Genomic DNA, 57,671 nt, shown 5'->3' on the forward strand with positions numbered 1-57,671 from the left:
TCCATTAATAATTAGATACATTGCCATTGGCAATCCTAACCCCCAGATTATACCTAATTGATTAGGATTGTATCCTTCAATAAAAAATCTGCTAGATGATATTAATGGATTGCTCCCTACGGTTATGAATTGATAAATCGATTGTAAAGCTATTACTGAACACCCTAGCACAAATGCTTTTAATAACCCGTTCAATTTGTCTTGTTTACATGCAAATTCGTAAATTGCCCACGAAATGACACTTAGTTGTAAATATAAAATACTTTTATTTACCGCATCCTGTGGTAATTCTCCCCAATAATACGAGCATAGATTCAGCAAAATAAATAAAAATAGAACCACATAAAATACAGGTAGTTTTTTAAACTCACCTTTAAATAATATCGTTAGAATTATAGAACTAACTAATACAATACCAAAGACTTTATTTATGCTACCTAAACCTGGTATTATAAAATGTTTTTGAAACGGCATAGTGAAAATCGTTAACCATAATGAAAAGTAAGTTAGTTTTTGAAATAAAATTGACAAAATCCCGACCCCATTCTCAATAAATATGTTGTATAATTTTACCACATTTTTCGGGTATTAGGAATGAAGTCTAAGAAATTTGTTCTAATTTGTCAGATTTTTATAAGCTAAATACAACCAATTTAACTGTGCTTCTGTACCTAATGTAACTACTTCTGAACTGTATTGCGAACTATCTCCTTTTGGATGCATTGTATGACTTATTTCAAAGATACTACCAGGAATACCTAAACTACTTATATAAGGTGGTGTTGATCCTCCTGTTCCAACACTAGAATACCCAAAAAACACGTCATTTGATTGAGGGAATAATTCATCTTGTTTTTTCCACTTTAAAGAAAGGTGCGTATAATAATCTTGCGACATATTAATCCCATGCATTTCATCAGAAATATTCCACATAAAATAATTGGGATTAGGATTTGAACTAAAATTATGAAAGTCTGCATAAAAATCAACTTCTTCGTTTTGTAAAATATCCGCTATCATGATTGCTTCTGGCTGTGTTAACGGTTCTTCCCCGCCATAGCCAGCGTATTCTGGATCACTATAAACAACGAACCCTTCCGGAAAACTCCTGTTTATGTCTATTCCGTTAGCATTCTTCTTACCGCCCAAAGTTATTGGATCATCGGGATTATCAATTCCATAAACATTCACGATTGGAATCACTGTAAACTTAACGTTCCATCTCAACGATTCAAGCACATCACTGTTACGCCAGTTTTCGCATATTTGCTTCATAGTTTCGTACACGCACCACCAACTAGCCTTTTCGCTACCATGTACACCGGATACTATGAAGAAATGTAGTAAGTCTGTTTCCGCTTCTATTCGTCCGATTTCTGGTTGTTCCGGTTTAAATATATATTTGTAAATAGGTAATCCAGTTGTTTCGTTGGTAGCAAGTTCTTTTGTTATATAAGTTGGATTATCTGCCATCAATGAATCATAAAACCCGAACATGTCGGTACTCGTTACATCGTGTATCTTCACTGTACTGTCCGGTAAATTCACACTTTCTAGTGTAGGGACATTATACATATTTTGGCTAGTTAATGTTTTTATCTTTCTTGGGGCTTCTTGATTTTCGTTCTCTCCTGCACCTTGAATGTACAAATTAGTGTTAAGCATATAAGGGGAAGTATATACGTTAGCATCTTCCCCTTGTTCCACTTGAATTTTACTAGGTGGTTCTTGGTCTTGGGCTACCATTGCATAAAGATAATTATCACCTTCGGGGATTGTTAGTGTATATTCCCTTTCAGGAGTTGAATGTTTACCTTGCAAGTGAACCGGTTTTCCCATATCAAATATCCCTGTTTCATCGAAAGATGGTTCTGTGGGTGCAGTTGCTATCGTGAATTGATTGGAGTTCCCTTTATCGTGAATTTTAATAGTATATGTTTCTCCCGGGATAACTTGTACCATTAAAGTGTGTTCTTCGCCTTGATAATTACGCCTTAAATATGCTGTTGGGTTTTCAGAACTTGAACCATAATCATAAATATACCAGTCGTGATATTCTCCATCAAATATATTCGGAGTTTTATAAAAAAAGTTTGTTTTACTAGGAACTATCGCATTATCCGCTATTTTACCTGTTGTTACGCTTTCGTCAGCGGGGACAGAATTAATTGGGGTATTACCTGCTATCTGCTCTAAAAATTCTTCACTCATAAATGATTGATCAAGTAACCCTTTATTTTTATCGATATCGTTAACACTTAGATGACCTTTTTTAATTGCGTCATTTAATGCGAGTAATACATCGCCCATTTGTTGTTCGGTAAAATGCCCCTCAATTATCAGGTTATTTAATATCTCTCGCATTTTGAACAACGCTGCAAAGTTATTGTTTATATCTGTTCTAGTAGTTCTATCCCAAAGCGTCCCAATATTTTTTTTTGACATATTCGCCCTCCTTATGCGTAATAAAACCTAAAGTCGAATTCAATTTTTGCATTGCTAACCCCTGTCACCTCAAACTCATTCCATCCCGGCAGCAATTCGATGAATTCTTTTGTTGTTTTCCTCAAATACGCCTGCGAATTTTTTGTAACGTTGGGTCCGTGTATAATAATGATATCTTCATTTGCGAATGTATCTGTTGATTTAAAACGTGTGTTATTTGTTTTGTTCCTCAACTCAATAAATTGATCTTCGCTCGGATGTGGTTTGTAAGGAGTTGCTGTATCTCCTTGTTCCACTTGAATTTTACTAGGTGGTTCTTGATCTTGTGCGGCCATTACATATAAATAATTATCACCTTCTGGTATAGTTAGTGTATAGGTTCTCTCTTGATGGGAAAATTTACCTTGCAGATGGACTGGCCTCCCCATATCAAATATTCCCGCTCCATCGAATACTGGTTCTGTCGGCGCAGTTGCTATTGTGAATTGATTTGAATTTTCTTTATCATGTACTTTAATTGTATATGTTTGACCTGAATCGACTGGGATCATCAACGTATACTCTTCACCTTGGTAATTACGTCTTAGATAAGCTGTATCAGAATAATCGTATATAAACCAATCATTATACGTACCGTCAAACATATTTCTACTCGGCTCGATGCCAATATCAGATATCGTTATTTTTAATTCTTGCTGAAACGGATGTATTGGTCGATTGCCTGCATTGTATATACGGAATTCGTTCGTTTCGTGCGTATAAATCAACGATTCATCATCCGCAATTAAGCCCATGCCGAAACCCCATAATTCGCTATCTGCATCTATTCCATTACGTTGAATATCCTGCGTTGTTCCGATGGATTCAGCATATGGAAGTTCAGTGATATCTAAAAAGAATCTTGCTGTGGCAAGATAAAAATTCATTCTTTCTGGAATATAGGATTCTACAACATTCACTTTGTAACGTTTCCCACTTACATACTGTTCTGATATATAAAATTCGTCCTCATCAAAAAAAGAGAAAACCGCATCCCTTAACAATCGGTAATCTCTTGTATCTTGAGCTTCAAGTAATAACTTAATTTCAATAGGTCTTGTTCCGTGGGTATTTCCGTAAGTTATAATTCCCGGTCTTCCCTCAATCGTTTTATTATTTGTGTTCTTTTGAATTGAAGAAATGAATATATCAAGAGGACGAACGCCTTTTGGAAATTGTTTTCTATTCATATTCTTATCGTAGACTTTAAACAAATAGCTCCGCCCCCCTAAAAGTATTTGTTTGTATTAGAATTAACTGCATTCGTTGTATTAACAGCTGTTGCTAATGTTTCACCATCTATATTGAATGTAAAATTCAAGTATTTAGCCATTGCTTTACCTAACTCTTCATAGTTAATTCCCTTGTTTCCAGCACTATTGCCACTAACTGTAAAAGCTCCTGAATTAATACCTTGCATGTCGGTTCCTTGCATGTCTGGGACAGCCATCTTGCCTAGATTTTCACCAGCTCTTGCTACTCGATTTCCCATAGATTTTATACCTAATTCTAGACCTTCACCTGTATACTCCCCAATTTGTCGAAACACTCTAGAAGGTGATTTAATACCAAGTAAGTTTTTTGCACCTTGGATGGCATCATCTACAACACCTTTAACACTATCCACTAATGAATCAGCCATGTCTAAAACACCATCAATTAGTCCTTGAATGATATTAACACCAATATCTAACCAATCAACATCTCCAAATGCATTAAAAATCGCATCAATTATTTGAGGAATTGCTGCTACTAAATCTGGTATCGTCTCAATCAAGCCATCAATCAGTGCAAATAATATGTCTACACCAGCTGCAATAATCCTCGGTAAATGGCTAAGTAAAGCACCTGCTAATTCAATAATTAATGTAAGTGCCATTTGTATCAATTGTGGTAAAGCATTGGCCAAACCATCAACTACAGCACTCAATAACTGAATTCCTGCATCAATGATCGTAGGTAAATTTTGTAGAATAACATCAAAAATCGTATTAACTAATTTTAGTGTCATATTAATTAGTTCAGGAAGCATACCCAAAACGCCCTCAATAATAGCGTTTAATAATTGAATCCCAGCTTGTATAATTAGAGGTAAATTTTGCACAATTGTACTAATTAACGTATTTAAAACAGTAATCACCGTTGTAATTAATTGCGGTAAATGCTGAATAATTCCTGATACTACAGCATTTACAATTTGGATTCCAGATTGAATAATCATAGGTAAATTTTCTAAGATTACTCTCACTATGGTATTCAACAAATTTAATATAACCTCAAGAATTACAGGCAATGCTATTAGGATCCCTTGTATAAGTGATTGAATTAGCTGTATTCCTAGTTGAATGATTTGTGGAAGAAATAAACTTATATTTTCTGCCTGCATAAGTAAGATATTTTGCCATGCTTCCATTAGCATAGGTAATGCAGTGATGAGACCCTGAATAAGATTTTGTAAAATTTGTACCCCGGTCTGTATTATCATTGGTAGATTTTGCGTAATACCTTGGATAATCGAGTTTACAATCTGCATCCCATTATTTACTAAATTGGTTATTAATACCTGTAACCCTTCTGCAATGGTGTCAAAGCTTTTCACTAATTCAAAGTTTCCATTTATCCAATCCAGTATAACCGCCAGAAAAGCAGTAACCATCGTTACTAAGGGCATTAGGTTCTTCGCAAATTCTGCTAAGGAAGATGTTAAATCTTGCTGTGCTTCTTGTTGTGCTACAACTTCTGGATTAAGTTTTTGATAATCACTATATACATTACTTAAACCTGTTTTTGATAGTTCTTCTAAAACAAAATTAGTTGCCTCTCCATTTTTTTGAGCTGCTGCTAAACCACTGTTAAATTCCTCTAAATTTACACCGCTACGCTCCAATAATTCAGCAAATGGTCCTATAGCTTCTCCTGTGGCAAGCGTTTCTTGTAATCCATCTGCTATCCCTTCAGTTTTTAAGGTATCTGAAAAACGAATTGCAGCCCCATTAATTTCGTCAATAGCTTGTGCCATTTGGGATTCAGATAAATCAGTAGCCATTAAGTTAGATACAGTTTCGATGGCCGAATCCATTTCACCAGATACTGATGCTACTTTCTTTGCATAATCTTCCATAACAGAAGGGTCTAGACCTTGGTTGGTAGCATTCGTATTCAATCTAGCCATGATACGATTATATTCTTCCATGCCTGTAACTAAACCACCAATTGCAGCAGCACCCGCAGCACCTAATGCACCTGCCTTTTTTGATGCATCCCCCAATGAACTCCCTAATCTCCCAACAGATTTAGAGGCTTGTTTAGACTCTTTATTTACCTCTTCTAGATCTTTTTCTACTTTATCTAAGGCCTTACCATCATCAACTTCTTTTAGGCGTTTTTCGAACTTACGAACTTCTGCTTCTGTAAATTGGATTTCTCTTTTAAAAGACCTGTACTGATCCTCACCAATTTCTCCATTTTGAAATTGCTTCTCAACTTGTTTTTGTGCTTTCCTTAAATGATCTAGTTTTTCAGCACTGTTCTCTACTTGTTCGGCTAATAGCTTTTGTTTTTGAGCTGCAGCTTCTGCGTTGCCAGGATCAAATTTTAAAAGTCTCTGAACATCCTTTAATTCGGAATTAAGATTTATGCTACGTTTGTTTACGTTTTGAAGTGCCTTCTCAAGGCCTTGTGTTTCTCCATCTAGTTCAATTGTTATACCTTTTATGCGCTTAGCTATGGTTCCTCACCTCTTTTCAAAGGTATAATAAAAAAGCCATCCATTAGGATGACTTTTCTTCTTTTCTCTTTTTCTTTTCTTCTAGTTTGAATTGGTAGTCCACTTGTTTCATCATTCTTTTGTCATCTTTATAATCTGACACTACTCCCCATGCATAAATGCTCCCAGGGACCCAAAGACACAACCACAATAATAAAGCAATTATTGACTGAAATGGTTTCCTAGCCATTAGAACAGCAATAGGTGGACAAAGTATAGCCCAAAACCTCAACTTAAACTCCCCCTTGATTCTTTCAATTATTTCCAATATATCTTATTCTTTAGAAAGAATCAAAGTCAGCTTGTTTTGCCTGCCTAGCTTTCTTTTCTTTGTCTGGTTTTCGTTGCTCAATGTACTCATCTACAAAATCTAAGCAAGAACCAATTGTCATATCTTCCATATCGTTTTTATCAAGACCAACAGCCTTGCATATAAAAAGAAAAGAATCAGTAGTGAGTGGTTCACCATCTGATTCCTTCTCTAGATTCTTTATTTTTTTTTAGACGACTGTAAGTTGCTGTTTATAAGATCTTGAACTTGAGGGAAGATTTCTTTTAATGGAAAAACCTCAAATTGATCGAGCCATTCCAAAGGCTCTGGGATACTTTTATCAGCAGTTTTCGCCATTGACCATAAAATGTTATAAAATAAATCAAAATCAAGGTAACGCATTGCTTCTTGAATTTTCTCCACATCCATATTTTCTACATCTAAATTTTTAGGAAAAAGCTTTTTTAACGGTGCAAGTTTAAGTAAGTCAGCAAAAAAATCAGATTGAAACTGGGCTTTATACCGCAATGGTGTTGCTGCAGTTGTTTTAAATCGTACCTCTTTACCATCTATTACAATTGTTTTTTCCATTTAATCTCCTCCTCTATTGTGCTGGCCAAGGAATATCTTGGATTGTTCCATCTGACAAAGTAAATGTAAGGTTTGTACCATCAGAAGTAATCTCTGTTACGCTAACGCCCGGATCTCCCTTTGCTCCTTTTGCACCATCTGAACCAGGTTCACCTTTTGGACCAGGGACACCAGCAGCAGATTGTTTAATTACTTTTGCAATACTTCCTGTTGCCACTGGTTCAGCGACATAGCCAATTCCTTCACCTGCAGAGGCAACTACTACGCCACCTTCACCAGCTTCTACAAATTGACCAATGCTCAAATCTTCACCAGCTTCAATTTCCCAAACGATTTCTCCCTTGATCGTTACATATACCTCTTCATTTGCTTCAATATTTCTTGTTGAATAAAAATCGGGTTGCTCTCCTGCAGCAGTTAACCCGATAGCAACGACACTTTCACCATCACCAATAGATAATAAACGATGTGCTGGAACACTTTCGGTTACAGTAGCTTTAAATTGTGCCATTACGCCTCAACTCCTCCGCCTGTAGATTGACCTTTTTCATAAACTTTTTTGTACCAGTTATTATAAACTTCATCCGTTGTATTTTCTGTGGTTTTTGTTTTAACTGCATAGTCTGTATCACGTGGACTAGCAACAAATGTAAGCTCATCTGGTGTAGGCTCCACAGAATCTGTTTTGGTACTGCTACTTACAGTAGGTCGGTTTGCGGAGCAATTATATAAAACATGACGAGTTGCCTTTTTATCACCATTAAATTCAAACATTAACGCAAAGTTTTTGGGTTTTGCATCTGTTTTTTCTGTCAATACTCCATCTGTCTCATCTTGTTCTTCGCCTAAAACGTCAACGGCGAAAGAATCGGGTATTAACGCAATAGATAAAGTGCCATCATATCCTTGGTTATTTGGTGCAGAATAGAAAAGCATATCATCAGCATAAAATTCTACCATGTCACCTCTCGGTTCTAAGCTTAATTCCACCGAGCCTTTTAATGGTTTTGGTGCATCGTAAATAATTTCTCCCGTTGTTTCATCGGTTGTAAATGTGGCATAATGCCCATTTTTCAGCCCGAATTTAACCTTGTTCCCCATTTATATCACTCCTAATTCATAGATTCGTTGAAATAATTGTTCAGATTCTATATAAGACTCGTTTGCAACATTCCAAGCTATTTCATGTTGTTCAAATAGATCTTCTAATACTTTCTCTACTTGCAGATCTTTTTTGTTGGTGTACAATTCAATGTCAGCATTGGTAATCTTGACATACGTTCTGTTATCAGCATGAAAGTTATCTGTTCCTGGTGTTAAATAAGTAATAAAAGGTGGCTCTGGTGGTGGATTATTTTCGTCTGCGATAAAATGAGAATAAGCTACAGGAAGACCTGTAGCTTCTAAGATTGTAACTAATTCCCCTAGTTTCATCCTCGTATCACCTTCTCCACTCGCTTTTCATATTCATCAATGGCTCTATCCTCTGCTGGACCAATGTGGGGATATGCAGGAACACGACCACCGCCACGTTTAGCATGACCTTTTTCCAATAGGTGGGTTAACTGATATTTCGTAGCATTATGAACCACATAGCCACGTTTGGTTTTTTTTGCTCTCCACCCTTTAGCATAAGCACCACCACCCTTATAATCACCTTTAGGACTTGTTCTTTTTAAGTCCATTGCAGTTTCTTTAGATACATCTTTTTGTGCCTCTTGTATCCCTTCTTTTACCTCGTTTGTATATTCACGGACTGCATTGGTGATTTCTTTGGTAATGTCTATCATTGTCCAATATTCCTTTCGCATGTTAATTCGATATCTTTATAACTCGTAACATAGGACCGAATAACAGAATACGTTTGACCCTCAAATTCGACTAACGCTTCATTGTCATATTCAAAGGAATAAATAGAGAATACTTTCTCGGGTTTAAATCCTTTGTTACCTGCACTATAAAATTCATTCCTGCTTACAGAACTCTCACTGCATAAAACGGGTTTTCTGCGAGGTTCTCCATAAGGGATTTGATTCTTAAGTTCATCGAATTTATATTCTTGTTTTATTAAAACCAATTCTTTATCTTTCCTCATATCATCACCCTACCGCTAACTGTGTAACTAAGGTAAAAAAAGCCGGAGAGAATTTAACTTCTCCCGACTTTAATTCCCATAAATCCGTTACACCCATTACAATGACACCAATAGCAAGATCACCATCCAACTTTTCATCAGGAACCCCAGAACCTTTCATGAAAAGTTTAACTGTCATTAACTTTTGTAAAATAAGCCCGTCAATGGCTTCATTTGGTTCTATTGAAATGCCAAGCCCTTTCTTACATTCTTCTAGCAACTTTTCATTTTCCATATCGGATTACCCTTCAATAGCTGGGGATGTGCCTGCTCCTTTTTTAATCAATACAACCCCGTTTCGATCAGCAAGTTTTCCATCACCAATTAAGGTTGATTTGCTAATCCACTCGTCTGTTTCTTCGTTAAAGTAGCGCTTGAATAATAGCTGCATATTGCTATTAAACATGTAATCTTGCAACTTCACTAGGATAGCAACCACATCCCCTTCAGCTGCATCATCAATGGATGGAAGGTAATCCTCGGTGGCAATTACCTCTTTCCCGATAAATCGCTCTGATTGAGTTCCATCTAATCCATAATTCACACGACCAACTGGCTGTCCATTGGCATCTACCATACCAAACAAATACTTATTCCAGTCAGCATCAGCTGCAATTAGTACAGATCCATTTCGATACTTACGAGGAATCTTTCCATAAAGCTCCGTCCATTTATTGTACTTACCATAATCAGCAGGTGAAACTTCCACGATTTGTTCTGCAGGAATATCTGGATCATTGGTAATACCTAAAGGTTGTCCTGTACCAGAACCATTAATAACTGATTCTTCTAATGCGATAATTATAGCCTCATAGATATTATCTGTAACAGTCTGTTCAAATACTGGCATAGCAACCGTACCAGCAACTAATTCAACTGCTACACGACATTGTAGCTTGTGATAAGTAAAAACAATTTTCCCTTTTGTCGTTTTCTTCTGCTTATCGGACATCGATCCAGATCCGACCCATGTTGCTGTTGGTTTAGCACTGGAAAGAGGGATCTCTACCCCACCTTGCATACTTGTTTTTGTAACACGGCTCCAAATCCGACCATAATCATTCAACTTCTCTACAATCTTATTCAAGATATTGGTCGGAATGACTGCCCCAATATCGCCTGTTCCTGTGGTAGCATCTGCACGGAATTCTAACTGATCTGATTTTGTACCATTTGTGACATATTCCATGAATGCGGAACGATATTCCGGTGTATCATATTGATCAGTCGAGCGTTGTTCGTTTTGGCTTTGCCCATTTCCTAATCCATAAGCACCTAAAATATTTGGTTGACCTTGCGGTGTATTACGCTGTTCTGGGTCTTGATGACGATGTTCTCCTTCTGGATCTTCTTCATCAGGAAGAGCATCAGCCATACTACGTAATTCAGCGATTTCTACATTTAATGTCTCTAATTCATTATTAATACTACGCAATTCCTCTACAGATTCGGTTGCTTGGCTCTTTTTACCAAGATCTTTTTTACGTTCTTCCTTTTTATCAAGCAATTCTAGTAATTTCTTTTTCATATTATCTTTCCTCCATGTTTAATAATATTTGATTTCGTAATTGCAAAATTTCCCGCTCGCTTTTCGAGTTATCCAACTGAGACCGGGCATTCTCCAATGCCTTTGCTGCGTTATCCAACACAGACTTGTCACGAGCATTTATGTCAGTTCCCGTGTATGCTGGGAAATTGACGGCACTAACCTCAATAACTTTGTGTATCTTTTGAATACGTCTAGTAGGCATCTCACTGTCCAGGTCTTCCCACTTTTCTTCATCCACATAAAAAATAAAAGACATCCCATCGATGTCTTCACGTTTAACTGCACTATATAACGATTTAGCTTCACTATTTTCCTCTACATCTAAATTTGCTCGGATATATAATCCTCTATCATTCGTTTGTAGCTGCATGGTTGAATTACCATTATTCCTTCTGCTTCTTGCTAATGGGATTTTTCGTAAGTCGTGATTGACACTAAATAAAACATCGTCAAAATCACAGCTATCAAATGCACCACGTTCAATTATTTCATAGAACCAACCACCAATATCGGTACGTTGATCGTAAATGGCTGGATGCCCTTCTATATAAGTACCTGTTTGTTCATCATCGATAGCCCGTAAATCCATCAACCCAAAATTCCGCTTTACTGGTTCGGCCTTATTTGGTAAATTCGTTTTCTTTTTACTCATCCCCGTTACCTCCTCCATTCGTAGTATTTTTACGTCCCATTTGGTACGCATTCGCAAGCTCAACATCAATATAATTAAGCGACATGGTCCGCTTATCTCCATCTCGAATCGGTGGATAACCTAATAAAGCTAATTTTTGATTATCCGTTAGTAACCCTTGCTCCCCAGCTGTCTTAAGTAAATCTAATTTAGCTTTCGTGCTAAGGTACATCATATCCTTTTGATAAAAGACGATCTCATTTCCAAAATCAAGCTCTCTTTGTGAAAACATTGTTTTGGAGAATGCTTGACCTAGACTAATCACTAAAGGCTCTAATGTTTTTTCATAAAACGCCTGATATTGTTCGTCATTATAATCACCAGTCAAAATAGGAACGGAAACACCATAAAAATTAAGAATTTTATTTTGTAAAAATTCAAGTGTATCTTTATCGACAATTTTAGGATTCGGTTTGATGTCTACATAGTCACCTTTTAGATCCATTGCCATAATTCCAGTTTGACCACTTGCTATTGCAGATTCGAATTTTTTCCTTTCTGCTTTTTGTGCTTCATCATCCATCATAGTATTAATGTTAATAATACCCCTAACAGATAGACTGGTTTTTATTGCCTTATCTAACCCTTGTAAAACGGAGTCATTAATGGTCAATACTTTTAATAAAGCCTCATTATCTGGTTGGCCATCTTTCCCACCGCCCATGACATCATTAACAGAAAACTTTTTTCTTAAATGAATGACATCTGCATAAGCCAACGTAAATTTGGTGCCATTCGCAAACTGTAATTCTAAAAATATATCTTGTTTTTGGTCCTGCAAAAATGTAACAACCGTAGGATTAAGAGGATAGAATCCTGTATATTCCCGATACTTTTCTCCTCTTGCATTCGTCTTAATTTCATACATCGGGTAGATAAACGCATTAAAGTTTAAATATAGTTGCCAAATGATTTTTTCAATAAAATCCCTCGTTGTCATTAATTCATTTGGTGAGAATTTAAACAACCGATTCATGGAACTATTAACGGTTTTATGCATTCCTTCGCTGTCAATACGTAAATGCTTGGGCTTTAATTTACTGCATTCCGTTGCTATTACATCAATACACATTTGAACAACATCTGAAGAATACACATTTTGCCCAAACTGTGAAAAAATTGGGCTATACCCATCTAACATTCTTGCTTGCTGGAATTGTTGATTTGTCTTATTTCCCTTAAAAAGGTTTCCTAAAATCAACCGTGATCACCTTCTTTACTACGTGCATAAAAATAGGCAATTGCAAGAAAACAAATGCCCAAGATAATAAACCCTAAAGGTATATAAATTAAAAATACTCCATATGACACTAAAGCAATGCCGAACAGGAGCAAGATATCATCTAAATATTTGTTTATAAACTTTATCAATCCCCATCACCTCCTGATCAGCTGCATAAATTCGTTTCGATTATCGATGTATATCTTATATCCAATAATCATGGTTACAGCTCCATCGATTTTCATGTTTTCTTTGCCTTGTACTTTGACAGGACGCATTTCCATTTTTGAATTCATTTCTAGGGCTGTATTTTCCAAACAGTATTTATCAACTGGATTATTGTTATATATGATCATGTCACTTTTTAAGTCTGCCTCAACCAATCGCATTGGTTCACTCATTGCTCCATATTCTTGTGGTACTTTTTGGCAATCAAAGCCGTAGCCTTCCATTTCCTTTACCCAGTAGATGGCAGACCATTTATCATATCCTACTTTAAATGGACGAATACCATAATCTTTGTAGAGCTTAACAAACCATGCTGTAACAAGACTAAAATCATTTTCATTACCAGGAGAAACTGTAATCAAACCGTCTCGAATCCATTGTTTATAGGTTTCAATTTCATCACGGGCTAAATTGTCTAATTTCGATTCAGGTATAAAATACTGTTGGAACGTATGTTTTTTCATTGTTTCTTTATCAATCATAATTACCCTTGCACTTGCTAAGTCACCTGTTCTGGATAAATCGACAGCGCCAATTGCAAAACTGTTTCGGAATTTTTCAAGCTCAAATGTTTCTTCGTTCTTGATGTCCTCTGTTGTTAGCCAAGCTGTAGCATTGTTTTGTTTAATATTAAAGTCTTTGGACATCACAAAAACTCGCATAGACTTACTTGTTTTAGCTTCTTCAACCATTTTTCGAAGGAAACTTCTCTTTTTAATAACGCCCATACCTGGATTCGATTTGTACCAAGACTCTTCGTCTTGCCAAACTTCTTTCTCACTATCTTGTGTATACATCCAGATTAACCAACGCCGTCTCTCTAGTTCACCGTGTAAAACGGATCTAGCTTCTTTTAATCTTTCATCCAAGTATCCATCGTTAACAACCCCTTCAGTCGTTAATTCAATGAACAACGGATCATCTTGTGTAGATAATGCTTGTCTAATTGGCATAACAGAAGTATTATCTGCTAATTCATGGGCTTCATCTACTGCACCAACCTTAATATTTTTTCCTTCCTTAGCTCCCGTTTTGGCAGATATCTTTTTAATTTGCCCTTTGTTTTGGTAGCTAAATTTCCCACGTTTTTTAGGTTTTCTAGGATTGCCAAAGAAAATTCCTTTAATGTTGCTCCTAGTAACCTTTGATAAGGTCTTGCTTTCTTCTCGCATTGCGTTAATTGCTTGGAACATAAGGTCTGCTTGTTCATAATCATTACTGGAACAAAGAATTCTAGTTCCCAGCTCACCACAAAAGAATTCTGCTAAACATAAAGCTGAAATTAATGGTGTTTTTCCGTTTTTCCTTGCCACTAGGAATAATACATCTTGATAAAGTCTTACATAATGGTCAATTTCATCATCAAAAATTTTGAAAATGTATATTGCCTCTATAAATGCCTTCTGAAACAATTCCAATAAAAAAGGCTTCCCTGAAAAAGGAGCCTCAAAGTGTTTACATTTGGTTTCAATAAACTTAATTCGTTTATGGCCATCTTCAAAGTCAATCAATATTTCTGAATCATTAAAGTGCTCTGCTAGGATATCCAATTGCAACATCAATTCGTTGCCAATAATGATTTCTCCCTTTTTACATTTATCAATATACTCGAGTAAAAAGGAATGCGTACCATTGTAGACGTATGGATGCGCCCATACATTTTGACCATCGATCATTCAAACTCGCTCAATTCGTCATCATCATCAATAATGTTTTTATTCAATACACCATTAAGCGTTTTTACAATAACAGCATAACTATTAACATTTTTAAGATACTGTTTTGCAGCTTCTACAGGTTTTTGTAATTCTTTTCGGGTAGGATGAATGTTTACCATGCCTGTATCAGATAGTAATAATTTCAAATCATGATTTTCCGATTTTAAAAAGCAAGCATCTTCAATAAGCCCTTCCACTAGTTGTCGTTTGGATTCCTCAACATCACTAAATATTTCAGTTAACTTTTCTTTTTCTTTTTCATAAACCGCCCTTTTAGACATGTTTCAAAAAACCTCCAAGCGATTTCAAAATTTTAGCCGTGTGTGTAAATTGCGTCCCCCCCTCGGTCCCCAAATAGTTTTTAAGATTTAATTTATGGGGGGATACTTATAATCCTAACCTCAATAAGATTGTTTGTAATTTACTCCTTAGCTTCACTTACCAATTTTCTTCGGATAATAGTACATTGTAGGACCATTACACTTAGGACATTTCAAGCCATCACGTAACTTGTGTGATGTCTCTTCCCAACCGCATGTTTTATCTATGCAATAATGTGTAGTTCTCTTCCACTTCATTTGTTAGTCGCCTCATTTCGTGTAGGTATCGAACCATTTATTAATATACTTGGTCCACTCATCTTTTCTGTATTGTCTATCGATGTCCTGTTCCAGTCTACTTAGACATTCCTCTTTACTTACATCACAGAAGATAAGCTCTGCACTTAAATCATCGGTCAATCTATCACGCTTATATTTGTCGGCATACCCACCAACTATCCAAGCGTTATGCCATTTGCCATACCGTGTTCGTATATTATCAATTAGCTGGTTATGAATACCTATTACGTTTGTGTATAAATTATCTGGCTTATCGTAGGAAGGAAGCATAGATACTGCAGCATACAATGCATCCATATCAACAACTAAATCCCCACGCTCGATGTTCTGTTTGACTAATGTGGATTTACCACTCATTGGTGGACCATATACCAAGTACACTTCTTTAGCTCCTTGGTACCCAAAGCGCTTATGTTCTTTGTTGTGGCAATCAAAACAAATGAGTTCTATGTTATCAGGATTAAGACTGATCGTATGATCATGAACGTTTTCAGGTGTTAATTCTTTAATGTGGTGTCCGATTATGTCTTTTGACTTTGCAATGATTTCCCCACAATGAGTACATCTATTGCCTCGTTCATTAATCAAATGAAGCCTTAATTGGATCCACTCATCTGTAGCATAGAAGGATTTTAGTATTGCATGTTTTGCCATTACTCTTCTCCTTTACCATGTCTTAGATTCTACAGCTTTTATATCAGCTTTCATTTTCTCTACACGTAAACGATGTTCTTCTTTAACTTCATCTGGTGGCATTGATCTAATCATTTCTTCATATTGTTTTATTTTATTTGATAATGCTCTTCCTGCTGCAGCTTGTGACGTTAATGCTTTGGCTTGTTTATCCCAAGCAAATTGTATTTCGTATTCACGTTCTCCACTAACCTCTTGATACTCTTCAACCATTTCGCCATGTTCATTTACCGTTTCTACTTTTTCCTTGAAGTATTTTTCCTTCTTCAACTCTTTAGTCATATCGTCTTGATCTTTTACAAACATTAACTTTTGAGCACGAATGAAGTTAGTAAAGCTAATAAGAATGTCTTCATACAAAATATCAAGCATGGTCATTCCATCTCTAGCAGAATCATATATCTCTTGGGTTTCCTCATCATCAGGCAACCATTTCCGAAACAACCCATGTTTAACAGCATTATCATTCCCTTTAGGAGCACCGCCACCTTTATTACCAACTGCATTTTTATTTCGATAAGGCGCTCCCCTTTTCGGTGGAGTGTCTGGAATTTCGTCCCACTTATCAACGCTTTTCCACTTTCGAACTAATCCAGGACTAATACCTAATTCTTCTGCAATTTGTTTAGGCTTCTTTTCTCTGTTGCTTTTAAGCCATATTTTAAGGGCTTTTAGTCTATTAGGACTTATAGGTCTAGCCAATCATTAAACACCCCACCTCCAAGCTTAATTGAGTTTGTTTTCACATTTTTAAAATTCACCCTAAACGAGGATAAAGAAAAATGAAATTTAACTGGAAAAATCAATAAAATTAAACATATAAAAATAACCACAAATCTCCTAAAATATGGTTATAGAGTGAAACATAATTTATATTCTGTTGAAGTGATTAGTCACATTAAATCTGTTGATGAATTTCATGTCTTTTAACTTTTTAAAAATGAGTAAGACATAGCCCTATTTTTGGTTCACTTATTTCTTATTTTAGCCTTAAAATAGCTGCATCCATCATGTCTTGTGTTATGCCAATATAACGTAAAGTAACCGATGGATCACTATGTCCAAACATATCCATTAGTAACGCTAAGTTTCTTGGGTCTTGCATATAAAGATGATATCCCCATGTCTTTCTTAACGTATGTGTCCCTATTTCCTGTAATCCAAATTGACTAGCAGCATCGTTCAAAATTTTATATACAGTGCTTCTATCAATTGGCTGGTTCTTTAAACGGCTCTTCGTTTTAATTTGTCTACTAGCAAATAAAAATTCATGATCACTCTTTCCAGAAATATATCTATCTAGATCTTCACGAATGGAAGGATGGATAATGAATTTTTTTCTGTTTTTATTCTTAATTTCTTGAATGTTCACATGAGATCCTCTTACCATCCAAACTCGAATTACACGGAGATCACTTACACGTAAGCCACTGTAAATACCTAAACAAAATAATAAGTAATTACGTAAACTCCTTAATTTGTAATAATGTTTAATTCCTTCAATGACATCTGGATCCCTGATAGGTTGAACAAAATTCATCTCATTCGCTCACCTTCTTTCCATTCATAAAAAATAGCACCCAAGCTATAAGCCTAGGTGCTCACACATATAAACACAATATATCGTAAACAACACGTACCGAGTTCCAAAATAGGATGGATCTTAGTTTTTGTTTACACTAACATAATAACAAGATTTTAGGTGCCAAAACGGACATGAATCGGACATTTTATAAATAAATCTTTCCAATCATCCTTATTGATCTAAAATATTTCCGTAATGTTGGTGACATTTCTCTTATGTTTGATTCAACAACTGTAAGAGTACCTTCATAACCACGAGACAAATGAGAAAAGGAATCCTGTACTTTATCTTCGTCAATAGTTACATCCATTTCCTGCACACCTTTTATGACATTCATTTCTTGATAACTATCGCTTTCCTCGTCATATACCGCATAATAAATTGTGTCCATGTTCATCTCCACCCCAATACCTCTAAAGTAGCTTGTATAATTTCATTTCTCCATCTTCTAGCCTGTCTTTCACTAACATCTAATCTTAAGGATATTCCTTCCCAAGTCATTTTTTTATGCTTACTCCAATACCTTAATCTGACCAATTCCTTATAATCATCTGGTAAAGCATTATATACTTGATCAATGGCATCAGCTATTTCCGTAAGATAATTTAGCTGTTTATTTGTAGTTAATCTTGTTGCAATTCGTTCTGTTGGATTACCAGGATTTCTTACTGAGTTAGCGCCTTTTACAATCGTTGGATCGTCTGGATCCTCATCAAATGGATTCATAATATTTTCACGTAATCTAGCAATTTCTTTTAACGTATGGTGGTAGTTATACCATTCTGATTCAGCATGTTTAAATGTTATTTTCTTTGGTTTAATTGCTGTTTGCATGAATCAACCTCCTAACCTTTATTCATTGAATGCTTGTCGTAGACTATCTTTTAGGATTTCCTCAGCTCTAGGAAAAGTAAGCTTTTCATCCGTTGTAATTTGTGTACATTGTTCTTGCCAAGTTTCACCTATCTTTAACTCATAATCAATAAAGTAAGTGTTTAGTAGACTAACTGATACTACTTTACCCCCATTTATTAAAATTTTCTCATAATCCTGTTTGATTCCAGTAACAATAATCAATACCCATTCTCCTGCCTTTCATGGTTCACTTTATTTTTATTAAGATATGCTTGTTCGATCTGTTCCCAAGTGAAACCTAGCATTTCACCTAAGCCAATAAATAAGGGAACAATATACATGTAGTTGTTGTGATTAGTAATAGAGCTAAAATCTCCAATCTTATCAAACAGATAATTGAATTGAGCAGTAATACTATTCCTTTTCAATCCTTCAACCGCACATAAATTAAAATTCTTGTTATCGTTACCTCTTTCCAACCCAATACTCAAAATAAAGTGCAGGCAGTCTACGTACTCCTTTAATGCCCTTTCATAATTATTTTTCTTATGTGACCAGAACTTGAATACCTCTGGAAGTTCATTAGCTAACTCTCCTAATTCAACTTGTAGAGAGAGTATCTTATCATCAAGCAAATCTTGACCATGTAAATTTTGTTCGTCTTTTATATGATCATCTAGCCGTTTTTGAATTGGCATTAATTTATTTAAATTCATTGTTTGACCTCCTGTTTTATAATCTATTCTTCTTCTAGTAATTGCACAGAGGCTTGCGACAATCCTAACTGTTCTCTATTAGTATTAATTCGCTCTATCCCTCTGTTACAGTAGTCTTGATCTAATTCAAACCCAATCCAGTTACGCTTAGTATTATCTGCAGCAAGTGCGGTAGTACAAGAACCCATACAGTTATCCAAAACAAGATCTCCTCTATTCGTATAGGTCTTAATTAAGTATTCAAATAAGGTTAAAGGCTTTTGCGTTGGATGGAATGTCTTTTTATCTCGAGAATAATCTAGAATGGATCTTGGATAATTTGTATGAGTAGTGGTATGTTCCTTCGTTAAACCCTTTCCTAATAAATCGCCACCTTTCCTTCTACTAGATTTCCTTACCTTCACTAAAGGGATAATCCCCTGCGGATGATACGTTGGTAGCTTTTTATAAAATACGCAGATGTTTTCATGATTTTTCAATGGCATACGCTTAGCATTCTGAAAACCCGTTGTGTGTCTCCCTTTCTTCCAGATCCACTCATATCTAAACCAGCTCATATTACTCGAAATTAGCTTAGTAGTAAAAGGCTGACTAGCTGTTAATACAATAGCTCCATTATCTTTGATAATCCGTTTATATTGCTCCCACAACTGGTCAAAAGGAATAATCTCATCCCATCTGCAGTTCGTTGTTCCATATGGTAGATCACATAAAATCATATCAATAGACTTATCCTCTAATTTCTTCATTCCTTCGATGCAATCACTGTTGTAAATGGTGTTCTTTTCTAGTGTCATTTCGTTTCCCCTCTCGATGTGATAATATATCTACACAAGGGAACGTTTGTTCTTATTTGTTGGAGACTCGGTCAGGAGTCTCTTTTTACTAATTCCACTTTTTCAAAGCTGTGTATTGTTCTTCTGTAAGTTTCACGAATACCGGTTCATAGTGTTCGAACCATCTTTCTACATCGAAACTTATTAGAGCATCATCACCAAACTTGTCTATCATGAATTTTTTGTATGCTTTGGACTCTCCTAAAAGGGCTTCTACATCTTCATCAGTAGGCATTGAATGACCATCTCTAACAATTAAGAATGCATTCTCTAATGATTCATGTGCTACGTCTAAATCTTCATCTGACCAATCACCTGCATCTAGTCCATTTGACAAGTAACGATCTATTTTATTTTTGTTCTTAAATGCTATTGCTGGTATCATCACTAGACCTCCTTCATCCGATAAGCAAACGGACGTTTTATTTTGCCTTTTCGTGATTGATGGAATAGAGCCAGAAATACTTCATCTGGATGCCTTCGAATCTTAAAAGCTATCTGCTCTACGTCCTTGCCATTGTTCCATTGCTTAGTAATTTCTTTGAGTTGATGCTTAGGAAAAGCAAGTTCTAAATCTTCCAGCACAAATTCATAACCACCTGTTTCTGGAAGAATAGGTACATTTGATAAGCTTGCTGTATTCATGCCGACTCCCTCATTGATTGCTCCAATCTAGCTTTTAAGCGTTCCAAATCGCTATCATCCCGAACAAAGTCACAATGACTGTCTGGGCATGGTCTAAATTCCAAAAAGTAGCCGTTATCTATTGCTAGACCGCCTGTACCGTTGCATGTTTTACACATGAGCTTCCTCCTCTAACACGTCATATATCGTCAATTGATTCTTTTCAAATTCTTCATCAGCAATGGCATTTAAATGCTTCTCATAACAAACAGGACCGTAACCACGTTCAATGCTCTTTTTATCCTTTGGCTTTCTGCCACAAGTGGCGCATTCTGTGTGATTCATTAAAAGCGCTCCTTTCTTCTATAGCTTTCACCTTCTAATCTGACCGCAGTGGCCATGTCCATCATTCGATCAATAATTCTCGGACCATTATTGCCATATTTTTTATTTAATTCACTCTCTGAATAGTTGGTTGTACATACTGTTGCTTTCTCTAAGCGCATATCAAAGACTTTGTACAACACATCCGATGCCCATGATTCATGTCCCATTTCGTTAGCCTTTACGTATTCAGATCCAATATCATCTAAAACTAATAAGTCTAGTTCATTAATCATTTTGAAAATCTGTTCCTCAGTTATACCTGAATGGTTGCTATAAGTATTCTTGATATGATCAAAGAGATCTGTAACTTTGATATATAGAACCTTTTTCTTTTTATCTCTAATCGCTTTAGCAATCGCATAAGCAAGATGGCTTTTCCCTAGTCCTGGGGAACCGCTAAAAGCTAAGGAACTTTTTCCATCAAATTCTTTAACAAATTTTATCGCTGCCTGCTTTGCTTTTAACTGTGAATCATATCTAGAATCTGGCTTATATGAATTAACTGATACACTTCTCAAGTCACTCGTAACACGTTCAAAACTTAGAATAAAATTTAAATCTTTATTTTTTATGTAATCATCTCGTGATGGAAGATTTAAATTTTTCTTAAACTGTTCATCTGTACAAGGCTTGCAAGCTCCCATAATTCCTCTTGGAGTATCATATAGTTTGAATACCGTCCCACACCGTTCACATTCTTTTTCTCCTGCTTCTTTAAAAGGAAAGGCTTCTCCAGCAATATCTTTAAATGATTTCATGATTACACCTCCTAGAATCTATCCTTCTGAGGATTGAAGGCTTGTCCATTATTTTTTGTTTTTGGTTCTTTTCCGTAACCCCTTCTCATAAAATTACTTAAAGGATCGGCTTCATCAAGAAACTTCCTAACATCTTTGTCTCTCATAAAATCAGCCAACGGATATTTATGATTGAACCAGTGGATATTACTGTGATAAACAGAGGCATAATTATCAATGGCTTTTGCTAAATCTTCATAACTGTAATCTCTTAATCTAGCTTTTATTGATCTTTTCATTGAATCAGTTAATTTCTGATGGCGAATAATATTTTTTGAAATATAGTGATCAAAAAGATCACGAATGTATTTATTATTTATATCTTTTTCTTTATCTATATCTAATTCTAATTCTTCTTCTGTTCCGTTACCTTGCGTTACTGTAACGTTACTTTCCTCTTTTCCATCTTCCAACCTTTTGTTTTCACGGTGTTTAGCTACTCTTTTTCTTGTTTGTTCTCTTATTTTTTCTAGTCCAGCTGTATTTTGGTGTTTCTCCCAGTTGGAAATACTGATAAATGATTTTTCATCTATTTCAATCATTCCAAAATTTTTAAAAGTAGTTAACGCTAGTCGTACAGTATTTAGTGGACGATTAAAAATTGTTGCTAACATTTCATCTGTGTAAGGAATATTTTCACTTAGATAAATATATCCACTTGCATTTGTTTTACCAGCTTGTGATAATAATTTGATCCAAATGACAAGAATGGTATCAGCCTCTGGCATCTGTTCAATTAGTCTGATTTTTTCATCCTCAAACATTTTGGTACTTAACTTTATCCATTTCACTTCACTCACTATGTTCACCTGCCTTTTTTGCAATCCTTTCACATATTGCAAAGCCATTTTCTACATACAAGACATGATAGTGAGGATAACGTTGCATATACTGCAGTACACTAGAGTAAAATTCATCCTCGCTAATTGGTTGCTCATACACCCATTTTGGAAGCAATACCTTATAAGGAACTAGCATCGTTATCCTCCTACATGTTGGTTTAGTATTATATAGGTCTCCAAGAACGTACCCACTGCATCGATTCATCAAAATCTAATCGTCTTACTTCACGGTAAGTAGGAGCATGAAAGGCTCGATATAATTGACTATATATGTTTGAATACATTTGTTGTTTTGTTTCTAATGCACCTGTTATACCTTCATCCCAAAGCCTTTCAACTCGCTTTTTCACAGCATGATTTAATGATGTAGCTTGTCCATGACTAAGTTTCAGTTCATTATTAAATCGAGATTCTAAGGTAGTAACCTTTACTTTCACATCAGACAGTTCTTCAGATGTATCTAGAGATAGTTTCATAGATGCAATTAACTGTTCTTTTTCCGAAAGCACTCTCGGTTCTTTTAATTGTTTTTCCATCTTTCGAAAGGCAGAAATATATTTTTCTTTAAACTCTGCAGCTTTCTTTCCCGTATAACCCATAACAAGAAAGGAGAATCCATCTTGAGTAATATAAAACATAGGATATTCCTTTCCTCGGACTTCATAATTTGACTCCTTAAAATTTAGGAGTGAAAATTCCGTACTACATTCTAAAGTCCGAATATCTCTAATAACATTGTCATGTCGCTTTTTAAATACATGAGCTACTGTCAAACTATCTGTAACGACTTCCTTATTCTTAATAAAGACTAATTTATCCAAACGGTCATCCTCCTAAATTGATTGTTGTCATACGAAAACCGATAAGCTATAATATAGCTAGATTTATCAAATTTTTATCCTTTGTTCGACTCGCTGCGCCAACAGTGAGTTATTTTTTTGTCTACATAAGAAATAAAATCATCACTACAACGGACAAACTTCCTGCTAGATTGATAGAAAAGTCTTTTGCTGAATACAATGGTTCTCACCTCCTTCAAATCATTAATATTATTACTCCAACCCAAACTGCCAAGGTGACTATCGGGAAAAATACATCTGGATCTGTTAACTTACTCAAAAGAAATTCCTCCGAATAGCTTCCTTTTGTTTTTCAGTTAGTTCTTCTGTTGCATTATCAATATTAATCTTTTGATCACGTAACAAAGCAATATTATCCATCCAATTAGCTGCGTTTCTAAATGATTGAGCAGCTTCACCAAAGTCAGCTAATAGTACATTTTCTAAGCCCTGCATCATGTCCTTCTCATAGTTACTTAGGTTTTTAGCAGCGTTTTCCTGATCACTTTTCATGAACATTGATAGATTAATAGATTCATCCACTTCTATTTCACCCCCTCAAAGAATCTTGCATAGCTAACTTGTCGATAAAGCTTAATCACTTGAGGATTATGATAATTAAACGCTGCAGAGTAAAAATTAGGTATGTTATAGGTTTGTTCCATATCTGTCATTAAAATTGATAACCGGTTTGTTCTTACTGGCTCTTTTGATTCATTGATTTCATTGAAACGTTTACGGAAGTATTCTATTTCTTCATGTGTCATCCAGTGGTTACCCCCTATCTTGAGAATATTTGACCAAAATGTTTATCCAAAAACTCTGCCATTTTATTAGCTTGAAAACTCCAGGTTTGCCCTTTGCTTTTTGGGTAAAAGACAAACCCACCATTTTCTATATCAAGAATTTTTCTGAATTTAGAAGGATAAAGGATATTCTCTTTAATCCATTCACTTTTTCGGTTAATTCGTTTTTCTAGATCCTTCATATTCCAATAAACACCGGATAATTCCTGTTTATGCAATTCTTGAAGTTCTATTTTAGAAATAAGTACAGTGTCTTTTGGAATTGGAATCGATAAGCTAACATCTAGTTGCTGCATTTTTGTCCCCCCATTTATTTCATGTTACATGAAGTTTTCAAATAAAAAAATTTCTTCTATACTTTTGCCAAACTTTCTAGAGATAATAAACATCTCGTTTAACTTAAACTGTGATACTCCTTTCTCTTTGTTTACGTAGGTGCGTAACTCTACACCTATTAAGTCGGCCATATCTTTTTGGGTTAAGTTGTTGTATTTTCTAATGCCTGCCAACTTACATTGAATTACCAATTGATCACCTCCAACCCCTTCAACATGATTTCATATTACATGAAGCCACCCTAGGTGTCAACGATAAACTTCATATAATGTGAAAAAAATGTATAAAAACTTCATGCAATATGATATAATAGTAGTAACATTTTAGTTGAAGGAGTAGTAGTAATGAATGAAAAAGAGTTGGCAGTATTCGTCGGAGAAAGAATTAAAGAAGAACGGAAAAAGAAAGGGTTAACTCAGAAAGAATTAGGAGAGAAAATTGGTGTTAAGCACAACACCATTTCATCATATGAAAAAGGGACTAACGCCCCTGAACAAAATGCAATTTTTAAAATAGCAAGAGCTCTTAATGTGAAAGTTGATGATTTATTCCCTTCTAACTCGCAAGCAAATTCGGCAGACGATTTGCAAAGAGCATTAGAAATGGCAAAGGAAATGGACATCAAAGATATCCAACTTCTAAAAGGGCTAATTGAAAAGACCCTTTCTTTAAAAGACGAAGAAAGGGAAAAGTTTCTTGAAAGTATTAGATTTACAGTAGACTTTTACGATAATATGAATAAATAAGTTCATCTACTTTTTAATCTTTTCTTCCCTGCTATTAACAATATTCACAAAATGGACAAGTAAAACTAAAACATCATCTGTCATAACATCGCCGCCTTTAAGAAGTGTTTAAAAAAACTAAATAAGGAAGGTGTCTATTTGGCTTATAAAGTCGGAAGATGCCTGCTTCAATTTCGTTTGGATCAATCATTTATGACTCAGCAAGAATTAGCTGATAAGCTCGGCGTCACAAAACAACAAATCAGTAAGTATGTTCTCGATCGGCAGAAGATGTCTTTACAGGTTGCTAAGAACATTGCATCTATATTAAATTGTCGTATCGAAGATCTTTACGAATGGATTGAAGTAGGTTCTAACGAGTAGATTTAGTATCTACTCAACGACAAAGTAAGCCAAACAACTTACTTTATTTATACCACATTTTGGTAATAAATTCATTGGTAATTGTTACACCTTTTTAATATATTTGTAACTTTCTTGAAATCATTGTATCATAAAAAGAACAAATGTTCTAGTTTTCTATAAAAAAAATTGGAGGTATCATCATGGCAAGTTTCACAAAACGCGGTAAGACGTGGCAATACACTATTAGTCGTATGGTAAACGGTAAATCCAAACCAATAAGAAAAGCAGGATTTAAAACAAAAAAAGAGGCTCAAGTAGCAGCTTCTGAGGTTGAATCAGAATTAAGAAAAGGAATTGTACCACATTTAAATTTGGAACCTTTTGATCAATACTTTGAGGATTGGTTAAATCTTTATAAAACTAATATATCTAGCAATACTTTAGAAAGGTACAGGAACACTCTTCAAACCGTAAAAGAGTATTTCGGGGATAAACCCCTTCAACAGATAACAAAACGCTCATATCAAACTTTTTTAAACGAATATGCAGATGGCCATGCTAAAACAACAGTAAGGAAATTAAATACTCATATTCGAGCATGTGTGAAGGATGCAATTGACGAAGGTATTATAAGATCCGATTTCACAAGAAACGTGGTTTTCTCTGGGGAAGAATCAAAACGATCTGATCAAAAACATCTAAATTATGAGGATAGTACAAAATTATTAAATGAAATATATAAACGCTTAAATAAATCGTTGGGCTATTATTTATTGCTGTTAGGACTTACATCTGGAATGCGTTTTGGAGAGATTGTTGGATTGACTCGCAAGGACTTTGATTTTGATAATAATGAGATAACGATAAGCAAAACCTGGGGCTATACAAAGAAAATGGAAGAGGGTTTTGGAAAGACTAAGAATGAAAATTCTAATCGTGTTATTAAAATGGATAAGCGAACAATGGTAGCTTTTAATAATTTGTTCAATTCGATGCCAGATAATATTCATCGTCTTGTTTTCTTTAGTCCTCAATCAAAATATAAAGTAATCAGTAATAACGCTGCTAACAAGTTACTCAATACTGTATTAAATGATTTAGATATCGATTCAATTACAGTTCATGGTCTTAGACATACTCACGCAAGTGTATTAATTTACCAGAAGATATCTATATATTATGTTTCGGAAAGATTAGGCCACTCTGATATAGATACTACAATGAATCACTACGCTCATTTGCTTAAAGAATTACGTGAACAAGATGAGAAAAATACAACCAACATATTTGATAATATGGTTGTGTAAAATATGTGTAAAATGAAATCAATTTATATCGTTTTAAATCGACTTCTTACCAGCTTTAAATACAATAAAAAAATACGCCTAAATGTTAACCTATCAACATTTAAACGCATTTTTTATCTTTATTAATCTTAACCTATATTTTCTTAATGACGTCCCAGGCAGGATTCGAACCTGCGACCCACAGCTTAGAAGGCTGTTGCTCTATCCTGCTGAGCTACTGGGACAAAATTTTTATGTATGGAGCGGGTGAAGGGAATCGAACCCTCGTCATCAGCTTGGAAGGCTGAGGTTTTACCATTAAACTACACCCGCAATTTTTATGAGATAAACGCTTATAAATTAAGTAATATGTAATGACTCGTTTTTAACGGACAAGAATCATTATATAAACTTATAGGTGGTTTGTCAATACTTTCTAGTAAATCCATTAAAAAACTCATCCATTCTTATTACATTCAATGGATGAGTTTTAAAGATTATAATTTTGCCTCGTATTGTAAGTCATCAATCACCTTACCATCTGCAGTAAAGAACTCAACGGATATCGATGCTTTTGATTCCCATTCCATTATTGCGTATGTTTTTTCTTTACGCATACGTGGAAGCCTAATGCTTCCAGGATTAATCAATAATTGATCTCCTTGTTGTACAGCTCCAGCAAGATGTGTATGGCCAAAACAAATAATTTGAGCACCTAATTCTTCTGCTCGATAAGAAACATGCATCAAATTTGCTTTCACTTGGTGGAGATGGCCATGGACAATGAAAAAGGTTAGTCCATTAATTGATAACATCTGTTCTTCTGGGTACCTTGTATCAAAGTCACAGTTCCCCATAACTGTATAAAATCCAGCCATTGGTGGTTCGTCCAAATCTAACTCCGAATCTCCGCAATGAATTCGATAATCGACATCGTGACGTGCTTTAATCTTGTCTAATTCGTCAGTTAACCCATGGCTGTCACTTAAAATAAGTACTTTTGCCATTGAAATCATCCTATTCCTTAGTATAATGATCGATTTTTACGTATGGTTTCTTCTAACTGTAAGATCGCGTTCTTACGATGGCTAATTTGATTTTTCACTTTCGGAGATAACTCTGCCATCGTTTCTTGATATCCATCAGGAATAAAGATTGGATCATAACCGAACCCATTCTTTCCACTTGGAGCAATTGAAATATGACCATTACATATTCCTTGATAAAATTGGGTTTCTGTGTTTGGCCTTGCAACTGCTAATACACATATAAACCTTGCCGTTCGATCTTTTTGTGGTACGCCTTCTAATTCAGTCAATACTTTGTTTATATTTGCTTGATCATTTTTATCCTCTCCAGCATATCTCGCTGAATAGACACCTGGCCTGCCGTCTAAAGCATCAATAATCAATCCTGAATCATCTGCAAGTACTGGCTGAGATAAGATATTGGCAATGGTTTCAGCTTTTAATGCAGCATTTTGCTCAAATGTTTCACCCGTTTCTTCTACGTCAGGCAGTTCTTCTCGTTCATTCAATGATACAGCAGCCATATCATATGCATTAAAAAATTCTTTAAACTCTGTCGCCTTGCCTTTATTTTTTGTAGCAATAATAATTTGTTTCATTATTATTCTCCTTTTTCGTCAACGAGCTCACCGATGTGATTTGCATACTCACCTAGTGCTTCACGTTGCTTTTCAAATATACGTTGCATTCCTTCATCTGCTAACTGCAACATAGCCTGAAGTTGCTTATTGCTAAACGTGGCTTCTTCTCCCGTTCCTTGAATTTCTACAAATTCACCGGAACCAGTCATTACGATGTTCATATCTACAAGTGCTTGGGAATCTTCTTGATAATTTAAATCAAGGATTTCGCTATTATCAGGTAAAACGCCTACAGAAGTTGCTGCAAGAAAGTCCGTTACTGGCATTTTCTTAAGCGTTTTATTCTCTATTAAAGTCGAAAAAGCTAATACTACAGCTACAAATGCTCCCGTAATCGAAGCCGTTCTTGTACCACCATCAGCTTGAATGACGTCACAATCAACCCATACGGTTCGCTCACCAATACTATCTAAATCAACAACTGACCGTAAAGCTCTTCCAATTAATCGTTGTATTTCCATCGTCCTGCCACTAACCTTACCTTTTGACGATTCTCGTATATTCCGTTGTTCGGTAGCCCTAGGCAGCATTGCATACTCTGCTGTAATCCAGCCCTTCCCTTGGCCACGCATGAATGGAGGAACTCTATCTTCAATGCTAGCATTGCAAATTACTTTTGTATCACCTACTTGAATCAGTACAGAACCTTCCGGATGCTGCAGGAAATTCGTTATGATTGTAATTGGTCGTAAACTGTTACGGTTTCGTTGATCATTTCTCATCTTAACTCCTCCTTCGTTCAATCATTAGCTTAACATATTTTTTATCGAAACCACTATAGAAATACATGCTATACTAATTTATCCATGCATATAGCATAAGATAATTCTTCAAACATGGGATTTGCGCTTATCCCTACGTATCCTCTTTATAATCATCTTATCTATAAGGATATTATTGCCATTTACCTTGAATAAAAGCATAAAAAAAAGAGGCTTGCTGAAAGCCTCGACCTAATTATATTTCTTCCGTAGGAGTAAATTGCTGTTTAGTTACTGGTTCCGTGTAAGCTTCCCCATTTTCATTAACTAGCTGTTCCACATTTTCAACACTTACTTGGACGGCATCGACCCCTTTAACTTCTGTCATCGTACGTACGATTGTTTCCATGACCTCATCAGAAATCACTGCCTTTTCCCCATCTTTTAAAATATCATTATTGAATTGAAGTTGTAAGATACCATCTTTCAAGGATGGCTTACTTGTTAACGTCGTCGTAGGATTAAATACTTGGGTGACATTGCTTTGTACACCTGGCCCATCAACAAGATTCTCTACTATGGCACTTAGTTCATCAGCATCTTGTTTTTGTTCAACATATTGAGTTACCGGTACATAGTAACGATTTTCATCATGTTCCGCAGGGTAAAACATCGTAACCGTTTTACTTTGCATTAAGTCAGAAGTACCTGTATCCGTAACATTGATTCCATTAGCTCTTGAGTATCCTTGGCTGATCGGTGTGCCATTAACTGGCATCTCGCTTAAGGCTTTTCCTTCCATCTGTAATTGAACGTCTTTGACATTTTCAAATTGAGTTAAGGAATAAGTAACTGCCTCAAGTATTTTCTTTTCGTCGTTCGCTTCATAGTTCGAAAATTCTTCAGATAAATTAACAATCATGGTTCCGTCTTCTTGCAGGTCAATTCCCAACACCTCTGTGCCAGCTGGTAACACTGCCTGAAATCCATTTGGCAAGATCTGCGCTACTGGACCATCTTTAACGAGATACTCCAACACTTGGGAAGCTACTTCCTTTGATTCTGGATTTGGCAGTTCTAATGTTTGGGATGCGACCATTCCATTTGCGTCCATAAGATAAAGTTCTCTTGCAACCGTTTCACTCTTTGGCTGCTCGCCTTCTTTAGCATTTTCCTTCTGTTCTCCTGATTGTGAATCTTCCAAGTTATCAACTGGTTCCGCATTTTGTGGCGGATCCATTTCTTCCTTTAATGATTGTTCCCCCTGAAAGCATCCTGCTAATATAACGGACATCGTTAATGTCCCTGCTATTAGTAATCCGCGCTTGTGCATATTTTTCCCTCCTACGATGGTTTGTACTATTATATATACGAGCCTAGAGTGAAAATAGACCAAGCAATGAAAAAAAATACAGGATTCTTTGATCAAGAATCCTGTAATTGATGTAAATTTGCTTGTTCAATTGTAACCATCTGTAAATGGGGTTCTTTAAATATACTTCTTGAAATTTCAATAAAGATTTCTAAATCGCCTGTTGTATAAAACTGATGAACAGGGTAATAATCGTCTTTATTCAACAGGTGATGCACATCTAAAATCGTACTTGTTTCTCTGGCTGTTTCTTCACTTGAAGATATAATTGTTATTTCTTCACCAACAACGGATTGAATCGTATTTTTTAATAAAGGATAATGTGTGCATCCTAATATTAAGGTATCCATTTTACTATATTGCAGTAGTGGAGATAACGTATCTTCTACTACCTCCCTGGCTTGTTGTCCTTCAAGAATACCTTGTTCTACCATTGGTACAAACATCGGACATGCCAGAGCTGATACTTCCAATTCATCTTTTATATTCTTAAGCGCATTGGTATATGCATTGCTCCTAACCGTACCTTCTGTACCAATAATACCTACATGATTGGTCTTCGTAAATTTAATAGCAGCTCTTGATCCTGGCTGAATTACTCCAATTACAGGTATATTCAAGTTTTCTTTTAACGATTGCAATGCAAATGCGGTAGCAGTATTACAGGCCACAACTAGCATTTTAATATCTTTTTCAAGTAAGAAATTAACCATTTCCCAAGTAAATTGCTGGACTTCTTCTTTTGATCTTGGTCCATAAGGGCATCTAGACGTATCACCTAAGTAAATTAATTTTTCTTTTGGTAACTGTCGCATTAGTTCATGTGCTACCGTTAATCCCCCAACACCAGAATCAATGACCCCAATTGCTTGCTTCACCAGTATCGCCTCTTCTTTGAAGTTTTGTTCTCATTACATTCAACCCCATTCCACTCTAACTTCATATAAAGTGAAATTATTGCTGAATGTATCCATTTTACATTGCACTACGGGAAATTGAAATAGCTTCTCTCTTAAAAACTTCTTATTATTTTTTGTCTACTTCTTTCATTTGTTCATGTAGATAGGAAAGCAATTCATGTAAACCTTCAATTTGTTCCTCTGAAAAGTCTTCCAATACTTCTCCTAGATATGCTTGTCGTTTCTCAATAACCTCTTGAATAATTGTCTCCCCTTTTTCCAGTACATGAATTCGAACGACACGTCTATCCTTCGAATCTCGCACTCTTTCAACTAGCTTATTTTTCTCCATACGATCAACTAAATCTGTTGTCGTGCTAAACGCAAGGCTAATACGGTTTGACAATTCACCAATCGTCATATCTCCTTCTTCTAATAGCCATTGCAGTGCAACAAACTGTGGAGAAGTTATCGGGTAATTATTTAAAATCTGTCTCCCTTTTTGTTTAATAATTCCAGATATATATCGCATTCGTTTTTCAATTCGATTAATGGCGTCTGATGTTTCGTACGATCTCACAAAGTGACCTCCTACAATAATTACATGTATATAGTTATTTTACATAATGAAACAGACTCCCGTAAAGCAATATTCATTTACAATGAAACATTAGCAGTTCATTCATTTTATTCGAAGATGTATTTTTTGCTAATACAACCAAAATTACCTGCATTATTCTTCGTTTATCGGGTAAATATGGAAGGTAAAAATTCTTTTCAAAGAATTCGTTTGTACCCTGGCAAATGTACGCACCGAATCAATGATTTCACATAAGCTATATTGACTAAATAATTTCCCTTCATTCTGCAGCTCTATTGACAGCAAGGAGGGGTTAACATTTGAAGGACAACGAGTATAAACCGAAGCAATTATTAACTAAACGAGAAAAAGAAGTTTTCGAGCTGTTGGTACAAGATAAAACAACAAAAGAAATTGCCCAGGAATTATTTATTTCAGAGAAAACTGTCCGCAACCACATTTCAAATGCTATGCAAAAGCTAGGAGTTAAGGGGCGTTCACAGGCTGTAGTAGAGCTCCTTCGCATGGGGGAATTGAAGCTCTAATCAAATCGGCTTTCCATTTAGGAAAGCCGATTTAGGTTTGTGTTTTACTTCAGATTAAGGACGTTTTCATCTCATCAGGTAAAGGAACAGTTTTCCCTGTCTTCGGATCAATATAGACGAGTCTACCTCTTCCTGTTAATGAAATCTCCTCTTTATCATTTAATACCATATAATGCAGATCAATGGAGGATTTTCCTACATGATTTGCCTTAACATATACACGAAAAGATTGGTCAAAGTACATTTGTTGAATGTAGTCACATTGTAAATCGGATACAACTGGAATCGCTCCAACTTCTCCCTCTTCCACAAACAAACCTTTGGATTTCAGGAATTCAATTCGAGCCTGTTCAAAATATATAAATGGCGATGTATTATTCACATGACCGAATAAGTCTGTCTCTGAAAAGCGGACTTTTATCGGTATGAAAAATAAAAAAGAGGCTCGCCATGTTTCTAGATTATCTATGTATGAAATGCGCAATCGACATCCCTTCCTTGTTTAAAAATATGCTCTTAAAAACACTACTGATCCATTTGGGAAATAAATGGTTGTGATTATCAAATACCAAGTAGAGCGCTATTCTCCTGTATGTAATCTATTTGGATTGTATCTTTCTTCCCTTTTAAAAAGGCCCAACCATCTGGGTAGGGCCTCTTTTAACTATCTTTTTAATGTGCGTGGTCACTTCCAAAGAAGTTTTTGAATGCTTGAATATTTGTTGCACGGTTCATGGCAGCAATAGATGTAGTAAGTGGAATTCCTTTTGGACAAACTTCTACACAATTTTGTGCATTTCCACATCCGTCGATTCCGCCATCTTCCATCAAACCATTTAAGCGCTCACTGGCATTTAGCTCGCCTGTTGGATGTGCATTAAACAAACGTGCTTGCGATAAAGCAGCAGGTCCAATGAAGTTGGATTTATCGTTTACGTTTGGACAAGCTTCCAAGCAAACACCACAAGTCATACATTTTGATAACTCATAAGCCCATTGACGCTTTTTCTCTGGCATACGTGGCCCAGGACCTAAGTCATGCGTACCGTCTAGCGGGATCCAAGCTTTCACCTGTTTAAGCGCATCGAACATACGATCTCTATCCACGATTAGATCTCGTACTACTGGAAACGTCGACATTGGCTCTAGTCGTATTGGTTGTTCCAATTGATCGATAAGTGCGGCACAAGATTGGCGAGCTGTTCCGTTAATCACCATGGAGCAAGCCCCGCATACTTCTTCTAAACAGTTCATATCCCATTGTACCGGTGTCGTTTTCTCTCCATTGGCATTGACTGGATTTTGGCGAATTTCCATTAATCCAGATATAACGTTCATATTTTTTTTGTACGGAATGTTAAACGTTTCCTTATAAGGAGCAGAATCAGGGCCGTCTTGTCTAGTTATTATAAAAGTAACTGTCTGCTTATCAGCCATTCTTACTTACTCCCTTCACTTTTTTTCGTATAATCACGTTTTCGTGGTTTAATTAGTGATACATCAACATCCTCATAGGAGAATTCCGGTGAATTAGATGTTTGATCAAATTGCGCAATTGTCGTTTTTAACCATTCTTCATCATTTCGATCAGGAAATTCCGGTTTATAATGAGCCCCACGGCTTTCATTACGGTTATAAGCACCGAGGGTAATTACACGCGCAAGATGAAGCATATTTTTTAATTGACGTGTGAACATTACTCCCTGATTACTCCAGCGAGAGGTATCATTAATATTAATATTATCCCAGCGTTCCTGGAGTTCTTTAAGTTTTTCATCCGTTTTTAGTAGTTTGTTATTTTCACGAACTACTGTAACGTTATCCGTCATCCATTCACCTAGTTCTTTATGAAGCTGATACGCATTTTCGGTTCCATCCATTTTCATCATTTTCTCAAAACTATCTTGTTCTTCTTGTTCTTTCTCTTCATATAAGCTTGAAGGCAGATCATCAATATGTTTGTCCAAACCTTCAATATATTTAATTGCACTTGGTCCTGCAACAGATCCACCATAAATTGCAGAAAGTAAAGAGTTTGCTCCTAAACGATTGCCGCCATGCTGTGAATAATCACATTCGCCAGCTGCAAAGATTCCAGGGATACTTGTCATTTGGTCGATATCTACCCATAGTCCACCCATTGAATAATGTACTGCTGGGAAGATTTTCATTGGAACTTTTCTCGGGTCTTCTCCAACAAATTTCTCATAGATTTCAATAATACCACCAAGCTTAACATCAAGCTCCTTTGGATCTTTATGAGATAAATCAAGATAGACCATATTTTCTCCGTTTATCCCTAACTTCTGATTAACACAAACATCAAAGATCTCACGTGTAGCAATATCACGTGGGACTAGGTTACCATAAGCAGGATATTTCTCTTCTAAGAAGTACCATGGTTCACCATCTTTATAGGTCCAAATTCGGCCACCTTCACCACGTGCTGATTCACTCATTAAACGTAATTTATCATCGCCAGGGATGGCAGTTGGATGGATTTGAATAAATTCTCCATTCGCATATTTTGCGCCTTGCTGGTATAACTTGCTGGCCGCAGAACCTGTATTAATCATGGAGTTCGTTGACTTACCAAAAATAATACCAGGACCACCTGTTGCGAAAATAGTTGCATCAGAAGGAAAAGCTTTCATCTCATGTGACTTAATATTTTGAGCCACAATTCCTCTTCCGACTCCTTCATCATCGATAACGGCACTAACAAATTCCCAATTCTCATATTTTGTAACAAGACCTTCTACTTCATATCGACGAACTTGCTCGTCAACAGCATAAAGTAATTGCTGACCTGTCGTTGCTCCTGCATATGCTGTACGATGCATTTGTGTCCCACCAAAACGACGAAAATCTAATAGTCCTTCAGATGTACGATTAAACATAACCCCCATACGGTCAAACATATGTATAATACCAGGTGCTGCATCACACATTGCTTTAACCTGCGGTTGGTTTGCTAAAAAGTCTCCACCATATACTGTATCATCAAAGTGAAGCCAAGGAGAATCTCCTTCTCCTTTTGTATTTACTGCACCATTAATACCACCTTGAGCACATACAGAGTGAGAGCGCTTTACAGGAACAATAGAAAACAGATCTACATTGACTCCTGCTTCTGCGGCTTTTATAGTTGCCATTAAGCCAGCTAACCCTCCGCCAACTACGGCAATTTTACGATTACTCATGTCTAATACTCACTCCCTCTTCGATTAATTTAAACCCCGTACGCAAATGTAATTAATGTTCTTATGCCAACATAGCTTAACGCTAAGAAGACAATTACGGTTGCATATGTAACGATCTTTTGGGACTTTGGCGATTGGGTAATACCCCAAGTAACGCAGAAGCTCCATAGCCCATTCGCAAAATGAAAAACGGTAGATACTAGTCCGATAATATAGAACCAGAACATAATTGGATTACTAAGGATACCTTCCATTAAGCTATAATCTGCTCCGTGTGAGCCGATTGCAATTCTAGTTTCCCAAACATGCCAGATTAGATAGACAAAAGTAATAACTCCCGTTACACGCTGTAAGACAAACATCCAATTACGGAAAAAACCATAATTCTTTGTATTGTTCCTTGCTACAAATACAATATAAACCCCTAGAATAGCATGAAACAAAATAGGCAGGTAAATTACTACAAATTCCAACAGTAATCGAAATGGTAAGTTATGCATGAAATCTGCAGCTTGATTGAAGTTTTCTTCACCATAAACAGCAAAATGATTCACCACCAAGTGTTGAATCAAGAAAATACCAATTGGAACCACGCCTAAGAATGAGTGTAATCTTCGAGTTAAGAACTCACGATGCTCTGCCAATGTGTTACCCCCCTTTAGTTTAATCAATTGTTTAGTATCAATTTGTTGTACATTATTCGAAAGATCAACCCAATACAATCTCATAAAAAAAGGAAAGTTCTGCGAGTTGATATTGTACAATTTGTGACATGTTTATTGTACTTCTAACTCTATAAAGCGTCAAGAAAACGGTACCTTAAAATTTAGAAATATTATTCCGCTACTTCTTGCAGAAAAGATCAATGATTTCTCTTTGTATACTTGCGTAAATGCTAGATTATATAGATAATATAACTAGTATCTGTATGTACATCGTTAGCTCATCCCTTATTAAGGTTGACGGGCTGTAACACCCCTTATCAGGAAAACATTTCTGAAAACAAAGAAGGGAAGCGGGGAGATGCCCCATTGGTTAACGATTTACTTTATGGTTGAGAAGAGAGGATGACCTTCATGACAAACAAACGTGATGCCTTGATATCCGTTTCAGAAATTGAAGAATTACATACGGCAGGAGCCGGTTATGATATTCTACGATACATAGGCTTACCTGAATTATTAGGAAAGGAATCTCCTACTCTCTTATATTTTATGGGGAGAATGCTTGCTAGAAAATTCGAGCTTCAGACGATTGAAGACATTGTATTTATTTTCGATAATTTAGGTTGGGGAAAATTAGAGTTAGTCAAAGATAAACGAAAAGAAATGACTTTTCAATTGATGTCCGATTCCATCGCTAAACGGTTAAACGCTTCGTTCGAGGCTGAATTTCGTCTAGAATGTGGTTTTTTAGCAGAGGCACTACAAATTATTCAACAATATGATTGTGAATGCGTGGAGACAATTCATTCACGAATACATCAGGTTGAAATTACTGCTGTATTCACAAATTAAAGAAAGAGCAGTAGTTGATAACTGAATCTATCACCTACTGCTCTTCTAGTTTAGAACCATTTAAATGCTTAATTATGGCATGGGCCGTGTTTTTTGGTATACCTAATTTACTCAAATCTTCAATTGCAGCATGCTTAATATCATTAATGGACTTAAAATGGGTCAATAATAATTTTCTTCTTTTTTCACCTATACCTGGTATTTTATCTAACTCTGATTGAAATGCACTTTTCCCACGTAGCTGTCTATGAAATGATATCGCAAAACGATGGACTTCATCTTGTATTCGTTGTACCAGATAAAACTCCTGAGACTTTCTATCTAAGTCCATTACTTCAGGCGGAAAGCCATATAGGAGTTCGCTTGTTTTATGTTTATCATCCTTAGCTAACCCACATAAGGGAATATCTAATCCTAATTCATTTTCTAATACATCCAATGCTGCGCTCATTTGCCCCTTCCCTCCGTCAACAATGATTAAATCAGGAAGTGGCAATTTATCTTTTAACACTCGTTTATATCTGCGTCGAATAACCTCACGCATTGTATCATAATCATCTGGACCTTCTACATCGCGAATCTTATATTTACGGTACTCTTTCTTATTTGGCTTTCCGTCAATGAATACAACCATTGCAGAAACAGGATCCGTTCCTTGGATATTAGAATTATCAAAAGCCTCGATGCGATGCGGAGTTTCGATATTTATTTTTTCTCCCAATTGTTCCATTGCAACAATCGTTCGTTCTTCATCTCGCTCGATAATGGAGAACTTTTCTTTTAGTGATATTTTAGCATTTTCGGCAGCAAGCTCCACGAGTTCCTTTTTTCTCCCTCGGTAAGGAGTATGAACATCGATTTCTAATAGATGCTTCAATAATTCAACATCTGTTCCTATTGGAACAAGGATTTGTTTTGGTTTAAGATGATTCTGATGCAGATAGAATCTCCCGATATAACTAATAAAGGTTTCTTCTGCCTCATCAAAAAATGGAAAAATAGCTACATCTCGCTCGATTAACTTTCCTTGCCGAATAAAAAATACTTGGATGCACATCCATCCTTTGTCAAAACTATATGCAAAAATATCACGATCGGTCTGATCATTAAGCGTCATTTTCTGTTGCTCCATTACCGACTCGATATGCTGGATTAAATCACGTAGTTCCTTTGCCCGTTCAAAATTAAGTTGCTCACTAGCTTCTTGCATTTTTGTCGTTAAATCTTTTTTTATTGACTTATATCCACCATGTAAAAACGAAACTACGTTCTGGACAATGTCCGCATATTTTTCTTTCGATGGAGGGGTTTCACTGCAAGCGTAACACTGATGCATATGATAATAGAGACATGGCCTTCCAGGTGGATTGTTACATTTTCGAAGCGGGTAAAGCCGATCAAGTAATTTCTTTGTTTCTCGAGCTGCGATAACATTGGGATACGGTCCAAAATACTTCCCCTTATCCTTTTTTACCTTTCTTGTAATTAAAAGTCTAGGATGTCTTTCTGAGGTAATTTTTAAGTATGGATAGGATTTATCATCTTTAAGCATGACATTGTATTTAGGATCATATTTTTTTATCAAATTCATTTCTAAAATCAATGCTTCTATTTCCGAAGAAGTTACAATATACTCAAAGGTTTCAATTTCTTGCACTAAGCGTTGTGTTTTACGGTCATTGGCCCCAGTAAAATAAGAGCGTACGCGACTTTTTAGTAATTTAGATTTGCCAACATAGATGACGGTATCATATTTATCTTTCATAATATAACATCCTGGTTTAGCAGGAAGTACAGCTAGTTTCTCTTTAATTAACTGATTCATATGTCCATCCAATCCCTTTAAAAATCCCTTGTCACAACAAGTAACAAGGGATTTTTCTGTTTACATTCTACTGATTAGTATATCATTATTTAGGCATGTTTGTTAATTAAATCAACTAATGCCTCTTTCGGTTGGAAACCAATTACTTGGTCTACCACATTACCATCTTTAAACAGTAATAATGTCGGAATACTCATTACGCCATATTTGCCTGCAGTTTCTTGGTTTTCGTCTACGTCTAATTTTACAATCTGTACTTTATCTTCCATTTCTCCATCAATTTCTTCAAGAACAGGTGCAATCATCTTACAAGGTCCGCACCAAGGTGCCCAAAAGTCAGCTAATACTAAACCCTCTGCTGTTTCTTTAGAAAAATTTTGATCTGATACATTTATAATCGCCATTCGTATCTTCCTCCTCAAATAAAGCTAAATTCTTACGTTGAGTATACCATCGTTAGTATTACCTTACTAATATTTTGCTTATTCATTAAAATCAACTGGAAATATGCTTATACAGTATAATTAAAAAGCTCTGTAAATAGCTATCTACAGAGCCTTCCATTATCATACCGTTACTTTAAGCTTTTTTATCTCTTCTATCAACAACGGAATCACTTCAAACAAATCCCCAACAATGCCATAATCCGCTACATTAAAAATATTGGCTTCTGGGTCTTTATTTATGGCTACAATTACTTTCGAGTTAGACATTCCAGCTAGATGTTGAATAGCCCCTGATATCCCAACAGCAATATATAAATCAGGTGTTACTACCTTACCGGTTTGCCCAATTTGCAAGGAATAATCACAGTATTCTGCATCGCAGGCTCCACGTGAAGCACCAACTGCTCCTCCTAAAACTTCCGCCAATTCATAAAGTGGTTTGAAACCGTCTTCACTTTTAACGCCGCGTCCCCCGGCTATAATAATATTGGCTTCTGATAAATCTACCCCTTCTGACGCTTTTCTTACGACATCTTTAATTACCGTACGGATATCGGTAATCTCGAGATCCTTTGGTGTGATTTCACCCGAGCGTGCTTCATCTCGTTCAAGTGCAGGAATATTATTAGGACGAATGGTGAAAAAGGTCAGGCCATCAGTAATGATCTTCTTTTCAAATGCCTTCCCAGAATAAATTGGTCGAATAAATTGCACATGATCCCCATCCACTTCAATATCGACAGCATCGGAAATCAAACCAGTATTCAACTTACTTGCAATCTTAGGAGTTAAGTCTTTACCAATTGCCGTATGCCCCATAACAATACTTGTTGGTGACTCTTCGTTTACGATTGCTAAGATCGCCTGTCCATAACCTTCAGAAGTATAAGCTTTTAATTGTTCATGAGAAATGGTAATGACTCGATCAGCACCGTAATAAATCATTTCCTCTCCCAGCGCCTGAAGTTCACCATTTCCACAAATAACGCCTACTATTTCACCTTCTTCATTTATTTTCTTTGCTGCTGCAATTGCCTCATAAGAGACATTTCGTAATGAACCTTCTTTTACTTCACCAATTACTAACAATTTATCACTCACGTAAATTACTCCTCTCTGTCGTTATGATTAAAGTACCTTTGATTCATGTTTAAGTAATGAAACTAGTTCTGTTACTTGATCATTCATTTCCCCTTCAAGAACTCTTCCAGCTTCTTTTTCAGGTGGCAAGAATATATCTATTGTCTTTGATTTCGGAGCAACTTCATCTTCATCCAAATCCAAATCATCAATTTCTAGTTCTTCCAATGGTTTTTTCTTTGCTTTCATTATCCCTGGAAGTGATGGATAACGCGGTTCATTTAGTCCTTGTTGACAAGTAACTAAAACCGGTAATGAAGCTTCAATAATTTCCACATCACCTTCCACATCTTTCTCAATGTTTACCTTATCTCCATCAATCTTTAAACTTGTTATTGTAGTAATGTATGGAATCCCTAATGATTCAGCTAACCGTGGTCCAACCTGACCGCTTGCTTCATCAATGGCAACATTTCCTGCAAGGAGTAAATCCACATCTTTTTCCTCAAAAAACGCTTCCAAAATTTTAGCCGTTGTAAATTGATCGCCATCCTCAAGGTCATCTTCCGTATTAATGAGTACTGCTTTATCTGCTCCCATTGCCAGCGCAGTACGCAATTGTTTCTCAGACTCCTCGTCACCAATTGTTACAACCGTTACTTCGCCACCATGTTCATCACGCTGATTAATTGCTTCTTCCACCGCATATTCATCATATGGATTAATGATGAATTCAGCCCCGTCTTCTTCAATCTTGCCATTGGATACATTTATCTTTTCTTCGGTATCAAATGTCTTTTTTAATAATACATAAATATTCATATCAATTCCTCCTTTAGTTTATCTATCCTGGAAGTTTGGTTTACGTTTTTCGATAAATGCCTGCACACCCTCTTTGGCATCTTCCGTGCCGAATACTTCACCAAAGGCCCTAGCTTCCTCTTCAATCCCAAGATCAAAATTTTTGGTTTTTGCATACGGTAATAGGTGCATCACTTGTTTAATTGATAATTTTCCTTTTGCTGCAATTTTTTCTGCCAAGCGCTGGGTTTCTTGTTCCAACATTTCCTCATGAACCACTTTATTTGCTAACCCGAACGAATATGCTTCTGTACCAGTTATTGGTTCCCCTGTTAAAATCATCTCATAAGCTTTTGCTGTACCTACGTAATGTGGTAATCGCTGTGTACCAGCAAATCCCGGTATAATTCCTAATGTGATTTCAGGTAATCCTAACTTCGTATTCTCTGTAACAATTCTTATATGACAAGCCATTGCTAACTCCAGGCCACCACCCAAAGCAGCACCATGAATAGATGCGATAACAGGAATTGAGAAATGTTCAATTCGATTAAATAATTCCTGCCCCCGTTTTGCTAGTGATTCATAATCAGATGCTTGTTGCAAGGAAGTAAATTCTTTGATATCTGCTCCGGCAGAAAAAAATTTCCCATCCCCTTTAATAACAACTGCCTTGACGCTTTCAGCAGCTTCTACTTCATCTAATTGATGAGCTAAATCATTTAATAGAGTACTAGATAAAGCATTTGCAGGTGGACTTTGAATCGTTAAATACGCTACTTGGCTCTCAATATTTAAAGCTAGTGTCCCCAAAGTTTCTCCTCCTTTTTCCAAAGAATGTGTTGTTATGATAGGGTTAGACCTTCGGTTAAAAGGGTATGAACCTCTTTAGCTTGCTCTATCAGTTGATATTTCCTTTCTTTCATAACCCAATTTGTAACCGTTTCATCTAGTGTACCAAAAATCATTTGACGAACAAGTGGTATATTCAAACTATTTCGGAAAATACCTTCTTTCATTCCCTCTTGAACAATCGAGTCAATTACTGTCAAATATGGTTTCAGTACATTATTAATTTCTAATCTTAATTCAGGATTTGACTGCCTTAATTCTAACTGCGTGACAACTGCTAAATGAGGATCCTTACTTAATTGACTGAAATGCAGCTGAATTAATTCGTACAGCTTCTCATTTGCATTGTTCTTATTTTGAATAGCTTCGGTTATATGGTTAATAAATTGCCCCATTTTTTCTTCGAACACAGAAATTAATATGTCTTCCTTGTTTTTAAAATATAAGTATATGGTTCCGTCAGCTACGCCAGCTTTCTTTGCTATTTTAGATACTTGTGAAGCGTGATAGCCATTTTCTGCAATAACTTCTACTGCCGCTTCAATAATTTGATTATACTTCGGTTTATTCTTTTTCATCGTACTCTCCTAACAATTACAAGCATAAAATGAATGATTATTCATTCATAATGATAGCTTCTTTTTCCCTTAATGTCAATAGATAGCTTGTACTTGTTATTGGAAAAAAAGAGCTTTTCGCTCAAATAGTTGTTGCTTCTTCTATTTTCGTATCATCTTCGACTAATTGTCTGCGTAGTATTTTACCTACTGCTGTTTTCGGAAGTTCATCGCGAAAATCATATTTCTTTGGAACTTTATAAGCGGCTAAATGCTTTCTACAATGGGTATTAAGATCTTCCTCTGTTAGATTAAATCCTTGTTTTAACACAACGTATGCTTTTACTGTTTCTCCACGGTATGGGTCGGGAATACCAGCAACGACCGCTTCCTGTACTGCCTCATGTTCATATAGAACTTCCTCTACCTCTCTCGGGTAAATATTATACCCACCAGCAATAATCATGTCTTTCTTTCGATCAACAATATAAAAATAGCCATCCTCTGTTTGATAACCTAAATCACCTGTAAACAGCCATCCATCTTTCAATACTTGATCCGTTTCTTCAGGGTTATTCCAATATCCCTTCATTATTTGAGGCCCTTTTACTGCAATTTCCCCAACTTCTCCAATTGCGGCTTCCTCCATTGTTTCCATATTAAAGATCTTTGAATCCGTATCCGGCCATGGTACACCAATACTACCATTCCTTCGTTGATGCCATACAAAATTGGCATGTGTTACCGGGGATGATTCAGTTAAACCATAACCTTCAACTAACTTCCCCCCAGTTACCTCCTCAAACTGCTCTTGTACTTCTGTTGGTAGAGGAGCTGATCCACTGATACAAGCTTCAATTGATGATAAATCGTAATTTGTTAATTTTGGATGATTTAACAAACCAACATAAATCGTAGGTGCCCCAGGAAACAATGTTGGTTTTTGTTTGTGAATGGTTTTCAATACCTCCGTAGGGTCAAATTTAGGTAGCAGGATCATTTTCGCACCAATAAGTATCGAATTATTCATAACAGCAGTCATTCCATATACATGAAAAAACGGCAATACCCCTAACACAATTTCTTCACCAGGTTTTGTTTTGTATACCCAAGCGTCACACATTTCTACGTTCGATACCAGATTATAATGTGTTAACATGACTCCTTTTGGAAATCCTGTTGTTCCACCGGTATACTGTAATAAAGCCAAATCTTCTTTTGAATCAATCGTTACTGGCTCATAGGTTGCTCTGGCCGTTTCCATAATATATTCCCATGTATGCATATCCTCTCCTTGCTCTGCTTTTACTACCATATTATATTGTCTTTTTTGAATATATGGGTAAATGATGTTTTTGGGGAATGGTAAATAGTCCTTCAGACATGCAACTATTGTATGTTTAAGATCAGTGTTGTCCTTTACATTAGTCACTCGCGGCAATAAAACGTCCAGACATACGATAAAGGTAGCTCCCGAGTCATTCAATTGATACTGTAGTTCCCTTTCTTTATATAACGGGTTGGTTTGCACAACGATACCGCCAGCCATTAAAGCACCATAATAACAAATCACTGACTGCGGGCAGTTGGGTAACATGATAGCTATTCGGTCGCCTTTTTCCATCCCAAGCATTTGAAGATAATTAGCCATTTTAGCTGCTTGTGTGTAGAGCTCTTCGTAAGCTAACTCTTTACCCATGAAATGAAGCGCTTTCTTTTTTGGGAAACGTTCTGCGCTTTTTTGTAATAATGAATGTAATGGTTTTTCGTCATAATGCATAGAGGGCTTAATCTCAGGTGGATAATGTTGATGCCAGCTTTTTGTGTTTTCCATGGTTTCTCCTCCTTTTATCTTATTTTATACCTATTATACCGATTAATTTCAATTTTTTAAAATTTAATGTAAATTTTTTATTACATTTTTATTTGTCAATATAGAATCATCGGAATGGACTGATAAATATAGGTGTTTTTTTCCGTTTTTTCAACGCTAAGTTTTATACATTTTTACAAAAAAAGCTTGTAGAAAACAGCGGAAACTATTTCTACAAGCTATAACTTCACCGGGCAAGTAATTATATCAAAAATTTTATTTATATAAGCCATATAATTCCTACCACAATAAATACAACGGCCACAACGATTAAAATTTTCGCTAACCTGTCTAGAACCATGTATTCCTCTCCTTATCCTATACTTGCTCCAATGACAAAAGCTAGTCCAATCGATATCATCATGGATATAAATCCAACAGCTTTATTTCCACGACCAATCTCTTCATCTACTTTTAACATCGGCGTTAAAAATTCAAAAATAAAATAGCCTATAAGAAGCAGCAGGAACCCAAGGACTCCCCAGCCTATGCTTTGCAGCAGTGTATCGTTATGTTCAATGGAATAACGGAAAATGGTAGCAATTCCAAATATCTTACCTCCTGTTGCCATCGCCACTGCAAAATTTCCTTTTTTGATTTCTTCCCAATTTTTATATGTCGTTACAACTTCAAACACTGCTAAGAACACAAGCGTACATAAGATTACTACACTATATCTGGCTGCTGTTTCTACAACGATATTTTCCCAAAAAGCTGCCATCAAATACATATCCTTCACCCCGATATATCAGACTATTTCAAACTAATAACGGTAACACCACTACCACCTTCACTCGACGAGCCTGGTCTTGCTTCACTAATTCGAGGATGATTTTTTACAAATGTCTGTACGCCCTTTCGTAATGCACCTGTACCCTTTCCATGGATAATTGATACCTTTGGATAACCAGCTAATAATGCATCATCGATATATTTTTCTAATTTTAATAATGCATCCTCATAGCGTTCTCCACGTAGATCAAGCTCCGTTTTCACATGGTAAGTCGATCCTTTAATAGTTGTTAGAGGTTTCTCAACCGATTGTTTCGTTTTACCTAACAACTGTAAATCTTTTCGTTCTACTTTAACTTTCATAATTCCAACTTGTACAAGATATTCATTCTCATTTACTTTCTCCAAAACAGTACCTTTTTGGTTAATGGTTAGTAATTTTATTTCATCTCCAACCTGAAGTTCTTTCTGTTGCTCCTGCTTACCACCGTAGGATTTTTGTTTCTCTTGTTTCGAAGTAAGTTGCGGTTTTGTCGAATCAAGTATTTTCTTAGCTTCAATCCATTCATGTTCTTTCCATTCAGCCTCTGTTCGCATATTGCGAATCTCTTCTACAATCAACTCCGCATCTTCACGTGCCTTTTTAATAGCAGCTTCTGCTTTCTCTTCGGCTTTTCGATACAAGACTTCCCGTTTTTCCATCAATTGATTCCATTCACGTTGCAACTCACCATGAAGTTTTTCGGTTTCCTCTAAAAGCTGATAAGCCTCTTCATAGTCCTTTGCCGCATTTGTTTGTGACTTCTCAAGTGAAGCAATCATATTCTCCACACTTTTCGAATCGATACCGACATGCTTCTGTGCCTCCTCAATAACATATTGATGAAGTCCAAGCCTTTTTGAAATTTCAAACGCATTACTTCTGCCAGGAACCCCTAATAACAAACGATAGGTTGGCTGCAATGTTTGAACATCAAACTCTACAGATGCATTAACAACTTGGTTACGATTATATCCATATGCTTTTAATTCTGGATAATGTGTTGTTGCGATGACACGTGCGTCACGACTTATTACTTCATCCAAAATCGCCATCGCTAAAGCTGCTCCCTCTTGTGGATCGGTACCTGCACCTAATTCATCAAACAATACAAGCGTTTGATCATCCACATGTTTTAAAATATCCACAATATTTGTCATATGAGAAGAAAACGTGCTTAAATTTTGCTCAATTGACTGCTCATCACCGATGTCAGCATAAACCTGCTTAAAAACTGCAAGTTCACAACCATCGTAAGCAGGTATTTGTAAACCTGACTGCGCCATTAACGTGCATAGACCGACTAATTTTAATGTGACGGTTTTGCCACCCGTGTTTGGTCCAGTAATAACAATCGAAGTAAACGTATTACCAATTTCTATGTCGTTTGCTACAACAGCTTCTTTATCAATTAGAGGATGACGTGCTTGCTGCATTTTTATTATGCCATCGTTATTCATACGAGGCATTGCTGCTTTCATCGATTCACCAAGTTTGGCTCGTGCAGCAATAAAATCTATCTGCCCTAATACACGAACGTTCTCCTGTAAAAAACCCTCCTCGCTTGCAATATGATTGCTTAGTTCCCTTAGTATCCGGTCTATTTCTTGTTTCTCTTTAACAACTGCTTCTTGTAATTGATTATTTAAATCCACTACTGCTTTTGGCTCCATAAAGAGTGTTTGGCCTGATGCTGATTGATCGTGAACAATCCCACCAATTGCTCCACGATACTCTTGCTTTACGGGAAGGACATAGCGATCATTTCGAATGGTGATAATAGCATCGGATAACATACTGCTTTTCGATTTTGTAAAGCTTTCTAACCTTTCTCTCACCCTACTTTCAAATGTACGTATTGATGAACGAATACCTCGAAGCTTTTGGGATGCACTATCCATCACTTGGCCATGATCATCAATACAGCTTTTAATATGCCGTTCTAAATCACGTAATGAAGTAATATGTTCTGCATACTTTTTTAAAATAGGTAATTCTTCTTCCAACTTCATAATAAAGTCCCTTACCTGTCTTCCACCATAAATCGTACTAGCTACATCCATACATTCACTTGTCGTGAGAACTCCACCAATAGAACTTCGTTTTAAACTTGCACGGATATCAAAAATGCCGCCCAATGGTATGGATTTATTTAATCTGCGTATTTGTGAAGCTTCATCCGTTTCTTGCTGTAAATGTACCACTTCTTCCATCTCTGTAGAAGGATTTAGCTGCTTAGCGAAATCCTTTCCTAAACTCGTTTCTGCATGATTTATTAATTGTTCAATTATTTTATTATATTCAAGTACACGAAGAATTCGATCATTCATGTTTTTTACTACTCCTTTAAGCTATCTTATTTATTACGATTAAAGAAGGCTGTTAGCTCATCTGGAGACCACGTATTTAAAACCGTTTCTTGTTTAACCCAGCCTTTCCTCGCTACTCCTACTCCATACTTCATATGCTCTAGCATTTGATAGTTATGGGCATCTGTATTTATTGCCAGCTTCACTCCATTCGCTTGCGCTATACGTGCCCACTCATAAGATAAATCAAGTCGGTTTGGGTTCGCATTTATCTCCAATGCCGTATTAGTTTGTTTCGCCTTTTCAATAAGTGTTTCGACATTAACTCGGTATCCCTCTCGTCTACCAAGCAGCCTTCCTGTTGGGTGAGCAATTAACGAAACATAAGGGTTCTCTAACGCGGTTTCTAATCTATACATAATCTTATCCTCTGTTTGATTAAAGCTGGAGTGTATAGCTCCGATTACAAAATCCATTTCTCGAAGAAAATCTTCTGAAAAGTCTAGCTGTCCATCAGGTAAGATGTCCATTTCTACTCCAGAAAATATTCGAATATCATGATACCTTTCATTTAGCTTCGCAATTTCTTCCCGTTGCTTTCGTAGTCTTGTTTCATTTAAGCCATTGGCTACACTTAAGTACTTGGAATGATCCGTTATCGCAATAAACGAGTACCCTTTAGAACGTGCCTGGTTGACCATCTCTTCAATTGACTGCGCCCCATCACTCCAGGTTGTATGCATATGTAAATCACCTTTTATATCATCCAACGCTAGTAATGGGTACGTCGTTTTGAACGCGTCTGTTTCCCCTGTATTTTCTCTTACTTCTGGTGGAATATAAGTTAAGTTAAAATGATTAAAAAATTCCTCTTCCGTATCAAATGTAAGAACTTCGTGCGTTTCTTCTACTTCAATTCCATATTCATTAATTTTTTCCCCTCGTGCTTTTGCCAGCTGCCTCATAGCAACATTATGATCTTTAGATCCTGTAAAATGATGCAAGGTTGAGGCAAATTCCCGTTTCTTTACAATTCGAAAATCAACATTAATATCATAAACATCCTCTATAACTACCGAAACTTTTGTATCTCCTTTGGCAATAACTTCTTTTATGTTATCCATATTTAATAAAGCGTCTCGGATAATAGTTGGTGAGTCAGTGGAAATAATGTAGTCAATGTCTTTCACTGTCTCTCGCATTCTTCTCAAACTTCCTGCTCTAGAGAATTGATCTATTTCGTTAATTTGAGTCAAGTAATCTTCAATACCTTCAGCGATAGGCAGCATAATAGATAGCGGTAACCGTTCAGGTCGTTTTCCCGCTTCATTCAATGCAGCCACTATTTTCTCTGCAGACTTCTTCCCAAAACCAGCAAGGCTTTCAACCTGGCCATTTTCACATGCGCGCTTTAATGAAGAAGCATCAATTACCCCAAGTTCTTGATATAATTTCGCGAGCTTTTTTCCACCTAACCCTGGTAATTGAAGTAGAGGGAATAAGCCTTCAGGGATTTCCTTTTCAAGTTGCAGCAATGTTTCAGACTTCCCATTCTTCATATATTCTTGAATAACAGCACTTGTACCCTTTCCAATTCCATTTATTTTCGTAAAATCGTCAATATCCGTTAGGGAACGATCATCTCGTTCTAGGGCTTGGGCTGCTTTACGATACGCACTTATTTTAAAAGGGTTTTCTCCTTTTAGTTCTAAGTAAGTTGCTATTCTCTCCATTAATTTAATAATATCTTTTTTATTTACTTTCATTTCCATTCACCTATCTTGTCTATAGTTGTTCATTCAGTTGACCATCCAAGATGAGTACTTTATGCTGTTTCGTTGTCACACCAGAGTTATACAGCTTCGGATATTTTAGAGCGGCTGAACGACGGTTCCTTGCCTATCAAACTTATAAAAAGACTGGTCCCAACCAGTTACTTATTTGTACCTTCATACAATGTAATCCTGTTGATTAGAACCAGCCTTTTCAATATTTATTAATTTGTAAACATATCTGCCATATGATTAAACCATAATTCCTTAATTTTTTCAGAAAAATACGGCGTATGTTCAATCATAAATAAAGCGATTGAAGAATCATTAATCCATGTTTGGACCTGGGCAACCGGTACTAATGCTAAAATATATAAAACAATAAACAATAGTAAGTAGATTTCAATAAATCCTAAAATAGAACCTAGAAGTTTATTGACTGAATTTAAAATTGGTAACGAAGCAACAAAATCTAGCATCGATGCTATCAGTTGAAGGATAATTCTTACTGCAATAAAAATAATCACAAACGCAATTGCATTATAGAATCCATTTTCTAATGGCAATGCTTGTAAGAATTCCGCCCATTCACCGTTTTCTCCTAAGTCAGGATAAGGAATCCATAATGAAAGTTTCGGTCCTAAATCGTCATAATAAAGAGCCGCCGCTACGAAAGCTGCTATAAAGCCCACAATATGAAATAATTGAAGAATAAACCCTCTTTTTAAACCGATTAAAAAACCGAAAATCAATAATATTAATAGTACGATATCCATCATTTTTTTATTTATCCTCTTTCTTTTTTAATGACCCTAATAAAGATGCGTAGTCCTCTTTTAATTTTAAATAGTCATTCATTGTATTTACAGCTGTTAACACAGCCAATCTTGTAGTGTCAAGCTGCCGATTTGCCTGTTGAATTTCACTCATTTTTTGATCAACTAAGCTAGCGACCAATTTGACGTGGCTTTGGGCTTCTGTGCCAATGATCGTATAAGTTCGATTATGTATTTCCACAGTCGTACGTGTTTTTTCTTCCTGGGCCACGTGTTTACCCTCCTCAGAATCTAAATTGTGTTTTTGTATAGAAGGATAGCTACGAATAGAGCTATACCGTTATATTTGTTACTTACCTACTAGCCGCTTGTAACAGAAAATGATCACAAGCTAATAAATTTAGATGTAGTACAGCGAACTAAGCTGATAGCAACCAATGAGAAATGCCAATGTACTTTATTAGTTGCTTCAGTAGGATTTTATGCCTTTGTACTCATCTTATCTTAACATGAAGTATATCGTTTAGGAAACTGTCGACTACTGTAAATGAATCCAACCATTTTTTGTAAATGTATTTCTAAATCGAACAAGGTTTGCTATAGTTTTAGTTACAATGAAGATTGGAGAGATTCATATGCCTCAGGCAGTCTATAAACTTTCACAGCAAACAATATACCAAATGAAGCACTACTATCAAAGCTCGTTAACCACTACACCTCAAGGAGCAATATTTCGAGCTAAAACACCCGAGGCAGTTATTACCGCTTATAAGTCAGGCAAGGTTCTTTTTCAAGGTGCAGCACCAGAAAAAGAATCAAAAAAATGGGCAAACACTAATGAAGTGGTTGCACCTAAAGCAGCATCTCGTTCACAGAGGACACCTCATGCCTTTGTCCCACCAACTACCTTATACACATCCAACCATATGGGTACGGATGAAGCTGGTACGGGAGATTATTTTGGTCCAATAACCGTAGCAGGCGTTTATCTAACTCAAGACCAAATTCATTACTTAAAAACCATTGGTGTCACGGATTCGAAGACAATAACCGATACAAAAATTCGTGAATTAGCGAAAAAAATTACTGCTATGAATATACCGTGTTCGCTTATGGTTTTACGCAATGAAAAATATAATCAACTGCAAAAAAAGGGATGGTCACAAGGGAAGATGAAAGCAGTTCTTCATCAACACGCCATTAACAAATTACAAGAGAAAATACAAGGGCAGCAAATAGAAGGTATCATTATTGATCAATTTTGTGAGCCGCCTATCTACCAGCGGCATATACGATCCGAACAATTATCCTTATTACCTCACACCTACTTTCTAACCAAAGCCGAAAGCTATTCTACAGCCGTTGCAGCTGGTTCGATTATTGCAAGAGCTAGCTTTTTAAAAGAGATGGATGCCTTATCAAAATCTACCGGGATGACACTACCAAAAGGTGCATCAAAAAAAGTCGATGAAACCATTGCGCAGATCATCCATAAATATGGATGGGATTTCTTAAACAAATGCGGGAAGACACATTTCGCTAATACTAAAAAAGCGAATACCTACTTATAAGTTTTAAAAAAAGACAATGAGCCACTAGCTCACTGTCTTTTTATTTAAGAGCGAATATATGCTTGATATTTCTGTGTTACGTCCTCAATAATTTTTTCAAACGATGCTTGTATTTCTTCATCCGTTAAGGTTTTTTCGGGGTCTTGATAAACCAAGCTATATGCTACTGACTTTTTGCCTGCCTCCATGTGTTCCCCTTGATAAACATCAAATACATCAACCTGTTTAACTAACGGCGCCCCTGCCTCTGCTATCGTCTTTTTCACTTCTCCAGCCAAGACATCTTTATCCAATACAAAGGCAATATCTCTAACTATTGAAGGATACTTTGGTATTGTTTTATAAGTCAGAGATGGAGTATAGGCATAAAATACCTCATCCATATTAATGTCAAAAACATATGTTTCTTTTAAGTCCCATTGTTTCTGCAAGCTAGGATGTACTTGCCCGATGAAACCGATTCTCTTATCACCGAGCTTTAATTCCGCTGTTCTACCAGGGTGCATATCCGCAATCTTAGCTTGATTAAATGAAACAGAGACATCTAAATAATCAAACAGCTTTTCTACGATGCCTTTTAGCACATAAAAGTCTACCGTTTTATTATCCTGTTGCCAAGGGTGATCCATCCATTTCCCTGATATTGCTCCAGCCAATCGGAGACGCTCATCAGGTTGTTTCGTTAATTCTCTTTCTTTCGTTAAGAAAACACTGCCTAATTCATAATAGGCAAGATCGATTTGATTTCTTGCTTGATTATGTGAAATGACACGTAGTAATTCAGGCAATAGACTTTGGCGTAAGTATTTATGATCTTCACTCATAGGAAGCTTTAATTCAATAGGAACAAACTGTCCTTCCTTAATTTCTGGACTAATTAATTTGGATACCGCATTATCACTTATTAATGTATACGTACGGCTCTCCATCAGACCAGCGCCCTCTAATAAGCTCTTTACTTTTCGGATCATTGCCTGTTTATTTGTTAATGCTCCAGCCTGTGATGCACCTACCGGAAGGGTGTACGGCAACTGATCATAGCCATAAATACGAGCCACTTCTTCTAACATGTCTTCAAAGATGGTGATATCCCCACGGCGAGTTGGTACAGACACAGTAATTTGGTCGTCATGTTGTTCGAATGCAAATTGCAATCGATGCAGTATATCAACGATCTGCTTCGTTTCCAATTCTGTACCAAGGCGTTTATTGATTTCAGTAGTGTCCATTTCCACTTGCTTCTCGGTTTGGTCCAATTCATCAAATTCTACAACATGTTTTAAAATGGTGGCATCTGCATACTGCTCTAATAATTCACAAGCACGTAATCCTGCTAATTTAACACGGTTTGGGTCAATACCCTTTTCAAATCGTGTACTGGATTCACTTCGTAAACCGGTTGATTTCACAGCATTTCTTACAGCATTCCCGGCAAAAAATGCAGCTTCAAGTAATACATTGGTTGTACCTTCTGTTACCTCTGTATTCAACCCGCCCATTACACCGGCTAATGCAATCGGCTCCTTGCCATTGGTTATGACAAGATGTTCATTAGACAAGGTTCTTTCTTGTTCATCTAATGTAACAATTGCTTCTTCTTCCTTTGCCCGACGCACTACAATCTTATCTGAATCTAATTTATCATAATCGAATGCATGCAATGGCTGACCGTATTCTAACAAAACATAATTAGTAATATCCACTACATTGTTAATTGGTCTGATCCCGGCGGCAATTAAATAATTACGCATCCATAGCGGAGAGGGGTTAATCGTTACATTACGAATGATGAATGCCCCATAATAGGGATTCCATTCTGGTGCTTCTACCTCAACAGAAATAAACTGATGCGCGTCTTCCTCTACCATGGCAGGTTTTGGATTCGGAAGCTTAACAGGTTGATCAAGTATAGCTGCCACTTCGTAAGCAACACCTAACATAGATAAACAATCTGCTCGATTTGGAGTTAAATCAAATTCCAAAATAGCATCGTTCAAATTTAGAATTGGCTCTACTGGCTCTCCTACCGTTACAGCCTCTGGAAAAACAAAGATACCTTCAGCCACATCTTTTGGTACATATTTTTCTTCAATACCTAATTCTTGCAATGAACAAATCATCCCATTTGATTCAACACCGCGTAATTTTACTTTTTTAATTTTAAAGTCTCCCGGAAGAACAGCACCAGGCTTTGCTACCGCAACTTTTTGCCCTTGCGCTACATTAGGTGCACCACAAATAATTTGTAACGTTTCTTCCCCTACATCCACTTGACAAAGATTTAATTTATCAGCATTCGGATGCTTTTCACAAGAACGAATATAACCAACAACAACATTTTCGCTTTTTTCTGCTACATACTCTATTCCATCCACTTCAATACCAGATTTTGTGATCTTTTCTGCCAATTCTTCTGGACTAATTGAACCTATGTTTACATAATTCTTTAGCCAATTTAATGAAACTAACATGTCTCAGCTTCCTCCCTACGCATTATGGTATTGCTTCAAAAACCGGATATCATTTGTGTAAAATTGACGAATATCATTAATGCCATATTTTAGCATTGCGATCCGTTCAGGCCCCATTCCAAATGCAAAACCGCTATATACTTCTGGATTATATCCAGCCATAGATAATACATTTGGATGTACCATTCCAGCTCCCAATATTTCAATCCAGCCAGAGCCTTTACAAACCGAACATCCATCTCCATGACATACTTTACATGAAATGTCCATCTCTACCGAAGGTTCTGTAAAAGGGAAAAAGCTTGGTCGTAATCGGATTTCACGATCCTCCCCATACATTTTCTTAGCAAAAGTATCTAAGATCCCTTTTAAATCACTCATCCGAACATGCTTATCAACATATAATCCTTCAATTTGTGTGAATTGATGTGAATGTGTAGCATCATCTGTGTCACGACGATAAACTTTTCCTGGCGAAATCATTTTTACTGGTTTATTTCCACCATACTCTCTCATCGTTCGGGCTTGTACGGGTGATGTCTGTGTACGCATAAGCAATTCGTTTGAAATAAAAAAGGTGTCCTGCATATCTCTTGCTGGGTGGTTCTTTGGTAAATTTAACGATTCAAAATTATAAAAATCAGTCTCTACTTCAGGACCTCCTCTTACTTCAAATCCCATTCCTATAAATAAATCCTCTATTTCTTCAATAACTTTTGTTAGTAAATGCGGGCCTCCAATTTTTACTGGTCGACCTGGAAGGGTAACATCGATTGCTTCTTTTTCTAATTGTTTTTCAAGTGCAATTTGTTCCAGTTTTTCTCCTTTTTCCTCAAGTGTCGTTGTAATCTTCTCACGAACCTGATTTGCTAATTCCCCTACAACTGGCCTTTCTTCCTTCGATAGTTTGCCCATACCACGAAGCACACTCGTTAAAGACCCTTTTTTACCTAGATAGGTAACTTTAATATCTTGAAGTGTTTTCGTATCATTTGCATTTGCAATTTTTTCTAGCGCATCTTTTTCAATTGCTTGTAACTGCTCTCTCATTTTTGGCACTGCCTCCTTATCTACCTTTTCAGTGTAATTGTAAACAACGGCAATTCAGACTTTTGTTCAATCTTTAAATAAATTGCATATAAAAAGCCTCCTCCCAACAAGGGACGAGGCTTTGTCTTCGCGGTACCACCCTATTTAACACATCCCTAGAAACTACGCAGAATGTGCTCAACTTCTTCCTGATAACGGAATCGATCCGGAATACCTTTACTTGTTTACAAGGTCCAAGTATCTGCTCCAGAGTGAAATGATAACTTCCAATATGATGAAATGCTTCCAGTCTATGGCATTTCTCCCTATAATCATATGATAGTAGGGTTATCGGTCTCCTTCAACGCATTACATATTATTGTATTTATATTATAGAGAATTTATTTTAAGGATGCAACATTATCCTTTTAAATAATACATAAGAATTCCTGCAGCAACACTTACATTTAAAGATTCCGCATCACCATAAATAGGAATTGTTACTATTTTATTAGCATCTAAAAGAAATTCTTGTTTTATCCCATTACCTTCATTACCTACAATTAATGCTGTTTTTTGTGATGGCTTGAGCGTTGCATAATTTTCTGCATGCTCTAATGCTGTAGCCCACACTTCGAACCCAAGTTCCTGAAGTCGTTTTATTTCTATTTGAAGATCAGCCTGTCTTACAGGTATATGAAATAAAGAACCTTGAGTGGATCGAATTACTTTATCATTAAAGATATCAACTGTATCTTCTCCAACAATTATTTCAGAAAACCCAGCTGCATCTGCTGTACGAATCATTGTACCTAGATTCCCAGGATCTTGAATTGCATCTACAAGTAATACTTGGCCTTTTGAGACTGGTACATACTCTTCTTTCATGGTTATAATTGCAGCAATCCCTTGCGGAGAATTCGTCTGTGAAATCATACCAAATACTTGTTCACTTACGAATACAGTTGGTATGTCATTACAAAATTCAGGAATATGATTCCCTTCCTGAAGAATAATCTCATTTAGTTGCCAGTTACTTTTCCAAGCTTCTTCCACTAAATGAAATCCTTCTATCAAAAATGTGCCAGTCTTGAATCGTTCTTTGCGCTTATGTAATTTTTTCCATACCTTTACTTTGTCATTCTTGACAGAAGTAATCAATATCATCATTCCTCACTATTTAGTGTCTATCCTATCATACATATTTTAAGCAATATAGGTCAAACTAACTCTAGTCTAGTTCTAGACACTTAGCTAGTAGTACTACTTTATCTAATGAGGTGAGGAATTTGGATTTAAATTTACGTAAAGCCATCTTGTCGAATATTGCTTCCAATGATCAAGAGCAATTAGAAGCAACCATTGTTGACGCTGTTCAAAATGGGGAAGAAAAAATGCTTCCTGGTCTTGGTGTTTTGTTTGAATTGATATGGAAACATTCAGATGAACAAGACAAACAAGATATGATTGAAGCACTAGAGCAAGGAGTAAAACAATCTACAAACGGATAAGTGTATATTTTGATCATTCCTTCTCTCCTATACGCATTCGTTAAAAACAAATCAAGAAAGTACTTGCTAACTTGTAGAGAACCCCCGCGATTCTCTACAAGTTTTTGCTTCATATGAATGATAATGTTAGAAACGTTAACAACTCTTCACTTGAATCTTTTAGATAATTGTTTTAAATAAGAACAATTAACCAAAAAGTACTAGAGATACGTTAAAATCAACATGAACTTGCTTTGTTTTAATCACTCAAAAAATAATAATTTTAATTTTGGATTTAGATATTTTTTCCTATCTTCAAAAACGCAAGTGATAAAAGATGCGTTAACTAAAAAAATTACCGGATTCTAATTATTATTTTTAGGTCTTAAATCCTGGTTTTTTGTTTGAATTCAAAGCATTAAACACGCTAGAATCATCAGCATCAAATGAACAGATCTGGAACAATTTGACTACGTTTTAGTAAAGTGATATAACCAATTCAGATACTTCATTGTTATCCTTTTTAGGTATTGTTAATACATATAATTATGAAGTAGAAATAGAGAGGGGAAATGTTTTATGGGAGAAACACGA

At 36.2% G+C, this 57,671-nt stretch carries 70 protein-coding genes and 2 tRNA genes (2 of these 72 cut by a window edge); 8 read left to right on the forward strand and 64 right to left on the reverse strand.

Annotation, left to right across the window (positions count from 1 at the left end):
• From JKP73_RS13165 to JKP73_RS13345, 37 genes are all read right to left on the reverse strand, one after another.
• On the reverse strand, positions 1-531 hold the start of the coding sequence (locus JKP73_RS13165; RefSeq protein ID WP_200411372.1) for an O-antigen ligase family protein. Its footprint begins 693 nt before the window's first position; 531 of the gene's 1,224 nt are visible here — the first part of the coding sequence; its start codon is at positions 529-531; the stop codon falls past the left edge of the window.
• A gap of 84 nt (positions 532-615) precedes the next feature.
• On the reverse strand, positions 616-2,445 hold the full coding sequence (locus JKP73_RS13170) for a M14 family metallopeptidase (RefSeq protein ID WP_200411373.1): 1,830 nt from the start codon (positions 2,443-2,445) through the stop codon (positions 616-618).
• An 11-nt stretch (positions 2,446-2,456) separates the two neighbouring features.
• Positions 2,457-3,698, reverse strand: a complete 1,242-nt coding sequence (locus JKP73_RS13175) for a phage tail domain-containing protein (protein ID WP_200411374.1) — start codon at positions 3,696-3,698, stop codon at positions 2,457-2,459.
• A 14-nt stretch (positions 3,699-3,712) separates the two neighbouring features.
• Positions 3,713-5,752 (reverse strand): phage tail protein, encoded by a 2,040-nt coding sequence (locus tag JKP73_RS13180; protein ID WP_200411375.1) that lies wholly within the window; start codon positions 5,750-5,752, stop codon positions 3,713-3,715.
• Positions 5,753-6,254: 502 nt separating this feature from the next.
• Entirely contained in the window at positions 6,255-6,482 is a 228-nt protein-coding gene (locus tag JKP73_RS13185) for a YqaE/Pmp3 family membrane protein (RefSeq protein ID WP_200411376.1), read from the reverse strand.
• Positions 6,483-6,740: 258 nt separating this feature from the next.
• On the reverse strand, positions 6,741-7,112 hold the full coding sequence (locus JKP73_RS13190; protein WP_188943329.1) for a hypothetical protein: 372 nt from the start codon (positions 7,110-7,112) through the stop codon (positions 6,741-6,743).
• A 13-nt stretch (positions 7,113-7,125) separates the two neighbouring features.
• Positions 7,126-7,623, reverse strand: coding sequence for a hypothetical protein (locus JKP73_RS13195; protein WP_200411377.1), 498 nt, complete (start codon positions 7,621-7,623; stop codon positions 7,126-7,128).
• Positions 7,623-8,213: a major tail protein gene (locus tag JKP73_RS13200; RefSeq protein WP_200411378.1), complete on the reverse strand. Its 591-nt coding sequence runs from the start codon at positions 8,211-8,213 to the stop codon at positions 7,623-7,625. Before JKP73_RS13200 ends, JKP73_RS13195 begins: the two co-directional genes overlap by 1 nt.
• Entirely contained in the window at positions 8,214-8,546 is a 333-nt protein-coding gene (locus JKP73_RS13205; RefSeq protein WP_200411379.1) for a hypothetical protein, read from the reverse strand.
• Positions 8,543-8,902, reverse strand: a complete 360-nt coding sequence (locus JKP73_RS13210; RefSeq protein WP_188943321.1) for an HK97 gp10 family phage protein — start codon at positions 8,900-8,902, stop codon at positions 8,543-8,545. Before JKP73_RS13210 ends, JKP73_RS13205 begins: the two co-directional genes overlap by 4 nt.
• Positions 8,899-9,207, reverse strand: coding sequence for a phage head closure protein (locus JKP73_RS13215; RefSeq protein ID WP_200411380.1), 309 nt, complete (start codon positions 9,205-9,207; stop codon positions 8,899-8,901). Before JKP73_RS13215 ends, JKP73_RS13210 begins: the two co-directional genes overlap by 4 nt.
• A gap of 4 nt (positions 9,208-9,211) precedes the next feature.
• Positions 9,212-9,481 carry a hypothetical protein gene (locus JKP73_RS13220; RefSeq protein WP_200411381.1) on the reverse strand — a complete coding sequence of 90 codons (270 nt, stop codon included), beginning with the start codon at positions 9,479-9,481 and terminating at the stop codon, positions 9,212-9,214.
• Positions 9,482-9,487: 6 nt separating this feature from the next.
• On the reverse strand, positions 9,488-10,774 hold the full coding sequence (locus JKP73_RS13225) for a phage major capsid protein (protein WP_200411382.1): 1,287 nt from the start codon (positions 10,772-10,774) through the stop codon (positions 9,488-9,490).
• Between the two features lies 1 nt (position 10,775).
• Positions 10,776-11,447, reverse strand: a complete 672-nt coding sequence (locus JKP73_RS13230; protein WP_188943312.1) for an HK97 family phage prohead protease — start codon at positions 11,445-11,447, stop codon at positions 10,776-10,778.
• Positions 11,440-12,687 (reverse strand): phage portal protein, encoded by a 1,248-nt coding sequence (locus JKP73_RS13235; RefSeq protein ID WP_200411383.1) that lies wholly within the window; start codon positions 12,685-12,687, stop codon positions 11,440-11,442. The genes JKP73_RS13230 and JKP73_RS13235 overlap by 8 nt, the downstream gene beginning before the upstream one ends.
• A 176-nt stretch (positions 12,688-12,863) precedes the next feature.
• Positions 12,864-14,612 (reverse strand): terminase large subunit, encoded by a 1,749-nt coding sequence (locus JKP73_RS13240; RefSeq protein ID WP_200411384.1) that lies wholly within the window; start codon positions 14,610-14,612, stop codon positions 12,864-12,866.
• Positions 14,609-14,935 (reverse strand): hypothetical protein, encoded by a 327-nt coding sequence (locus tag JKP73_RS13245; protein ID WP_188943307.1) that lies wholly within the window; start codon positions 14,933-14,935, stop codon positions 14,609-14,611. The genes JKP73_RS13240 and JKP73_RS13245 overlap by 4 nt, the downstream gene beginning before the upstream one ends.
• A 309-nt stretch (positions 14,936-15,244) precedes the next feature.
• Positions 15,245-15,928 carry an HNH endonuclease gene (locus tag JKP73_RS13250; protein ID WP_200411385.1) on the reverse strand — a complete coding sequence of 228 codons (684 nt, stop codon included), beginning with the start codon at positions 15,926-15,928 and terminating at the stop codon, positions 15,245-15,247.
• A 12-nt stretch (positions 15,929-15,940) separates the two neighbouring features.
• The gene (gene terS / locus JKP73_RS13255; RefSeq protein WP_188943304.1) at positions 15,941-16,669 is read right to left on the reverse strand and encodes a phage terminase small subunit; all 729 of its coding nucleotides are present in this window, start codon (positions 16,667-16,669) and stop codon (positions 15,941-15,943) included.
• Positions 16,670-16,946: 277 nt separating this feature from the next.
• Positions 16,947-17,507, reverse strand: coding sequence for a tyrosine-type recombinase/integrase (locus JKP73_RS13260; RefSeq protein WP_188943303.1), 561 nt, complete (start codon positions 17,505-17,507; stop codon positions 16,947-16,949).
• A 190-nt stretch (positions 17,508-17,697) separates the two neighbouring features.
• Entirely contained in the window at positions 17,698-17,943 is a 246-nt protein-coding gene (locus JKP73_RS13265) for a hypothetical protein (RefSeq protein ID WP_188943301.1), read from the reverse strand.
• Between the two features lie 2 nt (positions 17,944-17,945).
• Positions 17,946-18,386 (reverse strand): DUF722 domain-containing protein, encoded by a 441-nt coding sequence (locus tag JKP73_RS13270; protein ID WP_188943299.1) that lies wholly within the window; start codon positions 18,384-18,386, stop codon positions 17,946-17,948.
• An 18-nt stretch (positions 18,387-18,404) separates the two neighbouring features.
• On the reverse strand, positions 18,405-18,629 hold the full coding sequence (locus JKP73_RS13275; protein WP_200411386.1) for a hypothetical protein: 225 nt from the start codon (positions 18,627-18,629) through the stop codon (positions 18,405-18,407).
• On the reverse strand, positions 18,626-19,123 hold the full coding sequence (locus tag JKP73_RS13280) for a dUTP diphosphatase (protein WP_200411387.1): 498 nt from the start codon (positions 19,121-19,123) through the stop codon (positions 18,626-18,628). Before JKP73_RS13280 ends, JKP73_RS13275 begins: the two co-directional genes overlap by 4 nt.
• A gap of 23 nt (positions 19,124-19,146) precedes the next feature.
• Positions 19,147-19,920, reverse strand: a complete 774-nt coding sequence (locus tag JKP73_RS13285; RefSeq protein ID WP_200411388.1) for a DNA-methyltransferase — start codon at positions 19,918-19,920, stop codon at positions 19,147-19,149.
• Between the two features lie 88 nt (positions 19,921-20,008).
• Entirely contained in the window at positions 20,009-20,344 is a 336-nt protein-coding gene (locus tag JKP73_RS13290; RefSeq protein ID WP_200411389.1) for a hypothetical protein, read from the reverse strand.
• Between the two features lie 2 nt (positions 20,345-20,346).
• Complete coding sequence (locus JKP73_RS13295; RefSeq protein WP_200411390.1) at positions 20,347-20,604, reverse strand: lysophospholipid acyltransferase family protein; 258 nt, start codon at positions 20,602-20,604, stop codon at positions 20,347-20,349.
• The gene (locus JKP73_RS13300) at positions 20,601-20,762 is read right to left on the reverse strand and encodes a hypothetical protein (protein ID WP_200411391.1); all 162 of its coding nucleotides are present in this window, start codon (positions 20,760-20,762) and stop codon (positions 20,601-20,603) included. Before JKP73_RS13300 ends, JKP73_RS13295 begins: the two co-directional genes overlap by 4 nt.
• Positions 20,755-20,928, reverse strand: coding sequence for a DUF6011 domain-containing protein (locus tag JKP73_RS13305; protein WP_200411392.1), 174 nt, complete (start codon positions 20,926-20,928; stop codon positions 20,755-20,757). The genes JKP73_RS13300 and JKP73_RS13305 overlap by 8 nt, the downstream gene beginning before the upstream one ends.
• Positions 20,928-21,728, reverse strand: coding sequence for an ATP-binding protein (locus JKP73_RS13310; RefSeq protein ID WP_200411393.1), 801 nt, complete (start codon positions 21,726-21,728; stop codon positions 20,928-20,930). Before JKP73_RS13310 ends, JKP73_RS13305 begins: the two co-directional genes overlap by 1 nt.
• A gap of 11 nt (positions 21,729-21,739) precedes the next feature.
• A complete protein-coding gene (locus tag JKP73_RS13315) occupies positions 21,740-22,567 on the reverse strand; it encodes a phage replisome organizer N-terminal domain-containing protein (protein WP_200411394.1) in 828 nt (275 codons plus the stop codon).
• Positions 22,560-22,745, reverse strand: coding sequence for a hypothetical protein (locus JKP73_RS13320; RefSeq protein WP_200411395.1), 186 nt, complete (start codon positions 22,743-22,745; stop codon positions 22,560-22,562). The genes JKP73_RS13315 and JKP73_RS13320 overlap by 8 nt, the downstream gene beginning before the upstream one ends.
• Before the next feature lie 28 nt (positions 22,746-22,773).
• A complete protein-coding gene (locus JKP73_RS13325) occupies positions 22,774-23,430 on the reverse strand; it encodes a Rha family transcriptional regulator (protein WP_200411396.1) in 657 nt (218 codons plus the stop codon).
• Between the two features lie 294 nt (positions 23,431-23,724).
• Positions 23,725-23,991 (reverse strand): hypothetical protein, encoded by a 267-nt coding sequence (locus JKP73_RS13330; protein WP_200411397.1) that lies wholly within the window; start codon positions 23,989-23,991, stop codon positions 23,725-23,727.
• A gap of 2 nt (positions 23,992-23,993) precedes the next feature.
• A complete protein-coding gene (locus JKP73_RS13335; protein WP_200411398.1) occupies positions 23,994-24,215 on the reverse strand; it encodes a hypothetical protein in 222 nt (73 codons plus the stop codon).
• A gap of 14 nt (positions 24,216-24,229) precedes the next feature.
• The gene (locus JKP73_RS13340) at positions 24,230-24,550 is read right to left on the reverse strand and encodes a DUF771 domain-containing protein (protein WP_200411399.1); all 321 of its coding nucleotides are present in this window, start codon (positions 24,548-24,550) and stop codon (positions 24,230-24,232) included.
• Between the two features lie 24 nt (positions 24,551-24,574).
• Entirely contained in the window at positions 24,575-24,775 is a 201-nt protein-coding gene (locus JKP73_RS13345) for a helix-turn-helix transcriptional regulator (protein ID WP_200411456.1), read from the reverse strand.
• Between the two features lie 159 nt (positions 24,776-24,934).
• On the opposite strand from JKP73_RS13345, the gene JKP73_RS13350 reads away from it, so the two are divergent.
• The 3 genes from JKP73_RS13350 (at position 24,935) to JKP73_RS13360 (ending at position 26,988) form a co-directional block, all read left to right on the forward strand.
• Positions 24,935-25,336 carry a helix-turn-helix domain-containing protein gene (locus JKP73_RS13350; RefSeq protein ID WP_200411400.1) on the forward strand — a complete coding sequence of 134 codons (402 nt, stop codon included), beginning with the start codon at positions 24,935-24,937 and terminating at the stop codon, positions 25,334-25,336.
• Between the two features lie 138 nt (positions 25,337-25,474).
• Positions 25,475-25,699, forward strand: a complete 225-nt coding sequence (locus tag JKP73_RS13355) for a helix-turn-helix transcriptional regulator (RefSeq protein WP_200411401.1) — start codon at positions 25,475-25,477, stop codon at positions 25,697-25,699.
• Between the two features lie 182 nt (positions 25,700-25,881).
• Positions 25,882-26,988 (forward strand): site-specific integrase, encoded by a 1,107-nt coding sequence (locus JKP73_RS13360; RefSeq protein ID WP_200411402.1) that lies wholly within the window; start codon positions 25,882-25,884, stop codon positions 26,986-26,988.
• Between the two features lie 150 nt (positions 26,989-27,138).
• On the opposite strand, the gene JKP73_RS13365 is transcribed toward JKP73_RS13360, so the two are convergent.
• The 8 genes from JKP73_RS13365 to JKP73_RS13400 all read right to left on the reverse strand — a co-directional run bounded on the left by JKP73_RS13365 (position 27,139) and on the right by JKP73_RS13400 (position 32,188).
• Positions 27,139-27,212 (reverse strand) — tRNA-Arg (locus JKP73_RS13365).
• Between the two features lie 14 nt (positions 27,213-27,226).
• Positions 27,227-27,300 (reverse strand) — tRNA-Gly (locus JKP73_RS13370).
• Between the two features lie 164 nt (positions 27,301-27,464).
• A complete protein-coding gene (locus tag JKP73_RS13375; RefSeq protein ID WP_038243362.1) occupies positions 27,465-27,974 on the reverse strand; it encodes a metallophosphoesterase in 510 nt (169 codons plus the stop codon).
• A 17-nt stretch (positions 27,975-27,991) separates the two neighbouring features.
• On the reverse strand, positions 27,992-28,594 hold the full coding sequence (locus JKP73_RS13380) for an XTP/dITP diphosphatase (protein ID WP_021290947.1): 603 nt from the start codon (positions 28,592-28,594) through the stop codon (positions 27,992-27,994).
• A gap of 2 nt (positions 28,595-28,596) precedes the next feature.
• Positions 28,597-29,358 (reverse strand): ribonuclease PH, encoded by a 762-nt coding sequence (gene rph / locus JKP73_RS13385; RefSeq protein ID WP_021290946.1) that lies wholly within the window; start codon positions 29,356-29,358, stop codon positions 28,597-28,599.
• Between the two features lie 235 nt (positions 29,359-29,593).
• Positions 29,594-30,670 carry a GerMN domain-containing protein gene (locus tag JKP73_RS13390; protein WP_021290945.1) on the reverse strand — a complete coding sequence of 359 codons (1,077 nt, stop codon included), beginning with the start codon at positions 30,668-30,670 and terminating at the stop codon, positions 29,594-29,596.
• Positions 30,671-30,762: 92 nt separating this feature from the next.
• The gene (racE, locus tag JKP73_RS13395) at positions 30,763-31,587 is read right to left on the reverse strand and encodes a glutamate racemase (protein WP_021290944.1); all 825 of its coding nucleotides are present in this window, start codon (positions 31,585-31,587) and stop codon (positions 30,763-30,765) included.
• A 148-nt stretch (positions 31,588-31,735) separates the two neighbouring features.
• Entirely contained in the window at positions 31,736-32,188 is a 453-nt protein-coding gene (locus JKP73_RS13400) for a MarR family winged helix-turn-helix transcriptional regulator (RefSeq protein WP_038243360.1), read from the reverse strand.
• 320 nt (positions 32,189-32,508) lie between these two features.
• Between JKP73_RS13400 and JKP73_RS13405 the strand changes: the two genes are divergently transcribed.
• Positions 32,509-32,733, forward strand: a complete 225-nt coding sequence (locus JKP73_RS13405; RefSeq protein ID WP_010651078.1) for a helix-turn-helix domain-containing protein — start codon at positions 32,509-32,511, stop codon at positions 32,731-32,733.
• A gap of 49 nt (positions 32,734-32,782) precedes the next feature.
• Here the strand turns inward: JKP73_RS13405 and JKP73_RS13410 are convergent, their stop codons facing one another.
• From JKP73_RS13410 to JKP73_RS13425, 4 genes are all read right to left on the reverse strand, one after another.
• On the reverse strand, positions 32,783-33,217 hold the full coding sequence (locus JKP73_RS13410) for an acyl-CoA thioesterase (protein ID WP_021290942.1): 435 nt from the start codon (positions 33,215-33,217) through the stop codon (positions 32,783-32,785).
• Between the two features lie 188 nt (positions 33,218-33,405).
• On the reverse strand, positions 33,406-34,170 hold the full coding sequence (gene sdhB, locus JKP73_RS13415) for a succinate dehydrogenase iron-sulfur subunit (protein ID WP_021290941.1): 765 nt from the start codon (positions 34,168-34,170) through the stop codon (positions 33,406-33,408).
• Positions 34,171-34,172: 2 nt separating this feature from the next.
• The gene (gene sdhA, locus JKP73_RS13420) at positions 34,173-35,936 is read right to left on the reverse strand and encodes a succinate dehydrogenase flavoprotein subunit (protein WP_200411403.1); all 1,764 of its coding nucleotides are present in this window, start codon (positions 35,934-35,936) and stop codon (positions 34,173-34,175) included.
• 29 nt (positions 35,937-35,965) lie between these two features.
• Positions 35,966-36,580 carry a succinate dehydrogenase cytochrome b558 subunit gene (locus JKP73_RS13425; RefSeq protein ID WP_021290939.1) on the reverse strand — a complete coding sequence of 205 codons (615 nt, stop codon included), beginning with the start codon at positions 36,578-36,580 and terminating at the stop codon, positions 35,966-35,968.
• Between the two features lie 432 nt (positions 36,581-37,012).
• Between JKP73_RS13425 and JKP73_RS13430 the strand changes: the two genes are divergently transcribed.
• Positions 37,013-37,453, forward strand: a complete 441-nt coding sequence (locus JKP73_RS13430) for a YslB family protein (protein WP_200411404.1) — start codon at positions 37,013-37,015, stop codon at positions 37,451-37,453.
• A 34-nt stretch (positions 37,454-37,487) separates the two neighbouring features.
• Here JKP73_RS13430 and uvrC read toward each other — a convergent pair whose 3' ends face one another.
• The 12 genes from uvrC to zapA form a co-directional block, all read right to left on the reverse strand.
• Positions 37,488-39,278, reverse strand: a complete 1,791-nt coding sequence (gene uvrC, locus JKP73_RS13435; protein WP_200411405.1) for an excinuclease ABC subunit UvrC — start codon at positions 39,276-39,278, stop codon at positions 37,488-37,490.
• Positions 39,279-39,367: 89 nt separating this feature from the next.
• Positions 39,368-39,682, reverse strand: a complete 315-nt coding sequence (trxA, locus tag JKP73_RS13440; protein ID WP_021290936.1) for a thioredoxin — start codon at positions 39,680-39,682, stop codon at positions 39,368-39,370.
• A gap of 162 nt (positions 39,683-39,844) precedes the next feature.
• Entirely contained in the window at positions 39,845-40,825 is a 981-nt protein-coding gene (locus JKP73_RS13445) for an electron transfer flavoprotein subunit alpha/FixB family protein (RefSeq protein ID WP_021290935.1), read from the reverse strand.
• Between the two features lie 27 nt (positions 40,826-40,852).
• On the reverse strand, positions 40,853-41,626 hold the full coding sequence (locus JKP73_RS13450; protein ID WP_021290934.1) for an electron transfer flavoprotein subunit beta/FixA family protein: 774 nt from the start codon (positions 41,624-41,626) through the stop codon (positions 40,853-40,855).
• A gap of 18 nt (positions 41,627-41,644) precedes the next feature.
• Positions 41,645-42,418, reverse strand: coding sequence for an enoyl-CoA hydratase (locus tag JKP73_RS13455; protein WP_021290933.1), 774 nt, complete (start codon positions 42,416-42,418; stop codon positions 41,645-41,647).
• Between the two features lie 32 nt (positions 42,419-42,450).
• A complete protein-coding gene (gene fadR / locus JKP73_RS13460) occupies positions 42,451-43,035 on the reverse strand; it encodes a fatty acid metabolism transcriptional regulator FadR (protein ID WP_021290932.1) in 585 nt (194 codons plus the stop codon).
• Positions 43,036-43,156: 121 nt separating this feature from the next.
• A complete protein-coding gene (locus JKP73_RS13465) occupies positions 43,157-44,848 on the reverse strand; it encodes a long-chain-fatty-acid--CoA ligase (protein ID WP_021290931.1) in 1,692 nt (563 codons plus the stop codon).
• Between the two features lie 352 nt (positions 44,849-45,200).
• A complete protein-coding gene (locus JKP73_RS13470) occupies positions 45,201-45,608 on the reverse strand; it encodes a DUF350 domain-containing protein (RefSeq protein ID WP_021290930.1) in 408 nt (135 codons plus the stop codon).
• Between the two features lie 32 nt (positions 45,609-45,640).
• Positions 45,641-47,989 (reverse strand): endonuclease MutS2, encoded by a 2,349-nt coding sequence (locus JKP73_RS13475; protein ID WP_200411406.1) that lies wholly within the window; start codon positions 47,987-47,989, stop codon positions 45,641-45,643.
• Between the two features lie 26 nt (positions 47,990-48,015).
• Complete coding sequence (gene polX, locus JKP73_RS13480; RefSeq protein WP_200411407.1) at positions 48,016-49,734, reverse strand: DNA polymerase/3'-5' exonuclease PolX; 1,719 nt, start codon at positions 49,732-49,734, stop codon at positions 48,016-48,018.
• Between the two features lie 230 nt (positions 49,735-49,964).
• Entirely contained in the window at positions 49,965-50,519 is a 555-nt protein-coding gene (locus tag JKP73_RS13485) for a CvpA family protein (protein WP_160807045.1), read from the reverse strand.
• Positions 50,520-50,523: 4 nt separating this feature from the next.
• A complete protein-coding gene (zapA, locus tag JKP73_RS13490; RefSeq protein ID WP_021290926.1) occupies positions 50,524-50,787 on the reverse strand; it encodes a cell division protein ZapA in 264 nt (87 codons plus the stop codon).
• 364 nt (positions 50,788-51,151) lie between these two features.
• On the opposite strand from zapA, the gene rnhC reads away from it, so the two are divergent.
• Complete coding sequence (rnhC, locus tag JKP73_RS13495; RefSeq protein ID WP_188942297.1) at positions 51,152-52,087, forward strand: ribonuclease HIII; 936 nt, start codon at positions 51,152-51,154, stop codon at positions 52,085-52,087.
• Positions 52,088-52,131: 44 nt separating this feature from the next.
• Here rnhC and pheT read toward each other — a convergent pair whose 3' ends face one another.
• From pheT to JKP73_RS13510, 3 genes are all read right to left on the reverse strand, one after another.
• Positions 52,132-54,558, reverse strand: coding sequence for a phenylalanine--tRNA ligase subunit beta (pheT, locus tag JKP73_RS13500; protein ID WP_200411408.1), 2,427 nt, complete (start codon positions 54,556-54,558; stop codon positions 52,132-52,134).
• A gap of 15 nt (positions 54,559-54,573) precedes the next feature.
• Positions 54,574-55,608, reverse strand: a complete 1,035-nt coding sequence (gene pheS / locus JKP73_RS13505; RefSeq protein ID WP_200411409.1) for a phenylalanine--tRNA ligase subunit alpha — start codon at positions 55,606-55,608, stop codon at positions 54,574-54,576.
• Between the two features lie 399 nt (positions 55,609-56,007).
• Positions 56,008-56,748 carry a TrmH family RNA methyltransferase gene (locus tag JKP73_RS13510; protein ID WP_031335474.1) on the reverse strand — a complete coding sequence of 247 codons (741 nt, stop codon included), beginning with the start codon at positions 56,746-56,748 and terminating at the stop codon, positions 56,008-56,010.
• A 128-nt stretch (positions 56,749-56,876) separates the two neighbouring features.
• Here JKP73_RS13510 and sspI point away from each other — a divergent pair, with 128 nt between their 5' ends.
• Positions 56,877-57,098, forward strand: a complete 222-nt coding sequence (gene sspI / locus JKP73_RS13515) for a small acid-soluble spore protein SspI (protein ID WP_021290921.1) — start codon at positions 56,877-56,879, stop codon at positions 57,096-57,098.
• Positions 57,099-57,656: 558 nt separating this feature from the next.
• On the forward strand, positions 57,657-57,671 hold the 5' portion of the coding sequence (locus tag JKP73_RS13520) for a DUF6583 family protein (protein WP_160807041.1). Its footprint extends 1,554 nt past the window's final position; 15 of the gene's 1,569 nt are visible here — the first part of the coding sequence; its start codon is at positions 57,657-57,659; its stop codon lies off the right edge, out of view.

The organism is Virgibacillus salexigens, assembly GCF_014905415.1.
Classification (GTDB): Bacteria; Bacillota; Bacilli; order Bacillales; family Amphibacillaceae; genus Virgibacillus; species Virgibacillus salexigens.

What these genes read in the sequence shown, in the direction of transcription:
- JKP73_RS13250 (WP_200411385.1), bottom strand. Translation starts at nt 15,928, where the DNA reads ATGGCAAAACATGCAATACTAAAATCCTTCTATGCTACAGATGAGTGG.
- JKP73_RS13220 (WP_200411381.1), bottom strand. Translation starts at nt 9,481, where the DNA reads ATGGAAAATGAAAAGTTGCTAGAAGAATGTAAGAAAGGGCTTGGCATT.
- JKP73_RS13335 (WP_200411398.1), bottom strand. Translation starts at nt 24,215, where the DNA reads ATGACACATGAAGAAATAGAATACTTCCGTAAACGTTTCAATGAAATC.
- polX (WP_200411407.1), bottom strand. Translation starts at nt 49,734, where the DNA reads ATGAAAGTAAATAAAAAAGATATTATTAAATTAATGGAGAGAATAGCA.
- JKP73_RS13450 (WP_021290934.1), bottom strand. Translation starts at nt 41,626, where the DNA reads ATGAATATTTATGTATTATTAAAAAAGACATTTGATACCGAAGAAAAG.
- JKP73_RS13170 (WP_200411373.1), bottom strand. Translation starts at nt 2,445, where the DNA reads ATGTCAAAAAAAAATATTGGGACGCTTTGGGATAGAACTACTAGAACA.
- JKP73_RS13290 (WP_200411389.1), bottom strand. Translation starts at nt 20,344, where the DNA reads ATGATACCAGCAATAGCATTTAAGAACAAAAATAAAATAGATCGTTAC.
- JKP73_RS13190 (WP_188943329.1), bottom strand. Translation starts at nt 7,112, where the DNA reads ATGGAAAAAACAATTGTAATAGATGGTAAAGAGGTACGATTTAAAACA.
- rnhC (WP_188942297.1), top strand. Translation starts at nt 51,152, where the DNA reads ATGCCTCAGGCAGTCTATAAACTTTCACAGCAAACAATATACCAAATG.
- JKP73_RS13340 (WP_200411399.1), bottom strand. Translation starts at nt 24,550, where the DNA reads ATGCAGCAACTAGATGTTAGCTTATCGATTCCAATTCCAAAAGACACT.
- sdhA (WP_200411403.1), bottom strand. Translation starts at nt 35,936, where the DNA reads ATGAGTAATCGTAAAATTGCCGTAGTTGGCGGAGGGTTAGCTGGCTTA.
- JKP73_RS13310 (WP_200411393.1), bottom strand. Translation starts at nt 21,728, where the DNA reads ATGAAATCATTTAAAGATATTGCTGGAGAAGCCTTTCCTTTTAAAGAA.
- JKP73_RS13485 (WP_160807045.1), bottom strand. Translation starts at nt 50,519, where the DNA reads ATGATGGATATCGTACTATTAATATTATTGATTTTCGGTTTTTTAATC.
- pheS (WP_200411409.1), bottom strand. Translation starts at nt 55,608, where the DNA reads ATGAGAGAGCAGTTACAAGCAATTGAAAAAGATGCGCTAGAAAAAATT.
- JKP73_RS13430 (WP_200411404.1), top strand. Translation starts at nt 37,013, where the DNA reads ATGACAAACAAACGTGATGCCTTGATATCCGTTTCAGAAATTGAAGAA.
- uvrC (WP_200411405.1), bottom strand. Translation starts at nt 39,278, where the DNA reads ATGAATCAGTTAATTAAAGAGAAACTAGCTGTACTTCCTGCTAAACCA.
- JKP73_RS13280 (WP_200411387.1), bottom strand. Translation starts at nt 19,123, where the DNA reads ATGAATTTAAATAAATTAATGCCAATTCAAAAACGGCTAGATGATCAT.
- JKP73_RS13470 (WP_021290930.1), bottom strand. Translation starts at nt 45,608, where the DNA reads ATGGCAGCTTTTTGGGAAAATATCGTTGTAGAAACAGCAGCCAGATAT.
- JKP73_RS13285 (WP_200411388.1), bottom strand. Translation starts at nt 19,920, where the DNA reads ATGACACTAGAAAAGAACACCATTTACAACAGTGATTGCATCGAAGGA.
- sdhB (WP_021290941.1), bottom strand. Translation starts at nt 34,170, where the DNA reads ATGGCTGATAAGCAGACAGTTACTTTTATAATAACTAGACAAGACGGC.
- trxA (WP_021290936.1), bottom strand. Translation starts at nt 39,682, where the DNA reads ATGGCGATTATAAATGTATCAGATCAAAATTTTTCTAAAGAAACAGCA.
- JKP73_RS13195 (WP_200411377.1), bottom strand. Translation starts at nt 7,623, where the DNA reads ATGGCACAATTTAAAGCTACTGTAACCGAAAGTGTTCCAGCACATCGT.
- JKP73_RS13200 (WP_200411378.1), bottom strand. Translation starts at nt 8,213, where the DNA reads ATGGGGAACAAGGTTAAATTCGGGCTGAAAAATGGGCATTATGCCACA.
- fadR (WP_021290932.1), bottom strand. Translation starts at nt 43,035, where the DNA reads ATGAAAAAGAATAAACCGAAGTATAATCAAATTATTGAAGCGGCAGTA.
- JKP73_RS13305 (WP_200411392.1), bottom strand. Translation starts at nt 20,928, where the DNA reads ATGAATCACACAGAATGCGCCACTTGTGGCAGAAAGCCAAAGGATAAA.
- JKP73_RS13475 (WP_200411406.1), bottom strand. Translation starts at nt 47,989, where the DNA reads ATGAATGATCGAATTCTTCGTGTACTTGAATATAATAAAATAATTGAA.
- JKP73_RS13205 (WP_200411379.1), bottom strand. Translation starts at nt 8,546, where the DNA reads ATGAAACTAGGGGAATTAGTTACAATCTTAGAAGCTACAGGTCTTCCT.
- JKP73_RS13225 (WP_200411382.1), bottom strand. Translation starts at nt 10,774, where the DNA reads ATGAAAAAGAAATTACTAGAATTGCTTGATAAAAAGGAAGAACGTAAA.
- JKP73_RS13260 (WP_188943303.1), bottom strand. Translation starts at nt 17,507, where the DNA reads ATGAATTTTGTTCAACCTATCAGGGATCCAGATGTCATTGAAGGAATT.
- JKP73_RS13300 (WP_200411391.1), bottom strand. Translation starts at nt 20,762, where the DNA reads ATGTGTAAAACATGCAACGGTACAGGCGGTCTAGCAATAGATAACGGC.
- JKP73_RS13380 (WP_021290947.1), bottom strand. Translation starts at nt 28,594, where the DNA reads ATGAAACAAATTATTATTGCTACAAAAAATAAAGGCAAGGCGACAGAG.
- JKP73_RS13230 (WP_188943312.1), bottom strand. Translation starts at nt 11,447, where the DNA reads ATGAGTAAAAAGAAAACGAATTTACCAAATAAGGCCGAACCAGTAAAG.
- JKP73_RS13320 (WP_200411395.1), bottom strand. Translation starts at nt 22,745, where the DNA reads ATGCTAGTTCCTTATAAGGTATTGCTTCCAAAATGGGTGTATGAGCAA.
- JKP73_RS13465 (WP_021290931.1), bottom strand. Translation starts at nt 44,848, where the DNA reads ATGGAAAACACAAAAAGCTGGCATCAACATTATCCACCTGAGATTAAG.
- JKP73_RS13245 (WP_188943307.1), bottom strand. Translation starts at nt 14,935, where the DNA reads ATGTCTAAAAGGGCGGTTTATGAAAAAGAAAAAGAAAAGTTAACTGAA.
- rph (WP_021290946.1), bottom strand. Translation starts at nt 29,358, where the DNA reads ATGAGAAATGATCAACGAAACCGTAACAGTTTACGACCAATTACAATC.
- JKP73_RS13350 (WP_200411400.1), top strand. Translation starts at nt 24,935, where the DNA reads ATGAATGAAAAAGAGTTGGCAGTATTCGTCGGAGAAAGAATTAAAGAA.
- JKP73_RS13375 (WP_038243362.1), bottom strand. Translation starts at nt 27,974, where the DNA reads ATGGCAAAAGTACTTATTTTAAGTGACAGCCATGGGTTAACTGACGAA.
- pheT (WP_200411408.1), bottom strand. Translation starts at nt 54,558, where the DNA reads ATGTTAGTTTCATTAAATTGGCTAAAGAATTATGTAAACATAGGTTCA.
- JKP73_RS13360 (WP_200411402.1), top strand. Translation starts at nt 25,882, where the DNA reads ATGGCAAGTTTCACAAAACGCGGTAAGACGTGGCAATACACTATTAGT.
- JKP73_RS13210 (WP_188943321.1), bottom strand. Translation starts at nt 8,902, where the DNA reads ATGATAGACATTACCAAAGAAATCACCAATGCAGTCCGTGAATATACA.
- JKP73_RS13265 (WP_188943301.1), bottom strand. Translation starts at nt 17,943, where the DNA reads ATGGACACAATTTATTATGCGGTATATGACGAGGAAAGCGATAGTTAT.
- JKP73_RS13215 (WP_200411380.1), bottom strand. Translation starts at nt 9,207, where the DNA reads ATGAGGAAAGATAAAGAATTGGTTTTAATAAAACAAGAATATAAATTC.
- JKP73_RS13390 (WP_021290945.1), bottom strand. Translation starts at nt 30,670, where the DNA reads ATGCACAAGCGCGGATTACTAATAGCAGGGACATTAACGATGTCCGTT.
- JKP73_RS13240 (WP_200411384.1), bottom strand. Translation starts at nt 14,612, where the DNA reads ATGATCGATGGTCAAAATGTATGGGCGCATCCATACGTCTACAATGGT.
- JKP73_RS13270 (WP_188943299.1), bottom strand. Translation starts at nt 18,386, where the DNA reads ATGCAAACAGCAATTAAACCAAAGAAAATAACATTTAAACATGCTGAA.
- JKP73_RS13295 (WP_200411390.1), bottom strand. Translation starts at nt 20,604, where the DNA reads ATGAATACAGCAAGCTTATCAAATGTACCTATTCTTCCAGAAACAGGT.